The sequence below is a fragment of the Caballeronia sp. ATUFL_F1_KS39 genome, assembly GCF_023630985.1.
Classification (GTDB): domain Bacteria; phylum Pseudomonadota; class Gammaproteobacteria; order Burkholderiales; family Burkholderiaceae; genus Caballeronia; species Caballeronia zhejiangensis.
Map to the genome: position 1 here is coordinate 57,672 of NZ_JALQDZ010000016.1, position 54,715 is coordinate 112,386.

The following is a 54,715-nucleotide window of genomic DNA, read 5'->3' on the forward strand; positions in this document are numbered from 1 at the left end:
GTTGTCCATGCAGCCCTCCGAGGGGAAAAAAGTTCAAAAATACAAGTGCGCGCATTTTATCAGGTTTGGACCCGCAAAATACGACGCGTCAGTTCCATGCTCCACCGTGTCCTGCCCTTCATCAAGAGGGCGGCGGCCGGCATTGCATCGATTCTTCACTGCCGCGCGAAAGCGGTACGCACGTTGCTCCTTCGAGCATTTTGCGCGCCCGTTCCGGCGCGGATATTAAGCGAAATTCTGCGAAATGCCTATTAAGGCCTTACATGTACATGCCGCCGTTCACATGCAGCGTCGTGCCGGTGATGTAACCGGCGAACGGCGAGGCCAGGAATGCCACAGCATGCGCGATATCTTCGGGCGCGCCCAGTCGGCCAAGTGGGATAGACGCGGTGAGCGCGGTGCGCTGCTCTTCCGGCAGGACCTTGGTCATGTCGGTGTCGATGAAACCGGGCGCGATGCAGTTCACGGTGATGCCACGGCTGCCGATCTCACGCGCGAGCGCGCGCGTCATGCCGGCGACGCCAGCCTTTGCCGCCGCGTAGTTGGCCTGGCCAGGATTGCCGGACGAACCCACCACCGACGTGATGTTGATGATGCGGCCGCCGCGCGCCTTCATCATCGGGCGCAGCACCGCGCGCGAAAGACGGAACACCGCGCGCAGGTTCGTATCGATGACGGCGTCGAACTCGTCGTCCTTCATCCGCATCGCGAGCTGATCCTTCGTGATGCCCGCATTGTTGACGAGCACGTTCAGCCCGCCGAATTCCTTGACGATGCCGTCGATGAACGCATCCGCCGCGGCGGCGTCGTTCACGTTCAGCACCGCGCCACGGCCCTTTCCGCCCGCTTGCTGCAACGCTTCGCTGATGCCCGCAGCACCGCTTTCGCTCGTCGCCGTGCCGATGACCGTCGCGCCCTGCTTCGCGAGTTCAAGCGCGATCGCGCGTCCGATGCCACGCGACGCGCCCGTGACGATTGCTACCTGGTTTTGCAGATTCATGTTGTTCGTCCTTAGCCAGCGATCAGTTTGCGCGTTTCTTCGAGCGATGCCGGATCGAAGATCGAGCCGCCGACGAGATTACCGTCGATACGCTTCGTCAGGCCCGCGAGCACCTTGCCCGGACCGCATTCGATGACGTGCGTGATGCCGTCTTTCGCCATCGCCTGCACGCACTCGACCCAGCGCACCGGACCGGCGGCCTGACGCACCAGCGCGTCCTTGATCGCGGCGGGATCGGAGACGATCGCGACATCGACGTTATTGATCAGCGGAATCTGCGGCGCCTTCACTTCGACGTTGGCGAGATAGTCGCGCAACTGATCCGATGCGGGCCTGAGCAGCGAAGAGTGGAACGGCGCGGACACAGGCAGCGGCAGCGCACGCTTCGCGCCCTTCGCCTTCGCCAGCTCGCACGCTTTCTCGACGGCCGCCTTCGAACCGGCGATGACCACCTGCGCCGGCGCATTGAAGTTCACCGCTTCGACGACGCCCGCCGACGAGGCTTCAGCGCACACGGCGCGCACGGTGTCGTCGTCGAGGCCGAGGATCGCGGCCATGCCGCCTTCGCCGACCGGCACCGCGTTCTGCATCGCCTGCGCGCGAAAACGCACGAGCGGCACGGCGTCCGCGAACGCGAGCGCGCCCGCCGCGACGAGCGCGGTGTATTCACCGAGGCTGTGACCAGCGACGAGCGCAGGCTTCAGGCCCGTTTCCTTTTCCCACACGCGATAAATCGCATACGCGGCCGTCAGCATGACGGGCTGCGTGTTCGTCGTCAGGTTCAGCTCTTCTGCCGGGCCTTCGGCGATCAGCTTGCCGAGATCCTGGCCGAGCGCGTCGGAAGCCTGCTGTACGGTCTCGCGCACGATCGCGTGATCGGCGAATGCGTTGAGCATGCCGATGGACTGCGAGCCTTGTCCGGGGAAAACGAACGCAAATTTCATATCGTCCTCGTTGATTGGAATGATCCGCGATGTCCTCATGGACCGCGCGCTGGAGGAGCGCGCGGGGTCAGCGATGAAGAGGGATCAGTTACGAATTGGGTAGAGGGATCTGATCGGCGAATCAGTAGCGGATGACCGACGCGCCCCACGTGAAGCCGCCGCCCACGCCTTCGATGAGAATGTTGTCGCCGCGCTTGATGCGGCCGTCGCGCACCGCGACGTCGAGCGCGAGCGGAATCGATGCCGCCGACGTGTTGCCATGCTCGCCGACCGTCACGACCATGCGCTCCGGCGGCAGATGCAGCTTGCGCGCCGTGCTTTGCATGATGCGGATGTTGGCCTGATGCGGAATCAGCCAGTCGATGTCTTCAGGCGTGAGCTTCGCCTTGTCGAGCGCTTCGAGCGCGACCTTTTCGAGCACGTTGACCGCGAGCTTGAACACCGCTTGCCCGTCCATGTGCAGGAACGCGCTGCCCTGAACCACGCCGCCGTTCACGTTGCCCGGCGTGCAGAGAATGTCCGAATAGCTGCCGTCCGCGTGCAGCGCGCTCGACAGCACGCCGGGCTCATCGGACGCCTGGAGGATGACCGCGCCCGCGCCGTCGCCGAACAGCACGCACGTGGTGCGATCGTTGAAATCGAGAATGCGCGAGAACGTCTCCGCGCCGACGACGAGCGCCGTGCGGTTCATGCCGCTGCGAATGAAGCTGTCCGCCGTCGCGACGCCGTAGGCGAAACCGGAGCACACCGCCTGCACGTCGAAGGCCGCGCCGTTGTTCTTGATGCCGAGCTTGTTTTGCAACAGGCACGCCGTGCTCGGGAACACGAAGTCAGGCGTGGAAGTCGCGACGATGATCAGATCGATCGATTGCGGATCGATGCCCGCCGCCTCGATCGCCTTCTGCGAAGCGATCAGCGCGAGATCGCTCGTGGTTTGATCCGGTGCTGCGAAATGTCGCGCGTGAATGCCGGTGCGCGCGACGATCCATTCGTCATTGGTCTCGACGCCCTGCTTCGCGAGACGGTCCGCCAAGTCCTGATTCGTGACACGCTCGGACGGCAGATAGCTGCCGGTGCCCAGCACGCGAGAGTAAAGATTGGATTGAGCCATTATGCCTTCGAATGTAGCGCAGTACCGGACTCGCCCGGCGGGTTCGGCTGCGAGTTTGGCTGTGGGTTCGGCTGTGAAGCGGCCTGCTGGATCGATTGATCCGCGGCCGCCGACGCGGGACCGTTCGCGTCCGCCTCGCGCGCGGCGGGAGCGTTTTCTTCCATCGCGCGCACCAGGCGTTCGAGCACGCCATTTTTGACGGCATCATACCCGCGTTTGATGGCCCACTCAAACCCGAAGGCCTCGGCCGAACCGTGACTTTTGATTACAAGCCCGCGCAGGCCGAGCAAGGCCGCGCCGTTATATTGCGCCGGATCGACACGCCTCTTGAAACGCTTCAGCACGGGCAGCGCGACGAGCGCCATCAACTTCGAGGCGAAGTTGCGGCTGAACTCTTCCTTGATCATGTCGGCGAGCATTTTCGCGAGACCTTCGGAGGTCTTCAGCGCGACATTGCCGACGAAGCCGTCGCACACGACGACATCGGTCGTACCTTTATAGATGTCGTTGCCTTCCACGTTGCCGTAGAAGTTGAGCGTGCTCGCGCGCAGCAGCTCGCCCGCGCGCTTGATCGTTTCGTTGCCCTTGATGACTTCTTCGCCGATGTTGAGCAGACCGATCGTGGGCCGTTCGCGCCCTTCGATCGCCGATACGAGCGCGTGGCCCATCTCCGCGAACTGCAGCAGATGCTCGGGTTCGCAATCGACGTTGGCGCCCAGGTCGAGCACCGTGGTGTAGCCCTTCTGGCTCGGCATCGCGAACGCAATGGCAGGCCGCTCGATACCGGCGAGCGTCTTCAGCACATAGCGCGACACCGCCATGAGCGCGCCGGTGTTGCCGGCGGAAATGCAGGTCTGCGCCTCGCCCTCTTTCACGAGATTGAGCGCGACGCGCATCGACGAATCTTTCTTCTTGCGCAGCGCGACTTCGACCGGGTCGTCCATCGCGACGACTTCGCTGGCGGGAACGACGGTCAGACGCGGCTCGTCGGAAGCCTTGTACTTCTTGAGCTGAGCGCGGATGGGCTGCTCGAGACCGACGAGCATCAGGTGCGCGTCGGGATGCGAGCGCACGAAATTGACGGCAGCGGGAACGGTCACGGCCGGACCGTGGTCGCCTCCCATGCAGTCGATGGTTATCTTTACAGTCATGGAACGCGACGAATTTCGGACACAAAAAAGCGGCAGTGAAATGCCGCCTTCTCGTCGTACCGGGAAAGTGTCAAGAGCGAGTTGCGCCCGCGCGCCCGTGGAATGATTCCGGCGGGCGCATCGAGCGTCGATGAACGCTTAGTCGTTCTTCGTCTTGATGACTTTCTTGCCACGATAGTAGCCGTTCGGGCTCACGTGGTGGCGCATATGCACCTCGCCCGTGCTCGGCTCGACAGCCAGCGGAGCCGTCGGGAGGAAGTCGTGGGAACGGTGCATGCCGCGCTTCGACGGCGACTTCTTGTTTTGCTGAACTGCCATGATTACTCCAGAAAAATTTTGCGAATTCTAACACAGCCCGATCCGCCGACAGCCCTCGGCCGTTCGGCCATCGGGTGCGCACATCGCGCTACCAGTTTGTTGCGTGCTACAAAACCATTTCAGTGCTTCTTGCCGTCGGAGCCGCCCTTGAGCTTCTCCAGCACGGCAAACGGATTCGGCTTTTCGTCCTCATCCGTCACACCGCTTTCATCCGGCTCGTCGTCCTCCGTGCCCGGAAGCAGACTTTCGTGCGTCTCGGGACATACGTTGTGCTTGGGCACGAGCGGCAAGGACAACAACAACTCCTCTTCGATCAAGTCGACGAGATCGAACTGGCGCGAGCCCACGATCACTTCGACTTCATCGTCGTCGAGCGGAAATTCGTCCGCTTCTTCTTCCGTCGCCACGATCCGATATGTCGCATCGACATCGAGATGCTGCGAATACGGCTGAAGGCAGCGCTGGCACGTGAGCCACACCGAACCGTGCACCGCAAGACGCAGATACGGCTGCGGCGCCTCCGTGCCGTCGTCCTGCAATTCCGGCTGGGTCGAGCCCTCGCCTTGCCAGGTGAACACGGTATCGCCGTCTGGCACATCAGCCGGCACTTCGGCTAACATGCGCGGCATCTGCGACACACGCAGCGCGCCGGCCGATTGCCTGCCGCTCTTGGCGAATTCGTAAATGTCGAGCGCGCGCGGATCGGCGGGGCTCACAGGTTTGCCAGGATTCTGAGTCATGTGCGCTCCTGCTTGACCTTACTTGGGTTAGTGCTACCGGTGAGTGCTCAGTATGCACCGCGACTCGGCTTAAATGCAGCTTCGATGCAGGCCCGACTTGCCCGAATTTGCCCCAATGTGCATCTGGCCGGCATCATGCTGTCTGACCTCGTGCTTTCTGACTCTTCGGCTCGACCGGTTTCATCGATGACAGGAGAGCCTTCGCCCGCGCACGTACCGATGAAAAGCCCAAAATCATATCGGCTTTGTTCTTTCGAGTCAAATACTTAAGGGCTGAATCGCAGCCCGTCGTTTTTACACCCTTTTTTGTCCGGTTCGTCTCATGTCTGAAGCTTCGAAATCGCCGCCACGCCTGATTCTGGCGTCCAGTTCACCTTACCGGCGCGAATTGCTCGAACGCCTGCGCATTCCGTTCGACGTCGTGTCGCCCGATATCGACGAAACGCCGCTCGCCAACGAAACGCCCGAAGCGACCGCGGTTCGGCTCTCGATCGCCAAGGCGCGTGCGGCGGCCGGACGGAGCGGCAACGACGCGAACGCCCTCGTGATCGGCTCGGATCAGGTGGCGACCTTCGACGGCAAGCAGATCGGCAAGCCCGGCACGCACGAGAAAGCCTTCGCCCAGCTCCAGGCGATGCGCGGACGCAGCGTCGAATTCCACAGCGCGCTTTGCCTGTTCGACAGCCGCACGGGCGACGCGCAATCCGCCGATATCGTCACGCGCGTGAGGTTTCGTCGCTATTCGGACGCCCAGATCGAGACGTACCTGCGCGCCGAAACGCCGTACGACTGCGCCGGCAGCGCCAAGGCGGAAGGCCTGGGCATCGCGTTGCTCGAAGCGATCGAATCCGACGATCCCACCGCGCTGATCGGCCTGCCGCTGATCGCGCTGACCGGAATGCTCGCGAACGCCGGCCATCCGGTGCTGGAGGCGGCATGAGCGGCGTTCTCTATCTGATTCCGAACACGCTCGGCGAAGGCGACGCCGACGCGCTCGCCCAAGTTCTGCCCGAACCGGTGCGCGCGCAGGCGGCCGCGCTCGCGTACTACATCGGCGAAAACGCCAAAACGACGCGCGCCTTTCTGAAGAAAGTGGGCACCGAACGTCCGATTCAGGAAATCGAGGTGCGCGAGCTGAACGTGAACACGCCGCCAGCGGAAATCGACAAGCTGCTCGCGCCGATCCTCGCCGGCACCGACGCCGGCCTCGTCTCCGAAGCGGGCTGTCCCGCCGTCGCCGATCCCGGTGCGTTGCTCGTGCGGCGCGCGCATCAGCGTGGCGTGAAGGTCGTGCCGTTCGTCGGACCGAGCTCGATCTTGCTCGCGCTGATGGCTTCCGGCATGAACGGCCAGAGCTTCGCGTTCAACGGCTATCTGCCGGTCGATGCCGGCGAACGCGCGAAACGGCTGCGCGAGCTGGAGCAACTGTCGCGCAAGGCCAATCAGACGCAGATTTTCATTGAGACGCCCTATCGCAATAAGGCGATGCTCGACGCGCTCATCGCTGGCTGCGCGCCGTCGACGCTCATTTGCGTCGCCGTCGATCTGACGCTGCCGGGCGAAAACATCGTCACGCGCACGGCGGCCGACTGGAAGAAGCAGGCCGCGCCGGACCTGCATAAGCGCCCGGCGATCTTCCTCTTGCTGGCTTCATAAACTCAGCGCAACTGAGGCTTGCCGCCGAGCGTGAGCGCGCGCATGGCGGCATCGCCCACGGATGCGCCGAAGCGCCGCACCACACGCTCGCTGATGCTTTCCTTTTGCGTGTAATCGACGATATCCGGCTGCTTGATGACCTCGCGCGCGACATAGCTGGCGTCGCCGAAACCATCGGCGAGACCGAGTTCGACGCTCTTTTCGCCGGTCCAGAACATGCCCGAGAACAGCTCCGGATCATCCTTCAGACGCTTGCCGCGCCCGAGCTTCACGGCATCGATGAACTGCGTGTGAATTTGATCGAGCATTTCCTGCGCGTGCGCGTTCATCGCGGGCGTTTCCGGCGAGAACGGGTCAAACGCGCCCTTGTTCGCGCCCGACGTGTGCATGCGGCGCTGGATGCCGAGCTTGTCCATCAGGCCCGTGAAGCCGAAGCCGTCCATCAGCACGCCGATCGAGCCGACGATGCTCGCGCGGTCGACGTAAATCTTGTCCGCCGCCGCCGCGACGTAATAGCCGCCCGACGCGCACATGTCGTCGACGACCACGTACAGCGGCGTCTTCGGATACTTCGCGCGCAGCCGCCGGATTTCGCCGTTGATGATTCCCGCCTGCACCGGACTGCCGCCCGGACTGTTGATGCGCAGAATCACGCCCGCCGTGTTCTCGTCCTCGAACGCGCTCTGTAGCGCACCGTCGATGTTGTCGGCGCTGGCATCGCTGTTCGCGGAGATCTCGCCCTGCAGATCGATGAGCGCCGTGTGCTTGCCAGCCTTCGCGGCACGATCGCCGGTGAAATCGAACACGCCCCAGGCGATCAGCGCGATCACGCCGAGAAACAGGAAGCGAAAGAAGATGCGCCAGCGACGCGCGGCGCGCTGCTCGCGAATCGCGGCGAGCGCGATGCGTTCGAGCGCTTCGCGCTCCCAGTTGTCGTTATTGCGCGGCGGAATGTTGTCGGACATGCGTCGTGGATGTGTAGAGATTGAATCAGGCGGGACGCACGGCGTCGTCGGGCAGCCAGAAGACCGCGCGCCCTTCCGGCGTGTCGCGCTCTTCGACCGTCACGGCCCGCAGGCGCGCGCCGCGGCAAGGACCGCCGACGCATTTGCCGGTATCGGGCTCGTAGATCGCCCCGTGCGTCGCGCACATCAAGTATAGGCCCGAGCTTTCGAAGAACTGGCCCTCGTTCCAGTCGAGCTCCATCGGCACGTGCGCGCACCGGTTCAGATAACCGAACGCTTCGCCGCCGTATCGGACGAAGAACACGACCGCGTCGCCGCTCGCTTCGGTCGCGTTGACGCGCACGCCCGCGCCGCCATCGACGAGTTCGTCGGACGCGCATACCCGCACCGGTTCGCTCATGCGTGCTCCCGCAGCCAGCCGGCGAGCGACGCGACGCTGTCGGCGCAGTACTGCGGCTTGAGCGCCGCGAGAGAATCGGCCGGATGCGCGCCATAACCGACGCCGACGCCCGCCGCGCCCGCGTTGATCGCCATCTGCAGATCGTGCGTCGTGTCGCCGATCATCACCGTGCGCCCGAGATCCTGCCCGAGCTCGCGCGTGAGTTCCTGCAACATTGCGGGATGCGGCTTCGAGAACGTTTCGTCCGCGCAGCGCGTGCTGTCGAAGAGGCTCGTGAGCCGCGATTCGTCGAGCGCGCGATTCAGTCCGACGCGGCTCTTGCCCGTCGCGACCGCGAGAAAATAGCCGAGATCGCGCAATTCCTGCAGCAGTTCGCGCACGCCGCCGAAGAGTTCGGTTTTCTGGCCCATCGTCAGGAAATGGAAGCGGTAACGTTCGGCCAGGCGCGGATAGTCGGACGGATCGAGCGTCGGCGCGCATATCTGCAGCGCGTCCTTCAGGCCGAGGCCGATCACATAGCTCGCGGATTCATCGGCGGGAACCGGCAGCCCGAGGTCGCGGCACGCGGCCTGAATGCTGCGCGTGATGTGGACGGTCGAATCCATCAGCGTGCCGTCCCAGTCGAAAACGATCAGATCGAATTGCTGCCGCGCCATTTACTCGGTCTCCCGGTTTTTCAGTTGTTCGATGAACCGTTTGCACTCGACGGGCAGCGGCGCTTCGAATTGCAGCGGCTCGCCCGTCGCCGGGTGCGTGATTTTCAGTCGATACGCGTGCAAAAACATGCGTTTCAGCGACGGTTTCGCGCTCGGGCGGGCCAATTCCTTGTTCAGCGCGAAATCGCCGTATTTGGCGTCGCCCGCGATCGGCAGGCCGATGCTCGCCATGTGCACGCGAATCTGGTGCGTGCGGCCGGTTTTCAGCTCTGCCTCGACCCACGCGTAGTCGCGCCAGCGCTCGATCAGATTGAAGACCGTATGCGACGGCAGCCCGTTCTCCTGGATTCGCACGCGCCGCTCGCCATCCGCTGCGACATATTTATGCAACGGCGCCTTGACGATGCGCCGGCGGCCCCAGTCGCTCTGCCAGTCGCCGTGACCGCACGCGTAATAGCGCTTGTCGACCCGATTTTCGCGAATCTGCTCGTGCAGCCCGACGAGCGCCTGGCGCTTCTTGGCGAGCATGAGCACGCCCGACGTCTCGCGATCCAGCCGATGCACCAGTTCGAGAAATTTTGCGTGCGGCCGCGCATTGCGCAACTGCTCGATGACGCCGAACGCGACGCCGCTGCCGCCATGCACCGCGACGCCGGACGGTTTATCGATGACGATCAGATGGTCGTCCTCGAAGAGAATCGGGAATTCGGCGGCGGGCGCGTTCGACGACACCGGCGCCGCGTCCTGCTGCGCGATGCGGATCGGCGGCACGCGCACGAGATCGCCCAACTCGAGCCGGTAAGCCGCGTCGATGCGTCCCTTGTTCACGCGCACTTCGCCACTTCGGAGAATGCGGTAAATATGGCTCTTCGGGACGCCCTTGCAGACGCGCAGCAAAAAATTGTCGATCCGCTGACCGGCGGCCGTTTCGTCGACTTCGATCATCGACACTTGTTCGCTTGCGACCTGTTTATGGGATGTTTTGCCTAACTCATTCATTCTGAATATAATTTGCGAGCAGCCTGAAAAGGTCGACGCTTAGGATCAAGCAGCGGCCGAATTATTCAGACTGTATCGGTGCAAGCGATAAACCATCATTTTACTTGCGCCCAAGGTCGGTTGCTCACCCGGAAAATCGAGAGCGACGAGTTGCACGCACGGCGATATCACCGGCAAGGACGGAGCCCACAGGCGCGTTCGGTCGAGTCGATCGCCGACGGTAACGGATTTTTGGTCAAAAAGAATTTTATCGGCGAGAAGCGACGGCGCCCGGCAAAACCGGATGCCAGCCCGGATCGACCCTGCCGTCGAGCGGGAGAAAAAGGCAAATCGACGCTCGCCGATTTTGCGAACAACTGACGGCGAAATCGCTGCTGCGCTGATTTCTGCGAAGCGCGACAACGCCGCAAACGAGGCGAGACATGCGGCCGCGAGCCGACGGGAGCCGACAGAAACAAGTCGGGCCCGCGGCCGTGCCGGCGCGGCAAGGCAGCAAAGAGGATCGGTTACGAAGCATCGCGCCGGTTTGCGCGAGACCGCTCTTCCTCGCGGCCGCCGTTGGGAGGAATCAGGCTCTTTGCAAGAGCGCAGGCCGGTTCGGCGCGTCCATTTTGAGACGCGGAGCCGCAGCGCCGCCGTTCATCCTCGCCACGAGCCGAGCGATCTGTCGTACGTCTCGCAGTTGCTTCGCAATGCGCCCCACGGCGCGGCTGTCCGATGCGGAAGCCGCGGCCTGCTTTCGGCAATTCTCCCGCCAGAAGTCCCGCTCCAGCGTGCTTTGTGACAACACACAAAAAAGCGTGGCACGCCCACCTTCCCGCTTCGCGCGCGTGATGCATCAGTCACCGACGCCGATTCGCACGACGAGGGAGGACGGAGCCATTCTGGAGCCGTTTCATGAAACGAATGCTGTTTAACGCGACGCAGCAAGAGGAATTGCGCGTCGCCATCGTCGATGGGCAGAAGCTCATCGATATCGACATCGAAACCGCCGGGCGCGAACAGCGCAAAGGCAACATCTACAAGGGAGTCGTCACCCGCATCGAGCCGTCGCTCGAAGCCTGCTTCGTCAACTACGGTGAAGACCGCCACGGCTTCCTGCCGTTCAAGGAAGTCGCCCGCCAGTATTTCCGCGATGGCGTCGAGATGCGCTCCGCGCGCATTCAGGACGCGCTGCGCGAAGGCCAGGAACTCATCGTCCAGGTCGAGAAGGAAGAGCGCGGCAACAAGGGCGCGGCGCTGACCACGTTCATCTCGCTGGCCGGACGTTACCTCGTCCTGATGCCGAACAACCCGCGCGGCGGCGGCGTGTCGCGCCGCATCGAAGGCGACGAACGGCAGGAACTGCGCGAAACCATGGCGCAGCTCGAACTGCCGGAAGGCATGAGCATCATCGCGCGCACGGCGGGTATCGGCCGTTCGGCGGAAGAGCTCCAGTGGGACCTGAACTACCTGATGCAACTGTGGCGCGCGATCGAAGCCGCGTCGCAGAGCGGCGTCGCCGGCCAGCCGATGCTCATTTATCTCGAATCGAGCCTCGTCATCCGCGCGATTCGCGACTACTTCCAGCCGGATATCGGCGAAATTCTCATCGACACGACCGAAATCCATGACCAGGCGCGCGCCTTCATGGATATCGTGATGCCCGACAACCTCTCGAAGGTGAAGCGCTATCACGACGACGTGCCGCTCTTCTCGCGCTTCCAGATCGAGCATCAGATCGAAACCGCGTACTCGCGCACGGTGCCGCTGCCGTCGGGCGGCGCGATCGTGATCGATCACACCGAGGCGCTCGTCGCCATCGACGTGAACTCGGCGCGCGCGACCAAGGGCGCGGACATCGAGGAAACCGCGACGCGCACCAATCTCGAAGCCGCCGACGAAGTCGCGCGTCAGCTTCGTCTGCGCGATCTGGGCGGGCTGATCGTGATCGATTTCATCGACATGGAATCGGCCAAGAGCCAGCGCGAAGTCGAGCAGCGCCTGAAAGATGCGTTGAAGCACGACCGCGCCCGCGTACAAATGGGCAAGATTTCGCGCTTCGGCCTGATGGAACTGTCGCGTCAGCGCCTGCGTCCGGCGCTGTCGGAAGGCAGCCACGTGACGTGCCCGCGCTGCAACGGCACGGGTCACATCCGCGATACCGAATCGTCCGCGCTGCAAGTGCTGCGGATCATTCAGGAAGAAGCGATGAAGGAAAACACCGCGGCGATCCATTGCCAGGTGCCGGTCGAGGTGACCGCCTTCCTGCTCAACGAAAAGCGCTCGGAAATCAACAAGATCGAGTCGCGCTTCAAGGTCAATGTCGTCCTGATTCCGAACAAGCATCTCGAAACGCCGCACTACAAGCTTGAGCGTCTGCGTCACGACGATGCGCGTCTCGACGATCCGCGCGCGTCGTGGAAGATGGCCGTCGAAGCGGCGAGCGAGCTCGAATCGGAGACCGGCTACAGCAAGCGCACCGAAGAGGTGAAGCCGAAGCAGGAAGCCGCCGTGAAGGGCATCACGCCCGAGAAGCCCGCGCCGAGCGCGCCGGTGAAGCCCGCGCCCGTCGAGGCCGCGCCCGCGCCGACGCCCGTTCCGGCGAGCGGCGGATTCATCGCGTGGATCAAGAATCTGTTCGGCATTCAGCCTGCGCCGCAACCCGCGCCGGCTCCGGTCGAAGCGCAACCGGCCACGCGCGCGCCGCGCGAACGCGGTGAACGCACCGGCGGCGGCGATCGCAACCGCAATCGACGTAGCGGTGGCGCCGCGCGCGAAGGCGCTGCGGCAGGCACGGCGGCGGGCGCCAACGGCGCCGCGCGCCAGGGCGGCCGTCGCGAGGATCGCGAGGCGCGTGGCGGACGCGAAGGTCGTGAACTGCGCGAAGTCCGCGAGCCGCGTGAGGCTCGTGAACCGCGCGAGGCACGCGAAGCACGCGAGCCGCGCGAGGCACGCGAACCGCGTGAAGCGCGCGACCGCAACGCGGAACGCGCAGCGCGTCCGGAAGCAACCGAACGTCCGGAACGCCGCGAGCGTCCGGATCGTGGCGAACGCGCCGAGCGTGGCGACCGCGCTGAACGAACCGAGCGCGCGGAACGCGGCGAGCGTCGCAAGCCGCAACCGGAAGCCGCCGTCGAGGCGCTGACGCAAGGCGAAACGGTGCCGTCGGAAATCGTCGAAGCGGCGCAAGCCAATGCGGACGCGCAAGTGGCCGGCATCGATGCGGCATCCGACGCGGCGGCCGCACGTGACGGCGAAGAGCGTCGTCGCCGTCGCCGTGGGCGTCGTGGCGGTCGTCGCGAGCGCGAAGAAGACGGCATGACGGTGAATCACGCGGCGGACGTCGCCGAAGCAGAAGGCGCAGCAGAGAGCACTTCGGCGCAAGCCGGCGTGTTTGATGCGGAAGCCGCGCAGGAAGCGGCTGCACGTCGCGAACCCCGCCCGGCCGCGCCGCAACCGGTGGAAGCGTCGGTGCAGCAACCGGCCGCTCAGCCGCTCGAAGCGAAGCCGCAAGAGCAAGCGCCCGCCGCTGCGGAGGAAGCGCCGGTCGCCAAGACTGTTGAGGCCGAGCCTTTCGAACTGAAGGCGCAAACGCCCGAACCGACGAACTTCGATCTCTTCGCCAAGCCCGCTCCGGCACCGGAGGTCGAGAATCCGTTCGGTCCGGAGCCGAAGGTCGCCGAGACGAAATTGGCCGATCCGTTCGCACCCGCGTCCGCGCCGGTCGCATCCGAAGAGCCGAAGCCCGTGGAAACGGCGCCGACGCCCGTCGAGCCGGTCGCGGCCGAGCCTGCCGAAGTCGCCGAGCCGGTGAAGACCGCCGCTGTCGCATCGACGCCCGAAGCGACGGCCGTCGAGCCAGTGAAGCCGGTCGAGATCGCGCAAGCGCAGACGCAAGCGCCGGTCTTCGCGCCGGAGCCTGTCGCAGTCGTCGACGAGCCGGTGAAAGTCGCTGCGCCCGCCGCGCCTGCAACGTCGACGCCGATCGCCGTCGACACCCTTCAGCCGATGCTGGAGCGTGCGGGCCTCGTCTGGGTGAACACCGACGAAGGCAAGCTGCGCGAAGCCAATGCCGCCGCCGCACGCGAGCCGGCTGCGGTGCGCGTGCCGCGCGAACGCAAGGCACTTCCGCCGGCCGACACCGCGCCCATGCAGCAAGTGGAAACCAGCAAGCAGGCCCACTAAGCGCGCGCGTCCCGTTCACTCCGGTGAACGGGCAAAAGCCAGAAACGCCATCGATCCCCGATCGATGGCGTTTTTTTGCGTCGTAAAACGGCTGAACCGAGGGAAAACCGCGACTCCGTGGCAGTGCGTCCCGATGTCCCGCTTCCGTTAGAATGGAACGATCCAACCATTATTCGAACAAGGCCGAAGCGGCCGAGCCGAGCCCCGAGTCATCATGCCCCGACGCATCATTCCTCTCGCCGATGTCAGCGCGATCCCGGATTTCTCCGGCGCCGCGACATCGCCGTCCGGGCTGCTCACGGACACGCTCGCGCGCCCATTGCGGGATTTGCGCATTTCCGTGACAGATCGCTGCAACTTTCGCTGCGTGTACTGCATGCCACGCGAAGTGTTCGATAAGGATTACCAGTTTCTCCCGCACGCCGCCCTGCTCTCGTTCGAGGAAATCGAGCGCCTCGCGCGCGTATTCGTCGCGCATGGCGTGGAAAAGATTCGCCTTACGGGCGGCGAGCCGCTTCTGCGCAAGAACATCGAATTCCTGATCGAGCGGCTCGCGCTGTTGCGCACGCCGGAAGGCCGCCCGCTCGATCTGACGCTCACGACGAACGGCTCGCTCCTCGCGCGCAAGGCGAAGTCGCTGAAGGACGCGGGTTTGTCGCGCGTCACAGTGAGCCTCGATGCGCTCGACGACGCCCTCTTTCGCCGCATGAACGATGCCGATTTCGCGGTCGCCGACGTGCTGAACGGCATCGAGACGGCGCAAGCCGCCGGGCTCGCTCCGATCAAGGTGAACATGGTCGTGAAGCGCGGCACGAACGATCAGGAAATCGTCCCGATGGCGCGCCATTTCAAAGGCAGCGGCGCGGTTCTGCGTTTCATCGAATATATGGATGTCGGCGCGTCGAACGGCTGGAACATGAGCGAAGTGCTGCCTTCGGTGCAAGTGGTCGAACGCATCGACGCGCACTTTCCGCTGGAACCGCTCGAAGCCCACACGGCCGCGGAAACGGCGCAGCGCTGGGGCTATCGCGACGGCAGCGGTGAAATCGGCGTGATTTCGAGCGTCACACGCGCGTTTTGCGACTCGTGCACGCGTGCCCGGCTCTCGACGGAAGGCAAGCTGTATCTGTGTCTCTTCGCGGTTTCCGGCCACGACCTGCGCGGACTGATCCGCAGCGGCGCGGGCGACGACGAAGTCGCCACAGCCATCGCGCGAATCTGGGAGGCGCGCGGCGACCGGTATTCGCAATTGCGCGGCAGCGCATCGGCGCCATCTCGCGACGATGCACGTCGCGTCGAGATGTCGTACATCGGCGGCTGAGCGCGGCGGATCGTTCGTGCTGAGCGCTCATTCATCGTCCAGCGTCACGGCGCTCGTGCTCGCGGGCGGACGCGGCTCGCGCATGGGCGGCATCGACAAGGGCATGCAGCCGTTTCGCGGTGAGCCGCTCGCGTTGCACGTGATGCGGCGCATCGCGCCTCAGGCGGGCGCGCTTCTGATCAGCGCAAATCGTTCCATCGAAGACTACGCGCGCCTCGGCGCGGCATTCGGCGCGCGCGTTGTCGCGGACGCGCGCGCGGATTTCCCCGGGCCGCTCGCCGGCATCGCCGCTGCGTTGCGCGTTGCGAGCACCGAATTCGTTCTGACCGCGCCTTGCGACGCCCCTTTCGTCGACGAACACATCGGCGCCGCGTTGATGCAAGCACTCGACGCGCACGGCGGCGACGTTGCATACGCAGCAACAATCGACGCGTCGGGCGAAGTCATGGCCCACCCCGTTTTCGCGTTGCTGCGTACATCGCTCGCCGACGACCTGGACGCCTGGCTGGACGCGGGCGAGCGCAAGGTGCGCGCGTGGTACGCGCGCCACAAGGCGGTGGAAGTCCAATTTCACGACGAACGCGCGTTTTACAATATCAACGATTTACAGCAGCTCGCCGATCTGGAACGCCGCTGACTCGTTCAACCGGCTGCCCGCTCACATCGCCATTGCGGGCGCTCAACCACCGCGCGGCCACGTGCTGCTTCGCCGGATTCCGGCCGCGATCCACGCCGATTCATGACCACGTCCAAGGATTTTTCCGCCTGCGTCGCCCACTACGATCCGAATGCGCTGCCCGTTGAAGCCGCGCAGGAAATCGTGCGTCAGTGGGCCATGCCGCGCATGCGGGACGCGCAGATCGAGCGCGTGAGCCTGTTCGACGCGCTCGGCCGCGTGCTCGCCGAGGATGTGATCTCGCCCATCGACGTCCCCGCTTACGACAATTCCGCGATGGACGGCTACGCGTTCGCCGGCGATGTGCTCTCGCGCGGTGGCGATACGGTCGGCTTGTCCGTCGCGGGCACGGCGCTCGCCGGGCGGCCGTTCGAAGGCGCGCCGGGCGCGGATCAATGCGTGCGGATCATGACGGGCGCGCTCATCCCGGCCGGCTGCGACACGGTCGTGCCGCAGGAGTTCGTCACGCGCGAAGGCGACGCGATCCGCTTTTCGCCGGCGACGATCCGTGCCGGCCAGAATCGCCGCCTCTCCGGCGAGGATCTCGCGAAAGGCAAGCCGGCGCTGCTCGCGGGTCGCGTCGTGCGGGCATCGGATCTCGGTTTGCTCGCGTCGCTCGGTATCGGCGAAGTGTCGGTTCGCAGGCGGCTCACCGTCGCCTTCTTTTCGACGGGCGACGAATTGCGTTCGGTCGGCGAAACGCTGAACCCTGGCAGCCTTTACGACAGTAATCGCTACACGCTCTTCGCAATGCTCAAGCGGCTCGGCGTCGAAACCGTCGATCTGGGTATCGTGCGCGACGATCGCGCCTCGCTCGAAAAGGCGCTGCGTCATGCGACCGAAAGCGCCGATGTCGTCATCAGTTCGGGCGGCGTGTCGGTTGGCGATGCGGACTTCACGCGCGCGCTGATGAATTCGCTCGGCGACGTCGCCTTCTGGAAGATCGCGATGCGCCCCGGCCGCCCGCTGGCATTCGGCCGGCTGTGGTCGGGCGAGCGCCCGGGCACGGGCGAGTCGGCGCTCTTCTTCGGGTTGCCGGGGAACCCGGTCGCCGTAATGGCGACGTTCTACTTCATCGTGCGCGAGGCGCTTCTGGCGATGTCGGGCGCGATGCGCCAGCCGCTCACCGTCATCCGCGCGCGCGCCGCCGAGCCGATGAAAAAGCGCGCGGGCCGCACCGAGTTCCAGCGCGGAATCGCGACGCGCGACGACGACGGGCGCTTTCGCGTCGTCACCACCGGTCCGCAGGGTTCCGGCGTGCTGAGTTCGATGAGCGAAGCGAACTGCTTCATCGTGCTCGAACACGCGCGCGGCGACGTCGAAGCGGGCGACGAAGTCGAAATCGTGCCGTTCGACGGCCTGATCTGATCCGGCGCCGCCGCCAGCCGGTACAAACATTCCTACATCGATAGACGGGGCTTTCCTTCCATGAAAAAGCAGATTTCATTCATCGCACCGGGACAGACCGCCAAGGCGCTGATCCTCGTGTACCTGACTTTCAGCGTGCCCATTGTGCTGCTCGGCGTCGTGGTCGCGTTCGTGCGATACGGCTCGGTGGAAGTGAGCACCGTCACGAGCGCGCTGCTCCTGAACGCGATTCTCGGTTTCATCCTGCTGTGGATCGCGTGCCACGCGTACAACTGGGTGGCCTCGCGTTTCGGCGGCATCGAGATCGTGCTCTCCGACGCGCCGGAGGAAGCGTGAGCGCCCCGATCATCCGCGCGGCCTCGCCCGCCGACGTCGCCGCGATCTTCGGCCTGATGTACGAGCTGGCCGAGTTCGAGAAGCTCACGCATCTGTTCATCGCGACGGAGCAAGGCGTGCATGACGCGCTCTTCGGCGCACGACCGGCCGCTGAAGCGCTCGTCGCGGAAGTCGAAGGCGAAATCGTCAGCTATGCGCTCTTCTTCCAGAACTTCTCGACCTTCCTCGGCAAGCGCGGCCTGTATCTCGAAGACCTCTACGTGCGTCCTTCGATGCGCGGCAGCGGCCTCGGGACGCTGATGCTGAAAAAGCTCGCCGCGCTCGCGGTCGAGCGCCAGTGCGGCCGCTTCGAATGGTCGGTGCTGGACTGGAATCAGAACGCCATCGATTTCTACGAAAAGATGGGCGCGACCGTGCTGCCCGACTGGCGCATCGTGCGCGTGACGGGCGAGCCGCTCGAACGCCTCGCGTCCTGAATCGCGTCCTGCATCACGGCTCGTCGTCGCCTTCGGGCGATGACGGATCGCCGAACGCCTCGCCCAACAACCCCGCCGCCTGTTCGCCGGGCAACGCCTCGACATCCCGAAGGCGCTTGCCCATCTGCCGCGTGCGCGTCTGCGCCGCTTCGATCGAGCGCGTCACCGTTTCGAGCTGCGACTTTGTTCGCGCCAGCACTTCGCCGAACTTGCCGAACTCAGTCTTCACCGCGCCGAGCACCTGCCACACTTCGCTGGAACGCTTCTCGATGGCCAGCGTGCGGAAGCCCATCTGCAGGCTGTTGAGGAGCGCGGTCAGCGTCGTGGGTCCCGCGACGGTCACGCGAAAATCGCGCTGCAACGAATCGCTCAGGCCAGGACGGCGCAAGACTTCCGCGTAGAGACCTTCGGTCGGCAGGAAGAGCAATGCGAAGTCCGTCGTGTGCGGCGGCGCAACGTACTTCTGCGCGATCGATTTCGCCTCCGCGCGCAAGCGCCCTTCCAGCGCGCGCGACGCGTCCTCGACACCGGCCGGGTCCGCGCGTTCCTGCGCATCGATCAGACGCTCGTAGTCCTCGCGCGGAAATTTCGCGTCGATGGGCAGCCACACGGGCGTAGCCACGTCGCCCGGCGCACCCGGCGCGTCGTGCCGGCCAGGCAGCCTGATCGCGAACTCGACGCGTTCGTTGCTCTTCGGAACCGTCGCGACGTTCTTCGCGTACTGATCGGGCGTGAGCAACTGTTCCAGCAGCGCTTCGAGCTGCACTTCGCCCCAGATGCCGCGCGTCTTGACGTTGGTCAGTACCTTCTTCAGATCGCCGACACCCGCCGCGAGCGTCTGCATCTCGCCGAGTCCCCGATGCACCTGCTCCAGCCTGTCGGAGACGAGCTTGAACGACTCGCCGAGCCGTTGCTCCAGCGTCGCGTGCAACTTTTCGTCGACGGTGCGGCGCATCTCGTCGAGCTTCGTCGCGTTGTTCGCCTCGATGTCCTTCAGGCGCGCTTCGAGCGTCGCGCGCACTTCGCCGAGCCGCCGCTCGTTCGCTTCGGAAAGCTGCGCGAGATGCAGCGACATGGAATCGGCGAAGCGCTTCAACGCGTTGCCCTGATCCTCGCGCGCCTGCTGGCTTTGCTGTGCGAGCTGCTGCGCAAGCGCGTCGAATTGCGCGTTCTGCACGTTCGACGTGCTCGCCAGTTGCGTCGAAAGCGTCTGATGGAATTGCGCGAAGCCGCTTTGCGATTCCATGCGCGAGACGCGCGCGCTCTCCGCGATATCGCCACGCAAGCCGCGTTCGAGCCGTTCCTGCGCGCGCGCGTGTGCCTCGCCCATGTCGTTGACGCGATCGGTGAGCGCTTCGAACTCGTCGAAGATGACCGCGTTCGAATTGCGCCGCATCGTCATGACGAGCGCGACGAGCGAGACCACCAGCGCGATCGCCAGCACGGCGATCGCGCCAACCAGCAGTTCCATCATTTCTTCAGTACGTCCGGATTGATCGGGTTCGGCGGATTGCCTGCGCGCGGCCCTTCGCCCAGCGCGGCGATGAGATTGTCGGCCGCGAGATTGGCCATCGCGCGGCGCGTGCCTTCGGTCGCGCTCGCGATATGCGGCGTCAGCACGACGTTGTCGAGCAGCAGGAAATCCGGGTTGAAATTCGGCTCGCCCTCGAACACGTCGATGCCCGCCGCCGCGATGCGCTTGTCGCGCAACGCCGCGATCAACGCCGCATCGTCGACGATGCCGCCGCGCGCGATATTCGTCAGCGTCGCCGTCGGCTTCATCAGCGCGAGTTCGGCCGCGCCGATCGTATGATGGCTTTCCTTCGAGTAAGGCACGACGAGCACGACATGATCCGCGCGCTTGAGCAGATCTTCCTTCGACGCGTACTCGGCATTCAGCTCGCGCTCGATTTCCGGCGCGACGCGCGAACGGTTGTGATACATCACGCGCATGTTGAAGCCGGCCGCGCGCCGCGCCAGCGCCTGCCCGATGCGCCCCATGCCGATCACGCCGAGCGTCGAGCCGTAGACATCGGTGCCGAGGAACGAGTCGAACGACCACTTCTGCCACTTGCCCGCGCGCAGAAAGTGCTCGGATTCGGTGACGCGACGCGCCGCCGCCATCATCAGCGCCCAGCCGAAATCGGCCGTGGTTTCGTTCAGCACGTTGGGCGTGTTGGCGCCGAGCACCTTGTGCGCGTCGAACGCCTGCATGTCGAAGTTGTTGTAGCCGACCGCCATGTTCGCAACGACCTTCAGATTCGGCGCGCCCGAAAGCTCTTTCTCGCCGACCATCTCGCCCGCCGTGAACGCGCCGTCCTTGTCGGCGAGACGCCGCGCGAACTCTTCCTGCGGGAGCACGTCGCCGAGATTCACATCGACATCGAAATGCTGCTTCAGTCGCTCGATCACGTCGGGAAAAGTGGGACGCGCTACCAGCACTTTCTTCTTCATCGGTTGCTCCTAGAAAAATAGCCAGCCCACAACGGCGAAAAGCGGCAAGAGAATCGCGCCCGACCACGCCATGAAACCGAAGAAACTCGGCATGCGTACGCCGCGCGATTCGGCGATCGCCTTCACCATGAAATTCGGCGCATTGCCGATATACGTGTTCGCGCCCATGAAGACCGCGCCCGCGGAGATGGCGGCGAGCGTCGTGGCGTCGCTGGTCATGAGCGTGCGTGCGTCGCCGCCCGCGAGATTGAAGAAGACGAGGTAGGTCGGTGCGTTGTCGAGAAACGACGACAGAAGACCGGTCGCCCAGAAATAGGCGATGTCGACGGGCTTGCCCTGCGCATCCGACACCGCGTGCACGATGCCCGCGAACGCGCCCGATTCACCCGCGCGCAGGATCGTGATGACCGGCGCGATGGTGATGAAGATCGCCGCGAAGAGCTTCGCGACTTCCTCGATGGGCGCCCAGTCGAACGCGTTCCCCGCGCGCGCGCTTTTCGGCGTGAGCGCGAGCGATGCGAGCAGCACGGCGACGAGCAGCACGTCGCGCACGAGATTCTGCAACTGGACATGCGTGCCGAAGATGTCGAACGTGATGCCGGGTTTCCAGATGCCGCTCATCAGCACGAGCACGACGATCGCCGCGAGCAGCGCGAAATTGATCTTGCCGTCGATGCCGAGCGGAGGCGTATCCGGCGTCGGGTCGAGAAACGCGGGCCGCGCGTCGTGCCTGCGCCAGTAGAAACTGTCCAGCACGAAGAACACCGCGAGGAGCACGGCGCAGACGAAGAGCATCGGCAGCGCGAGATGCACGGTAGTCCAGAAGAAGCCGACGCCGTTGAGAAAGCCGAGAAAAAGCGGCGGATCGCCGAGCGGCGTGAGCGAGCCGCCTGCGTTCGCGACGAGAAAGATGAAGAACACGACGACATGCACGACGTGCTTGCGATTGTCGTTCGCGCGCAAAAGCGGACGGATCAGCAGCATGGCCGCGCCCGTCGTGCCCATGACGCTCGCGAGCGCGGTGCCGAGCGCGAGCAGTCCGGTATTGAGATGAGCCGAGCCGTGCAGGTTGCCGCGCACGCAAATGCCGCCCGCGACCGTATACAGCGCTGCGAGCAGAATGATGAACGGCACGTACTCTTCGAGCATCGCGTGGACGAGCACGCTGCCCGCCGTGCCGACACCGAACGCAAGCCCGAACGGCGCGAGGAACGCGATCGCCCACCCCGCCGCGATCTTGCCGAAATGGTGATGCCAAACCTTCGGCGCGACGAGCGGAAACACCGCGATGGAAAGCAGGATGCCGACGAACGGTATGCCCCATGTGGCCGGGAGCGTCGCGCCGTCGGGCGTCGCAGCAGCGGCCGGCGCCGCGATCAGCGCCAGCATCGCGCAAGGCACGTACAAAACCAGACGCCGCATTGACTCACGCTCCGCGCACGACGATCACATGCACGCGATACGGCCCATGCGCGCCGAGCACGATGGTCTGTTCGATATCGCCGGTGCGCGACGGACCCGACACGAAGTTCACCGCGCGCGGCAACTCGCCGCGCTCGGCGCGCATCAACGCGAATGCATCTTCATGCGCGGCGACGATGCGCGACGCCGGCACGATCGCGATATGCGTCTGCGGCAAGAGCGCGCCGGATGCGGGCGTCTGCGCGCCCGAGAGCAGCACGAGCGAACCGGTTTCAGCCGTCGCGCAGAAGCAGCCGGTGATGCCGACGAGATCTTCATCGGCAGGCTTGCGAAACGCCGCCCGAATGCCCGCTTCGGACCAGCGCAGATGAGCAAGCGCGGGCCACGCGACGACATCGACGGGAAGGTTCAGCGATTGGAGATAGCGCACGGCTTCGGCGGGCGCATCGTCGATCGATTCGACTTCGGCGACGGTCGTGGAAAGACGCTCCGCTTCGAGCGTGAAGCGCGCGATGAGCTCGTCACGCGTCTGAGGCAACGGAGGACGCGGACCCGCCGGATGTCGCTCGACATACTCGTCTGCGCCAGCGCGCTCGGCATCCGTAGCCGTGCCGCGACGGCCCTGCGCGCTGCGAATGCGCGCGAGAATATTGCGGCGCGCGTCCGATGTATCCATGGTGCCGTCCTCATGTTGGCGTGCTTGAGATTCGTGCGCGCCGCGATGATTTACGACGCGTCCGAATTATAGCGAGCGGCATACACGCACGAACCTCGGCCGAACGGCATAGGCCGAATGGACGAATGCGCGTCGCTCAGTCGTCGCCGACCGGCTGCTCGATGCCGAAGACCTGACGCAGATAGGCGAGATACGCCTTGTCGTCGCACATGTTTTTGCCGGGCGAATCGGAGAGTTTCGCGACCGGCTGACCGTTGCATCGAACCATCTTGATGACGATCTGCAGCGGCTGATAGCCGAGATCGTTGGTGAGATTCGTGCCGACGCCGAACGCGAGCTGGCAACGTCCGCGAAAACGCTCGTACAACTGCAGCACCTTCGGGATATCGAGCGCGTCGGAGAACACCAGCACTTTGGTGCGCGGGTCGCAGCGGTTTTCTTCGTAATGCCGGATGAGGCGCTCGCCCCAATCGAAGGGATCGCCCGAATCGTGGCGCGCGCCGTCGAACAGCTTGCAAAAGTACATGTCGAAGTCGCGCAGAAACGCCTTCATGCCGTAGACGTCCGACAGCGCGATGCCGAGGTCGCCGCGATATTCCTTCGCCCACATCTCGAAGCCGAAGATCTGCGAGTCGCGCAGACGCGGGCCGAGCGCCTGACACGCCTGCAAGTACTCATGCGCCATCGTGCCGAGCGGCCGCAAGCCGTGCTTCATCGCATAGAAGCAGTTGCTCGTGCCGGCGAACTGCGCGCCGAGCTTGTCCTTCAGCGTGAGCACGACTTCCTCGTGCCACTGCCCCGAAAAACGGCGGCGCGTGCCGTAATCGGCGATCTTGCAGTCCGAATATTCGGGTGGCGTGGCAAGCAGCTTGATCTTGTCGCGCAGGCGCTCGCGGCCGGTTTCATACTCGGGCTTGCGCTGCGTGTTGCGGAAATAGACTTCGTTGACGATCGCGAGCACCGGAATCTCGAAGAGAATCGTGTGCAGCCACGGCCCTTCGATCTCGATGTCGATCTCGCCGTTCTTCTTGGGCGACGGCGAAATGCGGATCGACTTTTCATTCAGATGGAAGAGCGCGAGGAAATCGATGAAGTCGCTCTTGATGAAGCGCATGCGCCGCAGATAATCCAGTTCCTCTTCCTTGAAGCGCAGATTGCAAAGCTGGCGCACTTCGTCGCGAATTTCATCGATATACGGCACGAGATCGACATTCGGCGTGCGGCAGCGGAAGCGATATTCGACATGCGCCGCGGGGAAGTGATGCAGCACGACCTGCATCATCGTGAACTTGTAGAGGTCGGTATCGAGCAGCGAATTGATGATCATGGTTCTGACGGGAACATCCACGCGAATGGACCGCGCGCTTTGCCTGCTTGCCAGCGCGCAGCCCGAGGCCTTTAGGGTCATGTTACCCGAATGTCCGCGCGGACATGATCCGCGCCCTGCCCTTTTGCGACGCCGCGCATACATACATCACGAATCGATATAAAGAGCGCTTCGCGCGCCGCGCGCCCACTTTTACCGTTACGCTACAATATGCGTTTCGGCAAGCGCACCTTCCGGCCCATGCAGCCGCCAGGGCGCCGCCCCCACGAATTCCGCATGCAGGAGCCTGAATGACTCACGTTGTGACCGAAAGCTGCATCAAGTGCAAGTACACCGATTGCGTGGACGTGTGCCCGGTGGATTGCTTCCGCGAAGGTCCCAACTTTCTCGCGATCGATCCCGACGAGTGCATCGACTGCGCCGTGTGCGTCGCCGAGTGCCCGGTGAACGCTATCTACGCCGAAGAAGATGTGCCTGGCGACCAGCAGCACTTCACCGAACTGAACGCTGAACTCGCGCGTAACTGGCCGAGCATCACGAAGACGAAAGGCTCGCTTCCGGAAGCGGACGAGTTCAAGGACGTCAAGGAAAAGCTGAGTCTGCTCGAGCGTTGATTGTTGCGCTCGCCGACGCACGCGCTTCATTTGATTGCAAAAAATGCGTATCAAATGAAGATTGAGCGTTGACACGCCAAAAGCAGCCCCCTATAATTCCGCTTCTCTGCTGTAGATGTTCCCCGATAGCTCAGTCGGTAGAGCGCCGGACTGTTAATCCGTAGGTCCCTGGTTCGAGCCCAGGTCGGGGAGCCAAAAACTCCAGCAAGTCGGTTTCAAAAGAGCTCGGTCAGTTGGCTGAGTTTTTATTTCAGTTGTAGATGTTTCAGTTGTTCCCCGATAGCTCAGTCGGTAGAGCGCCGGACTGTTAATCCGTAGGTCCCTGGTTCGAGCCCAGGTCGGGGAGCCAAAAGCTTCTGTCAAAAAGCCCAGTCGCATGACTGGGCTTTTTGCTTTGTGCGCTGACTTCATCGCTTCACGCAAGCCACACGACGGTCAGCGAACGCACGCCCTGCGCGCCGCGAATCAGCACGCCTTCGATATCCGCCGTCGCCGACGGCCCCGTCACGAGTACCGCATAGCGCGCCGATTTGAAATCGTCGCGTCGATACACCTGCTGCAAGCCCTCGACGAGTTGCGCCGGGTCGAGCAGCACGACGAGATGCTGCGACAGATAGCCGATCGCGTTCACGACGTACTCTTCTTCGCTGAACCACACCGAGCCCGTTTCAGCCACGCCGAAGCGCCCTCGCACGATGCCCACATCGACATCCTGAAGCGATGCCGGCACGGTATCGGATGAAAGCGGCCGCGTGCCGTCGACGCCCGGAACCGCCGATGCAATCACCTTCGCATCGGCAAAGCGTGCCGCGATCAGCGCGTTCACGTCTTCGAGAGTGGCCGCTTCGACGCATGTGCCGCCCATCGCGGTGAGCGCGGTCGTAAAGCGCGCCTTCAGTTCGCCTTCCGGCGACGGGAACACGGGCACGTCCGGGCGCGGACGCGATGCGGGCTGCGCCGCGCGGATCTTCGAGAGAAAAGCTTCGCGAGTCGTCATTTATCGAGCTTCCGGTTTTTCCTGTACCACTCGTGAAAAGTCTCGGCGGGCGCTTCGGGCAGATCGCGGCCGCGTCCCCAGATATTGAGCGGGTTGTAGAGCACGAAGTTGGGCAGGCGCTTCAACGCGCCGCCGAGCGATGCGACCGTCGCACGATAGAGCGTCGGGCTCGCGAGCAGGCGCCCCGCCATCTTCAGCACTTCCTGCTTCACGAACGGCACTTCGTGCTTCTCGGCGATGACCTCGCGCCACTTGTAGATCTGCTCGTGAATGTTCACCTTCACGGGACACACGTTCGTGCAACTGCCGTTCATCGTCGACGCGAACGGCAGCGCGCTATAGCGCTTCAAATCGTGCGTCGGATTGATGATCGCGCCGATCGGACCGGAGTACGTCCCGCCATACGAAAGCCCGCCGCTTCTGCGATACACCGGACACGTATTCATGCACGCGCCGCAGCGGATGCACTTGAGCGAGTACCAGAAATCGTCCATCGCGAGGCGTTCTGAGCGGCCGTTATCGACGAGGATGAAGTGCATCTCCGTGCCCGGACGCGGCGCGCGAAAATGCGACGTGTACTGCGTGATCGGCGAGCCGAGCGCGCTTCTCGACAACATTCGAACGAACACGCCGAGATCGCTGATCGTCGGAATGATCTTTTCGATGCCGATCGACGCGATATGCAGCGGCGGCACGTTCGCCGAAAGATCCGCGTTGCCCTCGTTCGTGCACACGACGACCGTGCCCGTCTCCGCGACCGCGAAGTTGCAGCCCGTCATGCCCGCCGTCTTCTCGCGCACGAAATACGGCCGCGTGTTCATGCGCTGGCTTTCCGCGAGATAGTGGATGTCGCTGTTCCGCGGATCGGTGCCGATCGTCTTGCCGAACAGTTCGGCCACGTCCGCGCGCAGCTTGTGCACGGCCGGCACGACCATATGGCTCGGATCCTGATGATCGAGTTGCTGGATGCGCTCGCCGAGATCGGTTTCCATCACCGTGATGCCGCGCGGTTCGAGATAGTCGCGCATGTAGCACTCGTCGGTGAGCATCGACTTGCTCTTCACGAGCGACGTCATGCCGCGCTCGCTCATCAGCTTGAAGACGAGCGCGTTGTGCTCCTCGGCGTTCGCCGCGAAATGCACGACGACGCCGTTTTTCTCGGCCTCATCGACGAACTGCGCGATGTAATCGGCGAGATTGGACAGCGTGTGTTCCTTGATCGCCGATGCGAGATTGCGCATCGTCTCCCATTCGGGGATGCCGTGCGCCTGCGCGTCGCGCTTGCTGCGCAAGTCCCACAGACGCTTGTCGTGGAACGCAACGTGATCCGGCTTCTGCAGGAACGCGCCCGCCGCCTTCGCGTGATCGATCCGAACGCTTTTGCTCATGCGCGCGCCCCGTTTAGAACCTGCGCGATGTGGATGAACTTCGCATCGGCTTTCATGCGCTCGGCGCAGCCTTGCTGATGCATGAGACACGACATGTCGCCCGACACGATGTACTCCGCGCCCGCGCCGACGTGATCGCGCACCTTGTCCTGACCCATCCGCACGGAGACGGCCTCTTCCGTCACCGAGAACGTGCCGCCGAATCCGCAGCATTCGTCGGGACGCGCGGGCGCGACGAACTCGATACCCCTCACGCGTTCGAGCAGCGTGCGCGGCTTCGAATACGGCGTTCCGGCCACTTCCGAATTCGACGTTTCGCGCAGATGCCGCACCGCGCTGCAACTGTTGTGCAGCCCGACCTTGTGCGGAAATTCGGCCCACGGAAACTCGCGCACCTTCAGCACGTCGTGCAGGAATTCGACGAGCTCGAACGTATTGCGCCGCACCTTCTGCACGGCGCTCGTCTGCTCGATCGCGGTGAAATGCTCGCGTACGTGATGCGTGCAACTCGCCGATGGCCCGACGACATAGTCGTAGTCGGCGAAATTGCGCGCGAACACGCGCTCGGCGCCGGCAGCCTCCTTGTGTGCGCCGCTATTGGCCGTCGGCTGGCCGCAACAGGTCTGATCCTGCGGATAGTCGACGTCCACGCCCAGCCGTTCGAGCAGTTCGAGCGTGGCGATGCCGACTTGCGGATAAAAAGCGTCGATGAAACAGGGGACGAACAAGGCGACTTTCATGACGGGTTCGGCGATTTGGTAAGCTTGGTCTGACCAAGACTTTAATGAGATGCCTCTTTCGTGTCAAACTCGGGCATTCCCCGGCTTTCACCTCGCATTCACGCCGAACGATGACTTTCCAGCCCGTCCATGCGCATTCCTACGCCCGCGTGCGTCTCTCCGATGTCGTGTCGGGACAGATCCGGGAATTGATTTCGAACGGCACGCTGCTGCCGGGCCAGCGCCTGCCCGCCGAGCGCGATCTGGCGGAGCAGTTGAACGTGTCGCGTCCGTCGCTGCGGGAGGCGTTGATCCGTCTGGAGTCGGACGGATTCATCCGCGCGGCCGGGCGCGGCGGTTTTGTCGTATCGGATGTGACCGCGCCGCTCGTGTCGCATCCGCTCGCCGCCCTGCTCGAGCAACAGCCGAACGCGAGCGCCGACGTTCTCGAACTTCGCCACGGCCTCGAAACGCTCTCGACCGCCTACGCCGCCGAGCGCGCCACCGACGACGATCTGGCGCGCATCGCCGCTGCCTTCGACGCGCTGCAAAACGCCGTCGCCGAAAAAAGCACGCGCATCGCGGAGAGAGACGCGGCGTTCCATCTCGCCATCGCGGACGCGACGCACAACGTCGCGCTCACGCACGTCATGCACGGACTCAATGAACTGGTGCGCGAATCGATGCTCACGTCGCACCGTCTCGTCGATTACGACGACGAAGTCGAAGCGAACCTGATGACGCAGCATCGCGCGATCTTCGATGCGATCGTAGCGCGCGATCCGGCGCGGGCGCGGGAGTGCGCGGGCGCGCATCTCGATTACGTGCGCACGCTGTATCGCGATGTTCCCGCGAAGAAAAACCGCGCGGCCTGATCCAATCACATTACGAATCTGTAAGCCGCAAGAAAGTGATGATAGGACGTCGCCTACACGCATTTCGGACACGCACGGCTAACGCGGGCGGCGCATCCTCGCGATACTGAAACCGTCGAAAACAACATGCGAAGGAGGACAACATGCCTTATCTACTCGGATGGCTGCTCGGCGTGCCGGTCATCGTGCTGGTGATTCTGTATCTGATCTTTCATTGACCGCATGCGGGCACGAGATGCATCGAAGAGCCAAGGGCGTCGATACAATACGACGCCCTTTCTCTTTTCCGAAGGATGACGATGAACCGCTCCGTCCTCGCGCTCGCCGCATCGCTCGCACTTTTCTCCGGCGCCGGACTCGCGCACGCGGAGGAAATCGCGAGCGTCAACACCAACTTCCGCTTCACCGGATCGGACCGCGTGACCGTCGATGCGTACGACGATCCGCTCGTCCAGGGCGTCACCTGCTATGTGTCCCGCGCGCGCACGGGCGGCGTGAAAGGCACGCTGGGCATCGCCGAAGATCCGACCGAAGCGTCGATCGCGTGCCGCCAGGTCGGGCCGATCAAGATCGCCGAACCGCTCAAGCAGAAAACCGACGTGTTCTCGGCCGGCATGTCCTTCATCTTCAAGACGCTGCATGTGGTGCGCGTCGTCGATACGAAACGCAATACGCTCGTCTATCTGACTTACAGCGACCGCATCGCGACCGGCAGCCCGAAAAACAGCGTGACGGCGGTTCCGATGCCCGAGGGCACGACCATACCGGTGAAGTGACACGCAACTGTCCGGCCGGGCGCGAAGCAAAGTTGTAAACTGGGCGATTCCGCTTATCTCAGAATTGCTCGATCATGCACGCCGACCGTTTCCGCAATGCCGCACGCTACTGGCGCTCGCCGCTCGTGCCGGACGCGGACATGGTCACGGCCGAATACTACGATCACGAATTCTCGCCGCACTGGCATGACGCCTATACGGTGCCCGTGATCGAGGCCGGCGCGGAGTGCTTCGACTATCGCGGCGCGCATCACGTCGCCGAAGCCGGTTCGGTGCCGGTGATCAATCCCGGCGAAGTGCATACCGGCGCGCGGGCCGTCGATGCGGGCTGGCGCTATCGCGTGTTCTATCTGCCGGTGCCGTTCGTCGAAACTCTCGCGCGCGACCTGTCGGGGCGGCCGGAATCGTCGCCGTGGTTTCCGGATGAAATCATCCGCGATCCCGATCTCGCGCGGCGTTTGCAGATCGCGCATCGCCTGCTGGAAAACGGCGCCGACCCGCTCGCCGCGGAACTGGCGCTCGTCGATGCAGTGACGACGCTGCTCGGACGCCACGCGCTCGAACGTCCGCGCATCGCGCCGCTCGCCGCCGACGCGCACCGCGTCACGACGATGAAATCCCGCCTCGCCGAGGATCTCCTCGAACCCGTCACGCTCGCCGAACTCGCGCAGACGGTCGGTCTCTCGACCTTCCACGCGGCGCGCCTCTTCACGCGCGAAACCGGTCTTGCGCCGCATGCGTGGCGCAATCAGCTGCGGATCGTGCGCGCGCTGCCGGCGTTGCGCGCGGGCGCATCCGTGACGGATGTCGCGGCGGCGAGCGGTTTCACGGATCAGAGTCACTTCACGCGCCATTTCAAGCGCACGTTCGGCGTGCCGCCCGGCCGCTGGCGTTAGGCGGTCCGGCCTCGGGAAAGCGCAAGAACGTACAAGCATTCTCATCGACGTTTTGCGTATCCTCGCTTCCATAGGAGGAAATCTTGAAAGCAACACCTTTGCGCGAATTCGCCGCCGGCGCACGCGACACCATCCCGATGATGATCGGCGCCGCGCCCTTCGGCGTGATCTTCGGCACGCTCGTCACCGCAAGTCCGCTCACGCTCTGGCACGGCCAGTTGATGTCGCTCGTCGTGTTCGCGGGCTCGGCGCAGTTCATCGCGGTCGGCCTGATCGCGTCGCACGCGAGCTTCGCCGTCATTCTGGCGACGACGCTCGTCGTCAATCTGCGTCATGTGCTCTATTCCGCGACGCTCGCGCCGTATGTCGCGCATCTGCCGCGCCGCTGGCGCTGGGCGCTCGCGGGCATGCTCACCGACGAAGTTTTCGCCGTCGCCTACGCGCACTATCAGAAGCGCGCGCCGGACGAGATCGGGCCGCACTACTTCTTCGGCTCCGGCGTCGCGATGTATCTGAACTGGCAGTTGTGGACGCTCCTCGGCCTCCTGTTCGGCGCCGCGTTTCCCGGACTGAAATCGCTCGGGCTCGACTTCGCGATGGTCGCGACGTTCATCGCGATCATCGTGCCGCAGCTCGTCGCCGTGCGTTTCGTCGCGGCGGCGCTCGCATCGGGCGTGCTGTCGTTCGCGTGGCAAGGCTGGCCGTACAAGCTCGGCCTGCTCGCGGCGGTGTTCGTCGGCGTGGCCGTCGGCATGGTGCTCACGCTGATGGCAAACCGTCCGCAAGCGAAGGGCCACGCGAAACATCGTCTGAAGAACGCGAAGGAGCGCACGCAATGAACTACGTCACGCTGATCTTCGGCATGGCGGCCGTTACGTTTGCGATCCGCGCCGCCGTGTTCGTGCTGGGCGAACGCCTGCCCTTTCCGCCGATCGTCCGCACCGCGCTTTCGTTCGTGCCGGTGACGGTGCTCACCGCGATCATCGTGCCGATGACCGTCTCGCCGCACGGTAACGGCGCGGAAATCACCTGGCGCAATCCGCAGCTCGTGGCTGCGATCGTCGCGATCATCGTTTGCGCGTTCACGAAACGGCCGCTTTTGACGATTGCCGTGTCGCTCGCGGTGTTTTTCGCGTGGCAGTTCGCCGTGCTGCGCTAAACGTTTTCTCTCCATCAGCCGTTAAACGGCTTTCAAAGAGCATCGAAGAATCCTCAAGTTCCCGAAGCGCGCGCCGATAACAGAAACGAATGGACTCCGCCTGAGACGCGGCGCCGACAGCTTTTCCCGCCTTCGGAGATCGAAGGCGGAACCGGGAACCAACATGCGTCAAATCACCTTATCGTTACGCGACGAGACCATCGCTTCGCTGCAGCGCGATTTCGAAGCGTTCACGCGTCTGTCGCTGAAGCTGGATCCGCAATTCGTCACGCCTTCGTTCGAGGACTTCCTGCGCGCGAAGCTCCTGGACAACAACACGCCGCTCACCGAGCAGGCGGTGCAGCGCATGCTCACGCACGGCCAGTACGCGTGGGCGAAGCGCGCGCTCGACAAGGAGTTTCCGGATGTCGTCGAGATCCTGATCCGGCAGGCAGCCGAGCACGGCTTCGCGTTCGCGATCCGCGCGGACTGGACCGCCGAGGATCTCGTCAAGGCGTCGCGCGCGTGGGCGACGGCGATCGTCACCGAAGCGGACGGCGACGTATCGCAAGTCGACATGCTCGCCTCGCAGATCAAATCGGCGGCGGCGGATATTCGCGAAGTCGAGGAAAAGATGCAGACGCCCGCATGGCGTCTCGCCGATTCGCTACGTCAGCGCGTGTATGAAACCAAAATTTCGGTGGAGACGAGCATCGGTTCGACCGCGCGCGAGAAGCTCGGCGAACTGCGCTGCCTGCTGCGGCTCGGCATCTTCTATGGCTCGATCCAGAAGCAGGAAGCGCAGCAAGTGCTGGAATATCTGCGCTCGCTGCGGCCCGAGCTTTTCGTCGAAGAGCCTTACGACGGCTACACACGCTTCGCAGCATGGCTGCGCAGCATCTTCTCGCCGTCGCCGCGCGCGCCGCGTGCATCGCGCGCGCAGCGCTGAGATTCAGGTCAGTCCCACATTCCCTTTAGGCGCGCCGCGATATCGATCTTCGCTTTCGCGGCCGCAGCCAGCCCCGCCGCCGTCGGCGCAGCGGGCGCGATGACGGGCGGCCACGCGGCCGCTTCGAAGTTCTGCATCAGATGCGGCGGAATGAAACGCGTGCGCTGCGCCCATACGTGACGGTCGCCGAGATGCGTCTGGTTGTACACGTAGAAGCGCTGCGGCGTGATGATGTGCAGGTCTTCCTTCGCGCGCGTCATCGCGACGTATAACAGCCGCCGTTCCTCGTCGAGTTCTTCGTCGCTGCCCGTGCCGAGATCGGACGGAATGCAGCCGTCGACGCCGTTCAGCACGAACACGTTGCGCCATTCCTGGCCCTTCGCCGAATGGATCGTCGAGAGAATCAGATAGTCTTCGTCGAGCAGCGGCACGCCGGATTCGTCGCTGGTCGCGTCGGGCGGATCGAGCGTCAGTTCGGTGAGAAAGCGCTCGCGCGTGGGATACGTCGCCGCGATGCTTTCCATCTGCAACACGTCGCCGATGCGGATCGCCGCGTCCTCGTGATTGCGTTCCAGATGCGGCTCGTACCAACGCCGGATCATTTCGAACTCGGCGGGCCAGCCGGAGTCGCGGCCGCAGAGCTTCGCCATCAGGCCGACGAAACGCGGCCAGTCCTCCGACGCGCGCGCGGGCGCCTGAAACGCGGCGATCGCATTCGACGCCACCGCGTCCGGCGCGCTCACGCTGTCGAGCAGGCGCCCGGCGATCGCCGGTCCGACGCCCGGCAACAACTGCGCGACGCGAAAGCCCGCGACGCGATCGCGCGGATTCTCGGCCCAGCGCAACACCGCGAGCACGTCCTTGACATGAACGGAATCGAGAAACTTCAGTCCGCCGAACTTCACGAACGGAATGTTCCGGCGCGTCAATTCGATTTCGAGCGCCGCGCTGTGATGCGCGGCACGAAACAGCACCGCCTGCGCCTTGAGCTTCATGCCGCCTTCGCGCGCTTCGAGCACTTTTTCGACGACATAGCGCGCCTGATCGGCTTCATCGGCGACGGCAACGACGCGCGGCTTTTGCGCCGATGCCTTGTCGGTCCACAGATTCTTCGTGTAGCGCTCGGTCGCGAGGCCGATCACCGCGTTCGACGCTTCGAGAATCGGCAAGGTCGAACGATAGTTGCGGTCGAGCGTGACGGTCGCGGCGGGCGGATCGAAGTGGCCGGGAAAATCGAGGATGTTGCGCACCGTCGCGCCGCGAAACGAGTAGATGGATTGGGCATCGTCGCCGACGACGGTAAGGCCGCGCCCGTCCGGTTTCATCGCGAGAAGAATGGATGCCTGCAGACGGTTCGTGTCCTGGTATTCGTCGACGAGAAGGTGATCGAAGCGGCTCGCGAGATCGGCGGCAATCGACGGCTCCGCCGCGAGATGCGACCAGTAGAGCAGCAGATCGTCGTAATCGAGCACGCTTTGCGCCTGTTTCGCGCTGACGTACGCGGCGAAGAGGCGCTTCAGGTCCGCTTCCCACTCGCGGCACCACGGATACGACTGATCGAGCACGGTCGCCAGGGACGCGCCGGTGTTGACGACGCGCGAGTAGATCGCGAAGCACGTCGATTTGGCGGGAAAGCGCTTTTCCTTCGACGACAAACCGAGCTCGTGCCGCACGAGGTTCATGAGATCGGCCGAATCCTCGCGATCGTTGATGGTGAACGACGGCGCGAGCCCGACGAGATCGGCGTAATCGCGCAACAGCCGCGCGCCGACGCTATGGAACGTGCCCGACCACGACAAACCCTGCGCGATTGCGCTTCTCGTGCCGAGCGCGTTCATTGCGATGCGCGACACCCGCCGCGTCATTTCGAGCGCCGCGCGGCGCGAAAACGTGAGCAGCAGGATGCGATGCGGATCCGCGCCTTTCACCAGCAGATGCGCGACGCGATGCGCGAGCGTGTTGGTCTTGCCCGATCCCGCGCCCGCGATGACGAGCAGCGGCCCGCCCGCGCGCCCCGGTTCGTCGACGCCGAATTCGACGGCCTGACGCTGCGCCTCGTTGAGCTTCGCGAGATAGTCGGCGACCTGTTTCGTGGTGGATTCGTCGGCGGTGTCGGGGAGCGTGAGCACGGGAGAAAGGCGGCGGGAAATGAGTGACGCACACTGTATATCCATACAACCCGCACGCGCAAGCCTTTGGCTCGACAAGGGTTTTGGCCCCAAATGCAACGAGCCCGGCTCGCACGGAACCGGGCTCGCATCGCTGCAAAAGATTTGCGTCAGTCGGCCTTCTTCGCGTTCTTGAGCTTCGCTTCGGCGGCGGCTTCATTGGCGTCCGATTGCGCCTCGGTCTTTTTCTTGTCGGCCTTGGCTTGCGCGACGGCCGCCTTCTTGTCGGCCTTGCTCTGTTCCTTCGCGGCCTTTTGATCGGCGGCAGTCGGCGTATCCGACGTCGTCTGTGCGAACGATGCCGCGCTCGCGCTCGCGAACGTCCCCGCGATCAGCGCGGCCAGCAGTGCATGAGTTTTTCGATTCATGGTCTTCTCCCTTGTTCGATGCCGCGAGCCGCGCCAAACGCGAGCTCGCGGCGATTCCCGGTTCGCCCGCTTAATGCTGCAAGCCGGTGTCCTTCGGTGCGTTCGGCTCGGTCGCGTTCAATTCGGCCTTGGCGGCGTCCTTGTCCGCCTTGCGATTGATCTTCGCGTTCTTCACCTCTTCCTTGTACTGCGCCTTGGCCTGCTCGGTTTGCGCCTTCAATTCGGCCTTCGACGCCTTCTTCGACGCGCTGTATTCGGCGTTCGCCTTCGCATTGGCATTGCGGCGCTCGACGAGCGGATCGGTCGGCGCGGGCGCGACGAGGTTCTGCGGCGGCGGCGTCATCGGCTGTTGGGCTTGCATCGGCTGCACTTGCGCTTGCGTTTGCGTCTGCACCGGTGCGGACTGGGTCGCGGTTTGCGCATAAGCGCCCGAAGCGGCGAAAGTGGCGATGGCGGAGCCGATCAAAAGGATTCGTGCGCGAGTCATGAGCTAGTCCTCTTTTTAGTTGGCGTCGGCGGCGCTCTTACGACGGTGAAACGAGCGATCCGCGCGACTTTTGTCGATTGGAAAGATGACCGAAGCTGCATCGATCAAATGGTCGGACCGGCGGTCAATCGGGCAAGTTCGCGAAAATCAGTCACTGTTACCGACGGTTTCATCTGGCTACATTTGCCAACGAGCGCGCTTGCGTGGGGATTTCCGGTCCTCGCGATCCCTGAGCACGGCGCATGCCCGGCGTGGTTTATCATTGAGCCCTTCCCGCATTCCCGCCTTGCCCGCCTCATGCCGCCACTCCAATTCACCCTGACGGGCGACTTCATCGAACTCCACAATCTGCTCAAGCTGATGGGCCTCGCGGACAGCGGCGGCTCGGCGAAGGCACGCGTCGCAATGGGCGATGTCACCGTCGACGGCCAGGTGGAACTGCGCAAGACCTGCAAGATCCGCGCGGGTCAGCGAGTGAAGCTCGACGGCCAGACGATTTACGTGCGCGCGCCCGATTAAGCGCGCGGCGATTTGCGCGCACACGCCGCGCAATTGCGAAAATCCGGGCATAAGCAAACGCGTCATCGACATGCCGCACGCGACGCAATAAGCTGACGGTCTGTTCTTTCGTTCTGGTTTCAGCGTCGGTTCCCGTCAGCGCGTTTGCGCTTCGATCCTTGCCCCCTCGCGTTCCAGTCCGGCCGCACTCATTGCGGCCTTTTCGTTTCGATCCGATCAACATGCAACCGCCAGTCACGCGCGCCGCGCGCGCGCATCAAGGACCGCCGAGCCTCTCGCGTCACGCCGTCGACACGGCGCGTCTCGCCGCGCCGCTTGCCATCGCGCAGCTCTCGCAGATGGCGATGGGCGTCACCGACACCATCCTGCTCGGCTCGCTCGGCCCCGATGCCCTCGCCGCGGGCGGCCTCGGCGCGAATCTCTTTTTCGTCGTCGTGACGCTCCTGCAGGGCGTGCTGACGTCCGTTTCCGTGTCGGTGGCGCATGCGCGCGGCGCGAATGCCGATCATCGCGTGCCAGGCATCTACTGGACCGGGTTCGTGCTCTCCTTGCTGCTCGCCGTGCCCGCGTTCGTGCTGCTGAGCTACGCCGAACCGATCCTGCTCGCGTTCCACGAACCCGCGACGCTCGCGAAGAACGTCGGCGAATACTGCGCGGTGCTGCGCTGGGGGACGCCCGGCAGTCTGATCGGCGTCGGGATGATGCGCGCGTTTCTGCCCGCCATTGGCGCGGCGCGCAGGCTCTTGTGGATCTCCATCGGCGGCGTGTTCGTCAACGGCTTTCTCAACTACGGCCTGATCCACGGCGCGTACGGCCTGCCGCGCGAAGGCTTCCTCGGCTCGGCGGCGGCGACGACGATCACCGTATGGGGCATCGCGATCGCGCTCGTCGCGGTGCTGCATCTGCGGCCGCGCTACCGGCATTTCGTCGCGCGCGCGCGCCCGCGCCTGCCGCTGATGGGCGAACTGTTCAGCATCGGCTGGCCCGTCGCGATCACCTACGGGGTCGAATCGACGCTCTTTCTCGCCACCGGCATGATGGTCGGCCTGCTCGGCGAAGCGCCGCTCGCCGCGCATCAGATCGCACTCAACGTCGCGTCGGTCGCGTTCATGGTGCCGCTGGCGATCGGCCAGGCGGCGAACGTGCGCGTCGGCTACTGGGTCGGCGCGGGCGTGCCTGTCGCCGCGCGTCACGCGGGCTTCGTCGCGCTCGCGCTCGGCGTCGGCTTCATGATGTGCTCCGGGCTCGTGCTGATCGCCGTGCCGCGCGCGATCGTCGGGCTGTATCTGCATCTCGACGATCCCGCCAACGCGCATACCGTCGCGCTCGCGGCGTCGCTGCTCGGCGTCGCGGCGGTGTTCCAGATCGTCGACGGCATGCAGACGGTCGGCTCCGGCTGCCTGCGCGGCCTGAAGGACACGCGCATTCCGATGCTCGCCGCCGCGTTCGGCTACTGGGGCGTCGGCTTTCCGACCGGCTATGTGCTCGCGTTCCACTTCGAACTCGGCGCGAAGGGCCTGTGGTGGGGCCTCGCGGCCGGGCTCGCGAGCGTCGCCGTGCTGATGACGCTGCGCTTCCATCGCATCAGCCGGCGCTTCATCGAAACCGGCATCACGCCACGGCCGGACGACGCCGGCGCCGCGAGCGCCGCGCCGCACGGTCACGTCTGATAAGCACACGATCCGCGCGCCGATTTGCATAGCACGAATGCTTGGTTGGGCCGCGCGGCGCGCATTGCTACGATGAACCCGTCTCCTCCTTGAGACATCTGTGACAGGGGTTGTAGGCCCGCTCTAGCCAGCGGGCTTTTTTTCGTCCGTACGCCACCGCCCAGTGCAACGTTCGGCACTTTCCCGATTTCCCATAGAATAATTTCGAGATCCGGCGCGAGTACGCTCCTTGCTACTTTCGTGCTGAAGACCGAAAACGCGAAAACGTCGCCGAGCGCTTCACGAGCGGCGACCAGAACGGGGAATCGAAGTGTCGGAAAACCGGGGATTGCGGGAAATCGCGCGCCGCGACGCGCGCGCACGAACATTCGGCGCCGCCGTGCGCAACATCGCCGTCATCGTGACGATGACGACGCTCGTCGCCGCTTGCGAGACGCGCCCGCCCGCGACGGCGTTCGACCGGCCGGAGAGCCACGCGCTGGCATCGACGGAAACGACGCCCCTCGCGACCGCCCTCGCGCCGCTGCAAAAACGGCATCCGGACGAGTCGGCGGTGCGCCTGCTGCCGACCGGCACCGACGCGCTGCAGGCGCGCATCGCACTCGCGCGCGCGGCGACGAAGACGCTCGACATGCAGTACTACATCGCCAACGAGGACAACACCGGCAAGCTGCTGCTCGGCGCGGCGTTGTATGCGGCGGATCGCGGCGTGCGCGTGCGCATGCTCGTCGACGATCTGAACTTCAAGGACATCGACCAGATCATGGCGGCGCTCAATTCGCACGACAAGATCGAGATTCGCGTGTTCAACCCGTACGGCAGCGCGCAACGCAGCTTCTCCGAGCGCACGCAGAATTTCTTCACGAATCTCAGTCACTTCACGCGCCGCATGCACAACAAGGCGATGATCGCGGACAACCAGATCGCGATCGTCGGCGGCCGCAATCTCGGCGACGAGTACTTCAGCGCGAGCCCGACCTTGCAGTTTCGCGATCTCGACGTCTTCGCCGCTGGTCCGGTCACGCAAGAAATATCCGCGAGCTTCGACGATTACTGGAACAGTTCGCTCGCGTACCCGCTGCGCGCGCTCAACAAGCAGAAGTTCGACGCCCGCGAACTCGACAAGACCCGCGACGACTTGCGCAAGCACTGGCGCGAGCAGGCCGATCCGCTGAACGCGAAGCCGCTCAATGCGACGCCGCTCGCGCAGCAGATCGCGCGCGAGGAAATGGGCCTCGTGTGGGCGCCGACGGAGTTCCGGGTCGATTCGCCATCGAAGATCGAGCATCCGAGCGACGACTACAAAAGCCCGCCGATGGAGCGCCTCGTCGCTCTGCTGAAGGACGCGCAGAGCGAATTCCTGATCCTGTCGCCCTACTTCGTGCCGCACGACGCGGGCGTGAAGGCGCTCGCCGGTCTGACGAAGCGCCGCGTGCGCGTCGCGGTGCTGACGAATTCGCTCGCCGCGACCGATGCCGTCGCCGTGCAGGCGGGCTACGCGCCGTATCGCATTCCGATGCTGCAAAACGGCGTCGAACTGTACGAGTTCAAGCCGATTCAGGTCGAAGGCGAAAGCAGTCCGCGCGCGGGTCTCTTCGGCTCGCAGTCGCGCGCGAGCCTGCACGCGAAGGCCTATGTGATCGATCGGAGTATCCTCGTGATCGGCTCGATGAATCTCGATCCGCGTTCGGCGAAGCTCAATACCGAGCTCGCGCTCGTGATCCACAGCAAGCCGATCGCCGAGGAAGCCGCGAAACTCTTCGAGAACGGCATTTCGCCGAAGGTGAGCTGGCAGGTGCAACTGGCGAGCGCGGCGGTGACGGAGGAGCTTCGGCGCACGGGCGCGCCGCAGTCGGGCCTCGTCTGGATCACCGAGGAAAACGGCAGTCTCGTCACCTACAATTTCGATCCCGAGGCAGGTCTTTATCGCAATGCGATGACGGGCCTCTTCATGATGCTGCCCGTCGACAAGCAGCTTTGATCCAACTTCGTAAGGAAACTCACGCCATGTCACACGATGCGAAGGGCGACGTACGGATGGAGAAGGACACGTTCGGCGAGATCGCCGTGCCGAACGACAAGCTCTGGGGCGCGCAGACGCAGCGCTCGCTGCAAAACTTCAAGATTTCGACGGAAAAGCAGTCGCCCGAGCTGATCACCGCGCTCGCGATCATCAAGCACGCCGCCGCGGAAGTGAACGAAGGCCTGAAGGTGCTCGACTCGAAGAAGGCGAAGGCGATCGTTCAGGCGGCCGAGGAAATCATCGACGGCAAGCATCCCGACGAATTTCCGCTCGCCGTCTGGCAAACCGGCTCGGGCACGCAGACCAACATGAATCTGAACGAGGTGATCGCCAATCGCGCGAGCGAAATCATGGGCGGTCCGCGCGGCGAGGAGCGCCTCGTGCATCCGAACGACGATGTGAATCGCGGCCAGTCGTCGAACGACGTGTTTCCGACCGCGATGCACGTCGCCGCGGCCGTGGCGATCAAGAAGCATCTGCTGCCGTCGCTGAAAACGTTGCGCGATACGCTCGACAAGAAGGCGAAGGCGTTCGACAAGATCGTGAAGATCGGCCGTACGCACTTGCAGGACGCGACGCCGCTCACGCTCGGGCAGGAGTTTTCGGGATACGTCGCGCAGCTCGATCAGAGCATGAAGCACGTCGAGGCGACTTTGCCGCATCTGTATCAGCTCGCGCAGGGCGGCACGGCGGTCGGCACGGGGCTGAACGCGCATCCGGAATTCGCGGTGAAGGTCGCGCAGGCGATCGGCAAGCTCACCGGCCTGCCGTTCGAGACTGCGCCGAACAAGTTCGAGGTGATGGCCGCCGCCGATGCGCTCGTCGCCGCGCACGGCGCGCTGAAGACGGTCGCGGCGAGCCTGATGAAGATCGCCAACGACATCCGCTGGCTGGCGAGCGGACCGCGCTGCGGGTTGGGCGAGCTGTCGATCCCGGAGAACGAGCCGGGCAGCTCGATCATGCCGGGCAAGGTGAACCCGACGCAATCCGAAGCCGTCACGATGCTCTGCTGCCAGGTCTTCGGCAACGATGTCGCGGTGAACTTCGGCGGCGCGAGCGGCAACTTCGAGCTGAACGTGTTCCGGCCGATGATCGCGCACAACGTGCTGCAATCGGTCCGCCTGCTCGCGGACGGCGCGCAGAGCTTCAACGATAACTGCGCGGTGGGCATCGAGCCGAACGAGAAGCGCATCGACAGTCTGCTGAACGAATCGCTGATGCTCGTGACGGCGTTGAATCCGCATATCGGCTATGACAAGGCCGCGCAGATCGCGAAAAAGGCGCACAAGGAAGGCACGACGCTGAAGGCCGCCGCGCTCGCGCTCGGTCACGTGACCGAGCAGCAGTTCGATGAATGGGTCAAGCCGGAGGAAATGGTGGGAAAAAGGTAAGCGCGTTCTTGCCCGAAGAGCGGCGGGTTACACCTTCCCCGCCGCCACCTCTTCCGGCTTCAGCTCGACGATTGCATCGAGCGCGTCCTTCACGTCCATCGCGTATTTCGCGAGGCGCTTTTCCTCTTCCGTTTCCGGCACGAACGCAGGCACGGGCGTCGGCTGGCCTTTTTCATCGACGGCGACGAAAACCATCAGGCAATCGGTCGTCTGCTGAAGCTCGCCGACTTTCGGATCGCCCGCATGCACGGAAATGTGGATGTGCATGCTGGTGCGCCCCGTCGTCACGACGCGCGCGCGCAATTCGACCAGATTGCCGACGAGAATCGGCCGCCGAAAACGAATGTTGCCGACGCTCACCGTGACCGCATAGCGCCCGGACCACATCGCGGCGCAGGCGTAGGCGGTTTCGTCGATCCATTTCATCAGCGCGCCGCCGTGCACCTTGCCGCCGAAATTCACCGAAGTCGGCTCGGCGAGAAAGCGGAAAGTGGTTTCCGCACGGCTTTTCGGGACGGCTGGAATGGGGGATGAGGTCGGCGTATTCATGGGAAGCCCGTCTGATGCGGAAAATGAATGCCGATTATAGGGTCGGCAATATTCAATCGTGGACGGTGATGCCCTGATCGATCGTGCCGTACATCGTGATGCTGCCGCCGCTGCCCACCGCCGACGACGGCGCGCCCGCGCAGCCCGCGCAGAGCACGAGAACGCCTATAGCGCTCGCGAGAATGAATCTGGCCATGGAACTCTCCCTGCTGCCTCGAAATGCCAGCGGTCATTCTAGCGCCGCGCCTCGCGCATCGACATTTCGGCGCACGGTGAAACGTCGGTTGCGCGATCGCGCTACAGTGGGCGCATCGACTACTTCGCCCGATACGGAAATCGCCATGAACCCCGCTTTCGACGACGCCGATTCCCGCGCGCGCCATTTTCCCGGCCTGTCGCGCATCGGCGCGCTGATCGCGGATCCGGGCCGCGCCGCCATGCTCTGGTCGCTGATGGACGGCACCGCGCGCCCCGCCGGCGAACTGACGATGATCGCGGGGCTGTCGCCATCGGCGGCAAGCGGGCATCTCGCGCGGCTGACCGAAGGCGGACTGCTCGCGCTCGAAGTGAGCGGACGGCATCGGTACTACCGGATCGCGACGGCGGATATCGCCGCGGCCATCGAAGCGCTCGCCAATCTCGCGCGGGCGAGCGCGCCGCAGCGCGCGCCGGAACGGCCGCCTTCCGCCGTGCCTGTCGAAATGCGTTTCGCGCGCACCTGCTACGACCATCTGGCGGGCGAACTCGCCGTGCAGCTCTTCGAGCGGATGATCGCGCGCAACTGGCTCGCCGCCGCCGATCGTCACGACGCCGCGCACGGCCCCGCCGCGCTCGACGCCACGCCCGAAGGCGCGCAGGCGTTCGCCGAACTCGGCATCGATCTGAAGGCGCAGCGCGCGCGGCGGCGACGGTTCGCGTGCACCTGCATCGACTGGAGCGAGCGCCGGCCGCATCTGGGCGGCGCGCTCGGCGCGGCGTTTCTCGACGCGTGCGAGTCGCACGGCTGGATCGAGCGCACGGCGAAACGCCGCGTCCTGCGCGTGACGCCCGCGGGGCATCGGCATTTCGAAGGCTTCCTGTCCGCGCGATAAAGCTTTGTTACGCGCGCCTGCGAGCCGTTACAAACGGCATCGTACGGATACAGGCGCCGGCGATACATTGATCCGACAGGTCTCGCGAACTCAGTGCGCCGAACGGAACGCACGCGCGGCCGCCGGAGAACGTAATGAAGATCAAGATCGCCGCTTTGTGCGTGCTTTTGTCGGCATCGGGGCTTAACGCGTTTGCGGAAACCAGACAAGGCGATCCGCCCGGACGCATCGCGCGGCTCAGCTACATGGCGGGCACGGTGACGACCGAGGCAGCGGGCGCATCCGACTGGTCCTACGCGCAGATCAATCGTCCGCTGACGACGGGCGATCAACTCTGGAACGACGAGAACGCGCGCTCCGAACTGCATATCGGTTCGACGGCGGTGCGGCTCGGGTCATCGACGGCGCTGTCCGTCCTCGCGCTCGACGACAACACCGCGCAACTCAAGATCGCCCAGGGCACGCTGTCGACGCGCGTGCGCGAACTCCCGCCCGGCACGACCTACGAGATCGACACGCCGAACACCGCGCTCGCGATCACGACGCCCGGCGAGATGCGCGTCGACGTCGCGCCCGATGGCCGCGCGACGACCGTGACGGTGCGAAGCGGCGGCGTCACCGCGTACGGCGACGGTGGCTCCGTGCAACTCGCGGGCGGGCAGCAGATGACGTTCGAGGGCACGAATCTGCAGCAGGCATCGGCGAATGCGGCGCCCGCGCCCGACGCGTTCGATGAATGGGCCGCCGGGCGCGACGCATCCGAAGATCGCTCGATTTCGGCGCGATATGTATCGCGCGACGTGCCCGGTTATCAGGATCTCGACGCCAACGGAACGTGGCGCAACGATCCGTCGTACGGGCCGGTCTGGACGCCGACCGCCGTGTCCGCCGACTGGGCGCCGTATCGTCAGGGACATTGGGCCTGGCAGGATCCGTGGGGATGGACATGGATCGACGACGCGCCGTGGGGCTTCGCGCCGTATCACTATGGCCGCTGGGCGTATATCGGATCGCGATGGGCGTGGGTGCCCGGCCCGATGGACGTCAGCGCGCCGCCCGCGTACTCGCCTGCGCTCGTCGGTTTCGTCGGCGATGGCGATGGCGATGGCGGCCCCGACTGGAACGTCGCGCTGACGGTCGGCGGCATCGCGGCGGCGGGCGTCGCGTGGTTTCCGCTCGGACCGGGCGAAGCGTGGCGTCCGCATCGGGATGGCTGGAGTCCGCGTTATTTCGAACGCGTGAACCGCAATGTCTATGTGCGCAATACGTACGTCAACTATCACGCGCCGCGCGGGCTGACGGCCGTGCCGACGAACCTGTTCGTGCTTGGCCAGCCGGTCGGACGTCAGCCGTACGCGGTCGATCCGTCGCGCTGGCGCCATCCGCGCTTCTTCGCGGGCGCACCGGGCATTGCGCCGACGCGCGACAGCTTCGCGCCCGGTGGGCGACGCGCGAGTTATCAGCCGCCGCAGGCCGGATTCGGACGACCGGTGGTCGCGACACGCGCGCCCGTCGCGCCGCCGGCTTTTCATGACCGGTACGTGCAGCAGAATCGCGATCCGCGCGGCGGGTACGGCGCGCGCAACGAACAGGTGCATCTCGTCGCGACGCATGGACCGGCGCGGTCGGTCATCGCGGGCGGCGCGTTGCCGGCGCCGGTTCCCGCTCAGCCTGCGCAGCCGCATGGCTACGGCGTTGCGCATCCGCCGCAGGCTGCGCAATTCGGCGCGAACGATCCGCGCTTCGCGCATGGGGATTCATCGCGCGGACATGCCGTTTCGCGCGAGCCGCGCGCGCCGCAGCAGGCGTATCAACCGATGTGGCAGCGTCAACGCGCAAACGATGCGCCGCACGTCGATCAACGCATGCCGATGCATTCGATGCAGCCGCAGCCCAGTCACGCGTCGCCGGAGGCGTATCGCCAGGCGCGGGTCGAACAGCCGCGCCATGAGATGCCGCCGCCTCATCCGCAGCCGGAAGCGCAGCGGCCGCAGCCTCACCAGGAGCCAACGCGTCAGCCGATGCATCAGGAAGTTCGTCAGGCTCCGCCGCCGCAGATGCAGAATCGGGAGCCTCATCAACCGCAACAGCCGCAACAGCAACGTGGCGGCGGCAACGAGCACCATCGCGGTTAAGACCTCAAAAACAAAACGCGCGGCCTCGACCGCGCGTTTTCTTGTGCAAACCGACGAAACCCGGCTTATACGGCCATCGGCGCCGTGAGTGCGTCGTGATGCTTGTAGCCTTCGAGCGCGAAATCCTTCGGCTCGATCTTCTCCAGCCATTCCGGTTCATAGCGCTTCGTCACCGCGTAATCCGGCACGCGATCGGAGATGATCAGTTGCGGCGAAGGCAGCGGCTCGCGCTTCAGTTGCTCGTGCAGCATGTCGAGCTGGTTTTCGTAGATGTGCGCGTCGCCGATGAAGTACGTGAACCAGCGCGGCTTGTAGCCCGTCAGCCGTCCGACGAGATGCAGCAGCGCCGCGCCTTCGGTCAGATTGAACGGCGTGCCGAGGCCGACGTCGTTGCTGCGGATGTACAGACACAGCGAAATCTCGCGCGTCACCGCGTTCGGGATGAACTGATACAGCAGATGGCACGCGGGCAGCGCGATCTCGTCGAGCTTCGCCGGATTCCACGCGTGAAACAGAATGCGCCGGTCGGTCGGGCGCTCGATGATCGTGTCGAGACATTGACGCAACTGATCGATCGCCTTGTACAGCAGCACCTGCTCGCGCCCGTTTTCGACGAAACTCGTCACGAGCTGATAGCCGCGATTCGTGGCGTCGGCGATCTGGTCGCCCGCGCAGGCGTCGACGAGCTTGTACGCGGGCCACTTGCGCCACTGCACGCCGTAGACGTCGCCGAGATCGTCCGGACCCTGGCGATACGGATTCTCGAGCCACTCCGGATTCTCGTTGGCGTTGGCGTCCCACACCTTGCAGCCGAGCGCGCGAAAGTCCGCCGCGCTCTTCGACGCGCGCAGAAAGCCCACGAGTTCGCCGATCGCCGACTTGAACGCGAGCTTTTTCGTGGTCACGGCCGGGAAGCCTTGCTGCAGGTCGAAACGCAGCATCGCGCCGGGCATGCTGATCGTGCGGATGCCCGTGCGGTTTTCCTGCCAAGTGCCGGTATCGAGAATCGTCTGGACGAGCTCGAGATACTGTTTCATTCGATGTTCCCTGGGTACGCTGCGCGCCCTCGCGAGCGGAAGGCGTAAACGATCGATTTTACCAAGCGATGGATGCGGGCGCTTAGTGCAGCGGCACGAAAAAACGGGCGCCTTGTGGCGCCCGTCCGGTGTTCGTCCGCGACCTGACTGTCAGCCGCGCGTGGCGTGTTCCGAGGGCGCATCGACCTCGATGTGACGCATGCCATGCGCGCTCAACAGCCGATACAGCGTCACGCGCGAGATGCCCAATTCGTGCGCGGCGTCGCCAAGACGCCCGCGATGGCGCAGCAGCGCGAGTTCGATCGCCTGTCGTTCGGCGGCCTCGCGCGCCTGTGCGAGCGAGACCGGCGCGACTTCGACGTATTCGCCGAGTTCGAGATCGCGCGCTGTGATCTGACGCCCTTCCGACATCACGATGGCGCGCCGCACGCGGTTGATGAGCTCGCGCACGTTGCCCGGCCAGCCGTAGTTGTGGATCGCGGCGATCGCATCCGGCGAGAATCCGCGCAGCCGACGGCTCGCGTCCTTCTTGAAGCGGTCGAGCATGTGCTTCGCGAGCAGCTCGATGTCCTTGCCGCGCGCGCGCAGCGGCGGCTCGTCGATCTGCAGCACGCACAGCCGGTGATACAGGTCCGCGCGAAAGCGCCCTTCGATCATCGCGGTCTGCATGTCGACGTGCGTCGCGGAAATAATGCGCACGTCGACGGGCGTCGAGCCGTGTCCGCCGAGGCGCTCCACCTTGCGCTCCTGCAGGAAGCGCAACAGGCTCGCCTGGCTTTCGAGCGGCAGGTCGCCGATTTCATCGAGGAACAGCGTGCCGCCATTGGCCGCTTCGACACGGCCGATCTTGCGTTGATTCGCGCCCGTGAAAGCGCCGCGTTCGTAACCGAAGAGCTCCGATTGCAGCAGATGCGCGGGAATCGCGCCACAGTTGATCGCCACGAACGGCTGATCGCGGCGCGCCGAGCGCTCGTGAATGGCAACAGCCGTGAGTTCCTTGCCGGTGCCGGATTCGCCGGAGATGAACACGGGCGCATCGGTCATCGCGACTTTGCGGATCGAGCGGAAGAGCGCGAGCATCGCGTCGCACGAACCGACCATTTCGCCCTCGGCGCGGCCCTCGCTGCGCGCATCGTTCGACGCGGCGTCATGCAGCGAAACCATGCCGTACGCATGACCGACGGAGTCGACGATGCGGTCGTTGGACGTCGGCAGCGTCACGTAATCGAAGCAATAGTCGCGAATGAGACGCCGCACGGCAGCGTCTTCCAGTTGCCCGGCAACCGTGGCCGCGACCCAGCCCACGTTGGTCATCGTCAGCGACGATTCGAACGCCGCCAGTTCATGAGATTCGAAATGACTCGACAGATCGAGCAGCCCGCCGGTCGCCAGATCGCTGCGCAAAGCCTTGCGCGTGTCGCGCGCGTTCGCGACGATTTCGATATGCCAACCGCGCTCCTCGAATCGCGCGCACAGCGTCTCGCTTGGATCGCGAGTCACATAGATGAGTTGCCGCCGAGCGACGTCCATTATTCAGATCCTTTGTTCAACATTCGTTGAAAAGGTCACGTAGTTCAAGGCTCGCGCTACATCGCAAACTTCGTTGCCCTCGCACGTTGCTCGCAAACGTCTGGAGAGGATTTGCCATTCGAACCGTCGCCCCCGGGACACGGCGCGAAACACCACGCACCCTTCCACGAAACCCTTTATGTCTGATTCTGCGCCGTTTTTGAGAGACTACTATAACCCAGAAACCCCGGAAACAAATATCGCGAGAGTCGCCGGATTAGCCACAAAACCTTGACAGGACGGCCTTGGCAAGAATTTCTCACACGATTATCAAGGAGATTGCGCACAATTTAATAAGACAAAATCTTATACCGATTTCGCCGGAAGTTCACGTTTTTCTGCCTTCATGTTTCAGCAGTGAAACGTTTACAGCCGAATTTTTGCTGCGGACTTTCGTCGGATTTTCGCGATTCATTGCGCAGCAACGCTCTGCCGGACATGGCACGCAATTCGCTCCAATAGAACCGCGCCCGAAGGTAAGAAATACTCGCTGCCGAACGAGCGTTCATCTTTATCCCTGCATTCGACTCCCGCTTAATCGTTTTACCGAGAAAGCGATTACTTTATTTCCGGATATTTCCGTGGCGGGAATTTATTACTTGGTTATGTCGTCACGATGGCACGCGATAGTTCTTTAAGGCGCGGAGAAACAACCGACGCGCATCAAAATGGCGAGAACGCGGACGAATCCGCCGCGTCGGGCCTGCCCGACGATCGTCCGACTGGCTCGGGCGTCAGCGTGACGCTATGGGACGAGATCGCGCCGCCCCCATGGCACACGACGCTGCCGCTCGGCGACGAAGCGCCGGAGGCGTAGGCCCGCGCGGCGCGCCGAGCGCTGGCCGCGCCGCAAGCGTCGGTTAGAATCGTCACCCGGCCGCGCTGCCCGCGCGCGCCAGCTTGCCGGACTTCTATTCCATGACGACGCTGACTCTGATCGTCGCCCGCGCGCGCAATGGCGTGATCGGACGCGAAAACCAACTGCCCTGGCGCCTGCCCGAGGATCTCGCCTTCTTCAAGCGCACGACGATGGGCGCGCCCATCATCATGGGCCGCAAGACGCATGAATCCATCGGCAGGGCGCTGCCGGGGCGGCGCAATATCGTCGTGTCGCGCGACGGCACCCGGCGCTACGAAGGCTGCGATGTCGTGACGAGCCTCGAAGCGGCGCTCGCGCTCGAACCGGCGAAGGAAGCGTTTCTGATCGGCGGCGCGCAGTTGTATCAGGATGCCATTGCGCGTGCGGACAAGATGATCGTCACCGAGATCGACGCCGATTTCGATGGCGACACGCGCTTTCCGGCGCCCGATCCCGAGTTGTGGCGCGAAGTGTCGCGCGAGCCGCATCGCGCAGCGGCGCCGAACGATTTCGCGTTCGCCTTCGTGACCTACGAGCGCATCGCCTCGTCGGAATGAAGCCGGAATGAAAAAAGGCTCCGGATGCGCTCCGGAGCCTTTCTCTTCTCGACCGGCGCGGCTTACTGGCCCGCGACCGTCATCCGCTCGATCAGCACCGAGCCGATTTCCTTCGTGCCGCGCACGACGGTATCCGCGCCGATTGCCTCGATATGGCGGAACATCTCCTGCAGCGTGCTCGCCACGGTGATTTCCTCGACGGCATGCACGATCTTGCCGTTCTCGACCCAGAAACCCGACGCGCCGCGCGAGTAGTCGCCCGTCACGTAGTTCACGCCCTGCCCCATCAGTTCGGTAAGCAGGAGGCCGGTATCGAGCTTCTTCAGCATCGCTTCGAAGTCGTCCTCGGGCTTCGTGTGCGCGCTCGTCATCGTCAGATTGTGCGAGCCGCCCGCGTTGCCGGTCGTCTGCATGCCGAGCTTGCGCGCGGAGTACGTCGACAGGAAATAGCCCTGCACGACGCCATCCTCGACGACGTTACGGCGTTGCGTACGCACGCCTTCTTCGTCGAACGGGGCGCTGCCCATGCCGCCCTTTACATGCGGATCCTCGACGATCTGGATATGCGGCGCGAACACCGGCTTGCCGAGGCTATCGACGAGGAACGTAGTCTTGCGATACAACGCGCCGCCGCTCACCGACTGCACGAACGCGCCGAGAATGCCCGCCGCGAGCGGCGCTTCGAACAGGACGCGGCACTTGCGCGTGTCGAGGCTCTTCGCGTTGAGCCGCGCGAGCGCCCGCTCGGCGGCGTAGCGGCCGACGGCTTCGGGCGCCGCAAGCGCGGATGCATCGCGTTTGGACGTGTACCAGTCGTCGCGCTGCATGTCGCGGCCGGCCGCGGCGATCGGCGCACACGCAATGTAGTGACGCGAGTACGGATAGCCCGCCATGAAGCCGCGCGACGTCGCGAGCACGAACTGCGAATGCTGCGCGGAAACGCTCGCGCCTTCCGAATTGGTCACGCGCTTGTCGACGGCGAACGCTGCGGCCTCCGCGCGGCGCGCGATCTCGGCGGCCTCTTCGGCGTCGATGTCCCACGGGTGATAAAGATCGAGGTCCTGCGGCGACTTTTCCAGCAACTCGGCTTCCGCGAGGCCGGCCGCGCTGTCCTCAGCCGTGAAGCGCGCGATGTTGTACGCGGCCGCGACCGTGTCGCGCAATGCGTCGCGCGTGAAGTCCGCAGTGCTCGCGTTGCCGCGCTTCTTGCCGATGAACACGGTCACGCCGACCATCTTGTCGCGATTGTGCTCGATGGTCTCCACTTCGCCGCGCCGCACGCTCACCGACAGGCCGTCGCCCTCGGAGATCTCGGTGGCCGCATCGCTCGCGCCGAGTTCCTTCGCGTAGCGCAGGATGTCGGAGGCGATCTCCTTCAGCTCATCCTGCGTATGCGGGAAGTAGCGTTGCTTGACGTCCATGTCTGCTGCCATTTTTGGTTGCCTTTGGAAGTCGGGCGTGTCGCGCCCGCGCATGTCGTGATTGCTTCGGGATTCCCTGCCAGATGCGCTCGTCGTCGAGCATCGCAAAGCGGGACCGGCGTATCACGCGATCATAGCAAGGACGGCGTGCATTCACCCGCCAAGGTTTGTCGCAGCGCCGGCCGCGACCCGGCAAAAGCGATGCGGGCGCAAGCTACAATGTCGGGATGAACCGTAAAACCCGCATTCAACCGATCGATTCCGGCCGCGACGACGATCGCGAGGCCGACGAAAACGGCTACGACCGTCCGAGCAAATCCCAGCTCAAGCGCGAAATGCACGCGCTGCAGGAGCTGGGGGAAGCGCTCATCGCGCTGCCCAAGGATGCGCTCAAACGCATGCCGATGCCCGAGGATCTCGGCGACGCCGTGCGCGAGGCACGCCGCATCACCGATCACGAAGGCAAGCGCCGTCAGTTGCAGTACGTCGGCAAGGTCATGCGCTCGCTGACCGAAGACGAAGTCGCCGCGCTGCGCACCGCGCTCGACACCCATCGCGGCGTGAACAAGGCCGAAACCGCGCGCATGCACTGGATCGAGCGCACGCGCGAACAATTGCTCGCCGATGACGCCGCGCTCACCGAATTCATCCGCACGCATCCGGGCGTCGATCCGCAGGAAGGCCGCACGCTGATCCGCAACGCGCGCAAGGAGCGCGAGCAGCAAAAGCCGCCGCGCTATTACCGCGAACTCTTCCAGTGGATCAAGAACGCGTCGGGCGCGCAAGACGACGATGTCGAAGACGACGAGGACGATCGCGATGACGACGCGTGACGAACTGATAGTCGGACTGGTGTCGATCAGCGATCGCGCGTCTTCCGGCGTCTACGAGGACAAGGGCTTGCCGTCGCTCGTCGAGTGGCTCGGCGCGGCGCTCTCGACGCCGTTTCGAGCCGAGACGCGGCTGATTCACGACGACGCCGCGACCATTTCCGCGACGCTCGTCGAGCTCGTCGATACGGACCGCTGCGATCTGGTGCTGACGACAGGCGGCACCGGCCCGTCCCGCCGCGACGTGACGCCCGAGGCGACGCTCGCCGTCGCCACCAAGCCGATGCCCGGCTTCGGCGAGCAGATGCGCCAGATCAGCCTGAATTTCGTGCCGACGGCCATTCTCTCGCGGCAAGTCGCGGTGATTCGCGAAACGGAAGACCACGCTGCGCTCATCATCAATCTGCCGGGCCAGCCGAAGTCGATCCGCGAAACGCTCGAAGGTCTGAAAGACGCAGACGGCAGAACGAAAGTGCCGGGCATTTTCGCGGCCGTGCCGTATTGCATCGATCTGATCGGCGGGCCGTATATCGAAACGCGGCCGGAAGTGGTCGCCGCGTTTCGTCCGAAGAGCGCGATCCGCCCGCCGAAGAATTAGGACGCGGCTGCGCTCGCCGACGGAATCAGGAAATGCTGGCGGTAGTACTTGAGCTCGTCGATCGACTCGTGGATATCGGCGAGCGCCGTGTGCATCGCACGCTTCTGAAAGCCCTTGTAAATCGCCGGCTGCCAGCGGCGGCACAGTTCCTTCAACGTGCTGACGTCGAGATTGCGATAGTGGAAGAACGTCTCCAGTTCGGGCATCCAGCGCGCCATGAAGCGGCGGTCCTGGCAGATCGAGTTGCCGCACATCGGCGATTTGCCGGGCGGCACGTAAGCCCCGAGAAAATCGCGGATCTGGCGCGTGGCTTCGGCTTCATCGACCGTCGACGCCTTCACGCGCTCCGTCAGCCCCGAGCGGCCGTGCGTGTTGCGATTCCACTCGTCCATGCGGCCGAGCGCTTCTTCCGTCTGATGAATCGCGAGGACCGGGCCTTCGACCATCTTGTCGAGCGTCGAATTCGTGACGACCACCGCGATCTCGATGATGCGATCGTTGTCCGGATCGAGGCCGGTCATCTCCATGTCGAGCCACACGAGGTTCATGTCGCTGCGCGCGAGCGCGTTTTCTTCTGATTCGGGCGTGGTGGAGATGTCGGTCATGAAAAGCGGCCTGAAAGATGGGAAAGCCATGCCGCACAGTTTCTGAGCGCGCCGGCACGGCCTAGAACCTATAATTCTCGCATAGTTCAATCGGAATTCCCGGATGACCAACCTCACTCTCGCCTTCTCGACGATCTTCGTCGTCGCCCTCGTCGCGATGGTTTCGACCAAGCTGTGGCTCGCATCGCGCCAGATCCGCTACGTCGCCGCGCATCGCAACGGCGTGCCCGCGCAATTCAGCGGCACGATCCCGCTCACGGCGCATCAGCGCGCCGCGGATTACACCGTCGAGCGCACGCGCCTCACCATGATCGAAGTCGTCACGAGCGCGGTCGTGCTCGTCGCGCTGACGCTGCTCGGCGGCGTCCAGGCGCTCGATCTCGCCATTTCGGACTGGCTCGGCCGCGGCTATCTCGGACAGATCGCGCTGGTGGCGTCGGTGGTGGCGATCACGAGCGTCATCGATCTGCCGTTCGACTACATCCGCCATTTCGTGATCGAGGAAAAGTTCGGCTTCAATCGCATGTCGAAGAAGCTCTTCTTCGTCGATCTCGTCAAGGGCACGGTGCTCGCCATCGTGATCGGCGCGCCGCTCTTGCTGCTCACGCTCTGGCTCATGGATCGCGCTGGGACCTTCTGGTGGCTGTGGACGTGGATGGTCTGGGTGGCTTTCCAGCTGCTCGCGATGATCATCTATCCGACCTTCATCGCGCCGCTCTTCAACAAGTTCGAACCGCTGAAGGATGAAGCACTCGTCGCACGCATCACGAATCTGATGTCGCGCACGGGCTTCGCCGCGAAAGGCCTGTTCGTGATGGACGGCAGCCGCCGCTCGGCGCACGGCAACGCGTATTTCACCGGCTTCGGCGCGGCAAAGCGCATCGTGTTCTTCGACACGCTGCTCGCGCGGCTTTCCGGCAACGAAATCGAAGCGGTGCTCGCGCACGAACTCGGCCATTTCAAGCGCCGTCACGTTCTGAAGCTGATGGTCGTCATGTTCGGCATCAGCCTCGCGATGCTCGCGCTGCTCGGCTGGCTCATTCAGACGACGTGGTTCTACGAAGGTCTCGGCGTGCGGCCGTCGCTCGTCGGCAGCAATAACGGGCTCGCGCTCGTGCTCTTCATGCTCGTGCTGCCCGTGTTCATGTTCTTCATCACGCCGCTCGGCAGCCTGACGTCGCGCAAGAACGAGTTCGAAGCCGATGCTTTCGCCGCCAGCCAGACCGATCCGAAGGATCTCGTGAACGCGCTCGTGAAGCTGTATGAAGACAACGCGTCGACGCTCACGCCCGATCCGATCTACACCGCGTTCTACTACTCGCATCCGCCCGCCTCGCAGCGCATCGACCGCCTGATGCAGCACGCCGCATGACGCGCGGGTTCAAGCGGTCAGGTGCGGCGGCACGGCTCGAAGGCACGGTGATCGCCGCGCACGGGCGGCACTATCTCGTCACGCCCGAAGACGGCGGCGCGATGCTCCAGTGCTTTCCGCGCGGCAAGAAAAGCGAGGTGGCCGTAGGCGATCGCGTGTTCTACGAGCAGTCGTCGGCGGATCAGGGCGTGATCGTCGAGATCGGCGAACGGCGCAATCTGCTCTATCGCTCGGATCAGTTCAAGTCGAAGCTCTTCGCGGCGAATCTCGATCAACTTCTGATCGTGCTCGCCACCGAGCCGCATTTCAGCGAAGACCTGCTCGGACGCGCGCTGATCGCGGCCGAGGCGCACGGTCTGGAATCGCTGATCGTATTGAACAAGATCGATGTCGAAAGCGCGTTGCCGCTCGCGCGCGAACGTCTCGCGCCGTATCGCGAACTCGGCTACACGGTGATCGAGCTCTCGGCGAAGATGGCGCCCGGCGACGTTCATCCGCAACTCGACGCACGCCTCAAAGACCGCTCGACGATCCTGCTCGGTCAATCCGGCATGGGCAAATCGACGCTCGTGAACCTGCTCGTCCCCGATGCCGACGCCGCCACACGCGAGATTTCGTCCGCGCTCAACAGCGGCCGTCATACGACCACATTCACGCGTCTCTACGATCTGCCAGGCGGCGGCTCGCTGATCGATTCGCCGGGCTTTCAGGAATTCGGCCTGCATCATCTGTCGGAAGGCCAGCTCGAGCGCGCCTTCGCCGATTTCCGGCCTTATCTCGGACATTGCCGCTTCTACAACTGCCATCATCTGCACGAGCCGGGATGCGCGGTGCTCGAAGCCGTCGAAGCGGGAAAAATTCGCCCCGAACGTCACGCGCTCTACGCGCAACTCGTGCACGAAGCCAGCCAGATCGTTCGATGAAGCGGCTCACGCGCGCTCCCGATCTCAT

General features: G+C 64.2%; 57 protein-coding genes and 2 tRNA genes (2 of these 59 only partly in view). 30 read left to right on the forward strand and 29 right to left on the reverse strand.

Annotation, left to right across the window (positions count from 1 at the left end; all coding sequences use genetic code 11):
• The 7 genes from acpP to NCR93_RS09785 form a co-directional block, all read right to left on the reverse strand.
• On the reverse strand, positions 1-9 hold the 5' portion of the coding sequence (acpP, locus tag NCR93_RS09755; RefSeq protein WP_004197638.1) for an acyl carrier protein. 231 nt of this gene lie to the left of the window's left edge; 9 of the gene's 240 nt are visible here — the first part of the coding sequence; the start codon lies at positions 7-9; the stop codon falls past the left edge of the window.
• 250 nt (positions 10-259) lie between these two features.
• Positions 260-1,000 (reverse strand): 3-oxoacyl-ACP reductase FabG, encoded by a 741-nt coding sequence (fabG, locus tag NCR93_RS09760; RefSeq protein ID WP_034473531.1) that lies wholly within the window; start codon positions 998-1,000, stop codon positions 260-262.
• 11 nt (positions 1,001-1,011) lie between these two features.
• Positions 1,012-1,944 carry an ACP S-malonyltransferase gene (gene fabD, locus NCR93_RS09765; RefSeq protein WP_034473532.1) on the reverse strand — a complete coding sequence of 311 codons (933 nt, stop codon included), beginning with the start codon at positions 1,942-1,944 and terminating at the stop codon, positions 1,012-1,014.
• A 121-nt stretch (positions 1,945-2,065) separates the two neighbouring features.
• Positions 2,066-3,055: a beta-ketoacyl-ACP synthase III gene (locus NCR93_RS09770; RefSeq protein ID WP_034473534.1), complete on the reverse strand. Its 990-nt coding sequence runs from the start codon at positions 3,053-3,055 to the stop codon at positions 2,066-2,068.
• Positions 3,055-4,206, reverse strand: coding sequence for a phosphate acyltransferase PlsX (plsX, locus tag NCR93_RS09775; RefSeq protein WP_034473536.1), 1,152 nt, complete (start codon positions 4,204-4,206; stop codon positions 3,055-3,057). The genes NCR93_RS09770 and plsX overlap by 1 nt, the downstream gene beginning before the upstream one ends.
• A gap of 138 nt (positions 4,207-4,344) precedes the next feature.
• Positions 4,345-4,524 (reverse strand): 50S ribosomal protein L32, encoded by a 180-nt coding sequence (gene rpmF, locus NCR93_RS09780; RefSeq protein WP_008342254.1) that lies wholly within the window; start codon positions 4,522-4,524, stop codon positions 4,345-4,347.
• Between the two features lie 119 nt (positions 4,525-4,643).
• The gene (locus NCR93_RS09785; RefSeq protein ID WP_034473538.1) at positions 4,644-5,264 is read right to left on the reverse strand and encodes a DUF177 domain-containing protein; all 621 of its coding nucleotides are present in this window, start codon (positions 5,262-5,264) and stop codon (positions 4,644-4,646) included.
• A gap of 322 nt (positions 5,265-5,586) precedes the next feature.
• On the opposite strand from NCR93_RS09785, the gene NCR93_RS09790 reads away from it, so the two are divergent.
• Positions 5,587-6,204, forward strand: coding sequence for a Maf-like protein (locus NCR93_RS09790; protein WP_034473541.1), 618 nt, complete (start codon positions 5,587-5,589; stop codon positions 6,202-6,204).
• On the forward strand, positions 6,201-6,920 hold the full coding sequence (locus NCR93_RS09795) for an SAM-dependent methyltransferase (protein WP_034473543.1): 720 nt from the start codon (positions 6,201-6,203) through the stop codon (positions 6,918-6,920). Before NCR93_RS09790 ends, NCR93_RS09795 begins: the two co-directional genes overlap by 4 nt.
• Before the next feature lie 2 nt (positions 6,921-6,922).
• Here NCR93_RS09795 and NCR93_RS09800 read toward each other — a convergent pair whose 3' ends face one another.
• From NCR93_RS09800 to NCR93_RS09820, 5 genes are read right to left on the reverse strand one after another with little or no spacing between them, the layout of a single operon-like run.
• Positions 6,923-7,885: a S49 family peptidase gene (locus NCR93_RS09800; protein WP_008342262.1), complete on the reverse strand. Its 963-nt coding sequence runs from the start codon at positions 7,883-7,885 to the stop codon at positions 6,923-6,925.
• A gap of 25 nt (positions 7,886-7,910) precedes the next feature.
• Positions 7,911-8,285: a Rieske (2Fe-2S) protein gene (locus tag NCR93_RS09805; protein WP_008342264.1), complete on the reverse strand. Its 375-nt coding sequence runs from the start codon at positions 8,283-8,285 to the stop codon at positions 7,911-7,913.
• Positions 8,282-8,941, reverse strand: coding sequence for an HAD-IA family hydrolase (locus tag NCR93_RS09810; RefSeq protein ID WP_008342265.1), 660 nt, complete (start codon positions 8,939-8,941; stop codon positions 8,282-8,284). Before NCR93_RS09810 ends, NCR93_RS09805 begins: the two co-directional genes overlap by 4 nt.
• Positions 8,942-9,940 (reverse strand): RluA family pseudouridine synthase, encoded by a 999-nt coding sequence (locus NCR93_RS09815; RefSeq protein ID WP_034473545.1) that lies wholly within the window; start codon positions 9,938-9,940, stop codon positions 8,942-8,944.
• A 45-nt stretch (positions 9,941-9,985) separates the two neighbouring features.
• Positions 9,986-10,342: a hypothetical protein gene (locus tag NCR93_RS09820; protein ID WP_144403826.1), complete on the reverse strand. Its 357-nt coding sequence runs from the start codon at positions 10,340-10,342 to the stop codon at positions 9,986-9,988.
• Positions 10,343-10,837: 495 nt separating this feature from the next.
• Between NCR93_RS09820 and NCR93_RS09825 the strand changes: the two genes are divergently transcribed.
• The 6 genes from NCR93_RS09825 to NCR93_RS09850 all read left to right on the forward strand — a co-directional run bounded on the left by NCR93_RS09825 (position 10,838) and on the right by NCR93_RS09850 (position 18,284).
• Positions 10,838-14,107: an Rne/Rng family ribonuclease gene (locus tag NCR93_RS09825; protein ID WP_175980376.1), complete on the forward strand. Its 3,270-nt coding sequence runs from the start codon at positions 10,838-10,840 to the stop codon at positions 14,105-14,107.
• 214 nt (positions 14,108-14,321) lie between these two features.
• Positions 14,322-15,428: a GTP 3',8-cyclase MoaA gene (gene moaA, locus NCR93_RS09830; protein ID WP_008342271.1), complete on the forward strand. Its 1,107-nt coding sequence runs from the start codon at positions 14,322-14,324 to the stop codon at positions 15,426-15,428.
• Between the two features lie 82 nt (positions 15,429-15,510).
• Complete coding sequence (gene mobA, locus NCR93_RS09835; protein ID WP_235366333.1) at positions 15,511-16,065, forward strand: molybdenum cofactor guanylyltransferase MobA; 555 nt, start codon at positions 15,511-15,513, stop codon at positions 16,063-16,065.
• Positions 16,066-16,167: 102 nt separating this feature from the next.
• The gene (moeA, locus tag NCR93_RS09840) at positions 16,168-17,472 is read left to right on the forward strand and encodes a molybdopterin molybdotransferase MoeA (RefSeq protein WP_034472640.1); all 1,305 of its coding nucleotides are present in this window, start codon (positions 16,168-16,170) and stop codon (positions 17,470-17,472) included.
• Between the two features lie 60 nt (positions 17,473-17,532).
• Positions 17,533-17,808 carry a hypothetical protein gene (locus NCR93_RS09845; RefSeq protein ID WP_008342276.1) on the forward strand — a complete coding sequence of 92 codons (276 nt, stop codon included), beginning with the start codon at positions 17,533-17,535 and terminating at the stop codon, positions 17,806-17,808.
• A gap of 56 nt (positions 17,809-17,864) precedes the next feature.
• Positions 17,865-18,284, forward strand: coding sequence for a GNAT family N-acetyltransferase (locus NCR93_RS09850; protein WP_051078884.1), 420 nt, complete (start codon positions 17,865-17,867; stop codon positions 18,282-18,284).
• 13 nt (positions 18,285-18,297) lie between these two features.
• Here NCR93_RS09850 and NCR93_RS09855 read toward each other — a convergent pair whose 3' ends face one another.
• From NCR93_RS09855 to pncB, 5 genes are all read right to left on the reverse strand, one after another.
• A complete protein-coding gene (locus NCR93_RS09855) occupies positions 18,298-19,758 on the reverse strand; it encodes a DNA recombination protein RmuC (RefSeq protein WP_034472643.1) in 1,461 nt (486 codons plus the stop codon).
• The gene (locus NCR93_RS09860; RefSeq protein WP_034472645.1) at positions 19,755-20,738 is read right to left on the reverse strand and encodes a 2-hydroxyacid dehydrogenase; all 984 of its coding nucleotides are present in this window, start codon (positions 20,736-20,738) and stop codon (positions 19,755-19,757) included. The genes NCR93_RS09855 and NCR93_RS09860 overlap by 4 nt, the downstream gene beginning before the upstream one ends.
• 9 nt (positions 20,739-20,747) lie before the next feature.
• A complete protein-coding gene (locus NCR93_RS09865; RefSeq protein ID WP_239295202.1) occupies positions 20,748-22,160 on the reverse strand; it encodes a sodium:proton antiporter in 1,413 nt (470 codons plus the stop codon).
• Positions 22,161-22,164: 4 nt separating this feature from the next.
• Positions 22,165-22,836 carry a LutC/YkgG family protein gene (locus tag NCR93_RS09870; protein WP_034472649.1) on the reverse strand — a complete coding sequence of 224 codons (672 nt, stop codon included), beginning with the start codon at positions 22,834-22,836 and terminating at the stop codon, positions 22,165-22,167.
• A gap of 136 nt (positions 22,837-22,972) precedes the next feature.
• The gene (gene pncB, locus NCR93_RS09875) at positions 22,973-24,163 is read right to left on the reverse strand and encodes a nicotinate phosphoribosyltransferase (protein WP_008342288.1); all 1,191 of its coding nucleotides are present in this window, start codon (positions 24,161-24,163) and stop codon (positions 22,973-22,975) included.
• A 290-nt stretch (positions 24,164-24,453) separates the two neighbouring features.
• Here pncB and fdxA point away from each other — a divergent pair, with 290 nt between their 5' ends.
• The 3 genes from fdxA to NCR93_RS09890 all read left to right on the forward strand — a co-directional run bounded on the left by fdxA (position 24,454) and on the right by NCR93_RS09890 (position 25,126).
• Complete coding sequence (fdxA, locus tag NCR93_RS09880) at positions 24,454-24,777, forward strand: ferredoxin FdxA (RefSeq protein ID WP_008342289.1); 324 nt, start codon at positions 24,454-24,456, stop codon at positions 24,775-24,777.
• 119 nt (positions 24,778-24,896) lie between these two features.
• Positions 24,897-24,972, forward strand: a tRNA-Asn gene (locus NCR93_RS09885).
• 78 nt (positions 24,973-25,050) lie between these two features.
• A tRNA-Asn gene (locus NCR93_RS09890) sits at positions 25,051-25,126 on the forward strand.
• A 66-nt stretch (positions 25,127-25,192) separates the two neighbouring features.
• Here NCR93_RS09890 and NCR93_RS09895 read toward each other — a convergent pair.
• The 3 genes from NCR93_RS09895 to NCR93_RS09905 are packed head-to-tail and all read right to left on the reverse strand — an operon-like array spanning position 25,193 to position 27,902.
• Complete coding sequence (locus NCR93_RS09895) at positions 25,193-25,774, reverse strand: LutC/YkgG family protein (protein ID WP_034472651.1); 582 nt, start codon at positions 25,772-25,774, stop codon at positions 25,193-25,195.
• Positions 25,771-27,162 (reverse strand): lactate utilization protein B, encoded by a 1,392-nt coding sequence (locus tag NCR93_RS09900; protein WP_034472654.1) that lies wholly within the window; start codon positions 27,160-27,162, stop codon positions 25,771-25,773. The genes NCR93_RS09895 and NCR93_RS09900 overlap by 4 nt, the downstream gene beginning before the upstream one ends.
• Positions 27,159-27,902, reverse strand: coding sequence for a (Fe-S)-binding protein (locus NCR93_RS09905; RefSeq protein WP_175980378.1), 744 nt, complete (start codon positions 27,900-27,902; stop codon positions 27,159-27,161). Before NCR93_RS09905 ends, NCR93_RS09900 begins: the two co-directional genes overlap by 4 nt.
• 110 nt (positions 27,903-28,012) lie before the next feature.
• Here NCR93_RS09905 and NCR93_RS09910 point away from each other — a divergent pair, with 110 nt between their 5' ends.
• The 6 genes from NCR93_RS09910 to NCR93_RS09935 all read left to right on the forward strand — a co-directional run bounded on the left by NCR93_RS09910 (position 28,013) and on the right by NCR93_RS09935 (position 32,515).
• On the forward strand, positions 28,013-28,756 hold the full coding sequence (locus NCR93_RS09910) for a FadR/GntR family transcriptional regulator (RefSeq protein ID WP_034472660.1): 744 nt from the start codon (positions 28,013-28,015) through the stop codon (positions 28,754-28,756).
• A gap of 299 nt (positions 28,757-29,055) precedes the next feature.
• Complete coding sequence (locus NCR93_RS09915; RefSeq protein WP_008342297.1) at positions 29,056-29,532, forward strand: CreA family protein; 477 nt, start codon at positions 29,056-29,058, stop codon at positions 29,530-29,532.
• 74 nt (positions 29,533-29,606) lie between these two features.
• Complete coding sequence (locus tag NCR93_RS09920; RefSeq protein WP_175980379.1) at positions 29,607-30,428, forward strand: helix-turn-helix transcriptional regulator; 822 nt, start codon at positions 29,607-29,609, stop codon at positions 30,426-30,428.
• 137 nt (positions 30,429-30,565) lie between these two features.
• Positions 30,566-31,267 carry an AzlC family ABC transporter permease gene (locus NCR93_RS09925; protein ID WP_239295228.1) on the forward strand — a complete coding sequence of 234 codons (702 nt, stop codon included), beginning with the start codon at positions 30,566-30,568 and terminating at the stop codon, positions 31,265-31,267.
• Positions 31,264-31,587 carry an AzlD domain-containing protein gene (locus NCR93_RS09930; protein ID WP_008342300.1) on the forward strand — a complete coding sequence of 108 codons (324 nt, stop codon included), beginning with the start codon at positions 31,264-31,266 and terminating at the stop codon, positions 31,585-31,587. The genes NCR93_RS09925 and NCR93_RS09930 overlap by 4 nt, the downstream gene beginning before the upstream one ends.
• 163 nt (positions 31,588-31,750) lie before the next feature.
• Positions 31,751-32,515 carry a DUF4088 family protein gene (locus tag NCR93_RS09935; protein ID WP_008342301.1) on the forward strand — a complete coding sequence of 255 codons (765 nt, stop codon included), beginning with the start codon at positions 31,751-31,753 and terminating at the stop codon, positions 32,513-32,515.
• 8 nt (positions 32,516-32,523) lie between these two features.
• On the opposite strand, the gene NCR93_RS09940 is transcribed toward NCR93_RS09935, so the two are convergent.
• From NCR93_RS09940 to NCR93_RS09950, 3 genes are all read right to left on the reverse strand, one after another.
• Complete coding sequence (locus NCR93_RS09940; protein WP_175980380.1) at positions 32,524-34,644, reverse strand: ATP-dependent helicase; 2,121 nt, start codon at positions 34,642-34,644, stop codon at positions 32,524-32,526.
• Between the two features lie 149 nt (positions 34,645-34,793).
• On the reverse strand, positions 34,794-35,051 hold the full coding sequence (locus NCR93_RS09945) for a hypothetical protein (protein ID WP_034472671.1): 258 nt from the start codon (positions 35,049-35,051) through the stop codon (positions 34,794-34,796).
• 70 nt (positions 35,052-35,121) lie between these two features.
• A complete protein-coding gene (locus NCR93_RS09950; protein WP_033537095.1) occupies positions 35,122-35,538 on the reverse strand; it encodes a hypothetical protein in 417 nt (138 codons plus the stop codon).
• Between the two features lie 297 nt (positions 35,539-35,835).
• Here NCR93_RS09950 and NCR93_RS09955 point away from each other — a divergent pair, with 297 nt between their 5' ends.
• The 4 genes from NCR93_RS09955 (at position 35,836) to fumC (ending at position 41,141) form a co-directional block, all read left to right on the forward strand.
• Positions 35,836-36,057 (forward strand): RNA-binding S4 domain-containing protein, encoded by a 222-nt coding sequence (locus tag NCR93_RS09955; RefSeq protein WP_008342305.1) that lies wholly within the window; start codon positions 35,836-35,838, stop codon positions 36,055-36,057.
• 221 nt (positions 36,058-36,278) lie between these two features.
• On the forward strand, positions 36,279-37,727 hold the full coding sequence (locus NCR93_RS09960; protein ID WP_034472804.1) for an MATE family efflux transporter: 1,449 nt from the start codon (positions 36,279-36,281) through the stop codon (positions 37,725-37,727).
• Positions 37,728-38,133: 406 nt separating this feature from the next.
• Entirely contained in the window at positions 38,134-39,708 is a 1,575-nt protein-coding gene (locus tag NCR93_RS09965; protein ID WP_034472807.1) for a phospholipase D family protein, read from the forward strand.
• Positions 39,709-39,734: 26 nt separating this feature from the next.
• Positions 39,735-41,141, forward strand: coding sequence for a class II fumarate hydratase (gene fumC / locus NCR93_RS09970; protein ID WP_175980381.1), 1,407 nt, complete (start codon positions 39,735-39,737; stop codon positions 41,139-41,141).
• A gap of 27 nt (positions 41,142-41,168) precedes the next feature.
• On the opposite strand, the gene NCR93_RS09975 is transcribed toward fumC, so the two are convergent.
• Positions 41,169-41,690, reverse strand: coding sequence for an acyl-CoA thioesterase (locus NCR93_RS09975; protein ID WP_033537097.1), 522 nt, complete (start codon positions 41,688-41,690; stop codon positions 41,169-41,171).
• 52 nt (positions 41,691-41,742) lie between these two features.
• Positions 41,743-41,886: a hypothetical protein gene (locus NCR93_RS09980; protein WP_167561857.1), complete on the reverse strand. Its 144-nt coding sequence runs from the start codon at positions 41,884-41,886 to the stop codon at positions 41,743-41,745.
• A 145-nt stretch (positions 41,887-42,031) separates the two neighbouring features.
• On the opposite strand from NCR93_RS09980, the gene NCR93_RS09985 reads away from it, so the two are divergent.
• Positions 42,032-42,781, forward strand: a complete 750-nt coding sequence (locus NCR93_RS09985; protein WP_008342310.1) for an ArsR/SmtB family transcription factor — start codon at positions 42,032-42,034, stop codon at positions 42,779-42,781.
• A gap of 134 nt (positions 42,782-42,915) precedes the next feature.
• A complete protein-coding gene (locus tag NCR93_RS09990) occupies positions 42,916-44,916 on the forward strand; it encodes a DUF6600 domain-containing protein (protein WP_034472673.1) in 2,001 nt (666 codons plus the stop codon).
• Positions 44,917-44,981: 65 nt separating this feature from the next.
• Here NCR93_RS09990 and NCR93_RS09995 read toward each other — a convergent pair whose 3' ends face one another.
• Positions 44,982-45,953: a thymidylate synthase gene (locus tag NCR93_RS09995; RefSeq protein WP_008342312.1), complete on the reverse strand. Its 972-nt coding sequence runs from the start codon at positions 45,951-45,953 to the stop codon at positions 44,982-44,984.
• A gap of 150 nt (positions 45,954-46,103) precedes the next feature.
• The gene (locus NCR93_RS10000) at positions 46,104-47,483 is read right to left on the reverse strand and encodes a sigma-54 dependent transcriptional regulator (RefSeq protein WP_008342313.1); all 1,380 of its coding nucleotides are present in this window, start codon (positions 47,481-47,483) and stop codon (positions 46,104-46,106) included.
• Positions 47,484-48,138: 655 nt separating this feature from the next.
• Here NCR93_RS10000 and NCR93_RS10005 point away from each other — a divergent pair.
• Both NCR93_RS10005 and NCR93_RS10010 read left to right on the forward strand, forming a co-directional pair.
• Positions 48,139-48,339 carry a hypothetical protein gene (locus tag NCR93_RS10005; protein WP_008342315.1) on the forward strand — a complete coding sequence of 67 codons (201 nt, stop codon included), beginning with the start codon at positions 48,139-48,141 and terminating at the stop codon, positions 48,337-48,339.
• A gap of 101 nt (positions 48,340-48,440) precedes the next feature.
• Positions 48,441-48,938 (forward strand): dihydrofolate reductase, encoded by a 498-nt coding sequence (locus NCR93_RS10010; RefSeq protein WP_008342320.1) that lies wholly within the window; start codon positions 48,441-48,443, stop codon positions 48,936-48,938.
• A gap of 62 nt (positions 48,939-49,000) precedes the next feature.
• Here the strand turns inward: NCR93_RS10010 and pmbA are convergent, their stop codons facing one another.
• Entirely contained in the window at positions 49,001-50,371 is a 1,371-nt protein-coding gene (pmbA, locus tag NCR93_RS10015; protein ID WP_008342321.1) for a metalloprotease PmbA, read from the reverse strand.
• Positions 50,372-50,586: 215 nt separating this feature from the next.
• On the opposite strand from pmbA, the gene yjgA reads away from it, so the two are divergent.
• On the forward strand, positions 50,587-51,192 hold the full coding sequence (yjgA, locus tag NCR93_RS10020; RefSeq protein WP_034472813.1) for a ribosome biogenesis factor YjgA: 606 nt from the start codon (positions 50,587-50,589) through the stop codon (positions 51,190-51,192).
• Complete coding sequence (mog, locus tag NCR93_RS10025) at positions 51,179-51,787, forward strand: molybdopterin adenylyltransferase (RefSeq protein WP_250532207.1); 609 nt, start codon at positions 51,179-51,181, stop codon at positions 51,785-51,787. Before yjgA ends, mog begins: the two co-directional genes overlap by 14 nt.
• Here the strand turns inward: mog and orn are convergent.
• The gene (gene orn, locus NCR93_RS10030; RefSeq protein WP_033537098.1) at positions 51,784-52,392 is read right to left on the reverse strand and encodes an oligoribonuclease; all 609 of its coding nucleotides are present in this window, start codon (positions 52,390-52,392) and stop codon (positions 51,784-51,786) included. The genes mog and orn overlap by 4 nt on opposite strands.
• A 103-nt stretch (positions 52,393-52,495) precedes the next feature.
• Between orn and NCR93_RS10035 the strand changes: the two genes are divergently transcribed.
• The 3 genes in view from NCR93_RS10035 to NCR93_RS10045 are tightly spaced (each overlapping or abutting the next) and all read left to right on the forward strand, a layout consistent with a single transcriptional unit that may run on beyond the window.
• On the forward strand, positions 52,496-53,764 hold the full coding sequence (locus tag NCR93_RS10035) for a M48 family metallopeptidase (protein ID WP_008342330.1): 1,269 nt from the start codon (positions 52,496-52,498) through the stop codon (positions 53,762-53,764).
• Entirely contained in the window at positions 53,761-54,687 is a 927-nt protein-coding gene (gene rsgA / locus NCR93_RS10040) for a ribosome small subunit-dependent GTPase A (protein ID WP_034472675.1), read from the forward strand. Before NCR93_RS10035 ends, rsgA begins: the two co-directional genes overlap by 4 nt.
• Positions 54,684-54,715, forward strand: partial view of a putative signal transducing protein gene (locus tag NCR93_RS10045; protein ID WP_034472677.1) — the beginning only. Its footprint extends 292 nt past the window's final position; the window shows 32 of its 324 coding nt (coding positions 1-32); its start codon is at positions 54,684-54,686; its stop codon lies off the right edge, out of view. The genes rsgA and NCR93_RS10045 overlap by 4 nt, the downstream gene beginning before the upstream one ends.

What these genes read in the sequence shown, in the direction of transcription:
- NCR93_RS09860 (WP_034472645.1), bottom strand. Translation starts at nt 20,738, where the DNA reads ATGAAGAAGAAAGTGCTGGTAGCGCGTCCCACTTTTCCCGACGTGATC.
- NCR93_RS09800 (WP_008342262.1), bottom strand. Translation starts at nt 7,885, where the DNA reads ATGTCCGACAACATTCCGCCGCGCAATAACGACAACTGGGAGCGCGAA.
- orn (WP_033537098.1), bottom strand. Translation starts at nt 52,392, where the DNA reads ATGACCGACATCTCCACCACGCCCGAATCAGAAGAAAACGCGCTCGCG.
- mog (WP_250532207.1), top strand. Translation starts at nt 51,179, where the DNA reads ATGACGACGCGTGACGAACTGATAGTCGGACTGGTGTCGATCAGCGAT.
- NCR93_RS09965 (WP_034472807.1), top strand. Translation starts at nt 38,134, where the DNA reads ATGACGACGCTCGTCGCCGCTTGCGAGACGCGCCCGCCCGCGACGGCG.
- rsgA (WP_034472675.1), top strand. Translation starts at nt 53,761, where the DNA reads ATGACGCGCGGGTTCAAGCGGTCAGGTGCGGCGGCACGGCTCGAAGGC.
- NCR93_RS09870 (WP_034472649.1), bottom strand. Translation starts at nt 22,836, where the DNA reads ATGGATACATCGGACGCGCGCCGCAATATTCTCGCGCGCATTCGCAGC.
- moaA (WP_008342271.1), top strand. Translation starts at nt 14,322, where the DNA reads ATGCCCCGACGCATCATTCCTCTCGCCGATGTCAGCGCGATCCCGGAT.
- NCR93_RS09955 (WP_008342305.1), top strand. Translation starts at nt 35,836, where the DNA reads ATGCCGCCACTCCAATTCACCCTGACGGGCGACTTCATCGAACTCCAC.
- NCR93_RS09855 (WP_034472643.1), bottom strand. Translation starts at nt 19,758, where the DNA reads ATGATGGAACTGCTGGTTGGCGCGATCGCCGTGCTGGCGATCGCGCTG.
- NCR93_RS10035 (WP_008342330.1), top strand. Translation starts at nt 52,496, where the DNA reads ATGACCAACCTCACTCTCGCCTTCTCGACGATCTTCGTCGTCGCCCTC.
- NCR93_RS09810 (WP_008342265.1), bottom strand. Translation starts at nt 8,941, where the DNA reads ATGGCGCGGCAGCAATTCGATCTGATCGTTTTCGACTGGGACGGCACG.
- fabG (WP_034473531.1), bottom strand. Translation starts at nt 1,000, where the DNA reads ATGAATCTGCAAAACCAGGTAGCAATCGTCACGGGCGCGTCGCGTGGC.
- yjgA (WP_034472813.1), top strand. Translation starts at nt 50,587, where the DNA reads ATGAACCGTAAAACCCGCATTCAACCGATCGATTCCGGCCGCGACGAC.
- NCR93_RS09805 (WP_008342264.1), bottom strand. Translation starts at nt 8,285, where the DNA reads ATGAGCGAACCGGTGCGGGTATGCGCGTCCGACGAACTCGTCGATGGC.
- NCR93_RS09815 (WP_034473545.1), bottom strand. Translation starts at nt 9,940, where the DNA reads ATGAATGAGTTAGGCAAAACATCCCATAAACAGGTCGCAAGCGAACAA.
- NCR93_RS09975 (WP_033537097.1), bottom strand. Translation starts at nt 41,690, where the DNA reads ATGAATACGCCGACCTCATCCCCCATTCCAGCCGTCCCGAAAAGCCGT.
- NCR93_RS09995 (WP_008342312.1), bottom strand. Translation starts at nt 45,953, where the DNA reads ATGAAACAGTATCTCGAGCTCGTCCAGACGATTCTCGATACCGGCACT.
- NCR93_RS09930 (WP_008342300.1), top strand. Translation starts at nt 31,264, where the DNA reads ATGAACTACGTCACGCTGATCTTCGGCATGGCGGCCGTTACGTTTGCG.
- plsX (WP_034473536.1), bottom strand. Translation starts at nt 4,206, where the DNA reads ATGACTGTAAAGATAACCATCGACTGCATGGGAGGCGACCACGGTCCG.
- pmbA (WP_008342321.1), bottom strand. Translation starts at nt 50,371, where the DNA reads ATGGCAGCAGACATGGACGTCAAGCAACGCTACTTCCCGCATACGCAG.
- moeA (WP_034472640.1), top strand. Translation starts at nt 16,168, where the DNA reads ATGACCACGTCCAAGGATTTTTCCGCCTGCGTCGCCCACTACGATCCG.
- NCR93_RS09850 (WP_051078884.1), top strand. Translation starts at nt 17,865, where the DNA reads ATGTACGAGCTGGCCGAGTTCGAGAAGCTCACGCATCTGTTCATCGCG.
- NCR93_RS09910 (WP_034472660.1), top strand. Translation starts at nt 28,013, where the DNA reads ATGACTTTCCAGCCCGTCCATGCGCATTCCTACGCCCGCGTGCGTCTC.
- NCR93_RS10010 (WP_008342320.1), top strand. Translation starts at nt 48,441, where the DNA reads ATGACGACGCTGACTCTGATCGTCGCCCGCGCGCGCAATGGCGTGATC.
- NCR93_RS09925 (WP_239295228.1), top strand. Translation starts at nt 30,566, where the DNA reads ATGATGATCGGCGCCGCGCCCTTCGGCGTGATCTTCGGCACGCTCGTC.
- NCR93_RS09980 (WP_167561857.1), bottom strand. Translation starts at nt 41,886, where the DNA reads ATGGCCAGATTCATTCTCGCGAGCGCTATAGGCGTTCTCGTGCTCTGC.
- NCR93_RS09985 (WP_008342310.1), top strand. Translation starts at nt 42,032, where the DNA reads ATGAACCCCGCTTTCGACGACGCCGATTCCCGCGCGCGCCATTTTCCC.
- mobA (WP_235366333.1), top strand. Translation starts at nt 15,511, where the DNA reads ATGGGCGGCATCGACAAGGGCATGCAGCCGTTTCGCGGTGAGCCGCTC.
- NCR93_RS09915 (WP_008342297.1), top strand. Translation starts at nt 29,056, where the DNA reads ATGAACCGCTCCGTCCTCGCGCTCGCCGCATCGCTCGCACTTTTCTCC.
- NCR93_RS09945 (WP_034472671.1), bottom strand. Translation starts at nt 35,051, where the DNA reads ATGAATCGAAAAACTCATGCACTGCTGGCCGCGCTGATCGCGGGGACG.
- NCR93_RS09905 (WP_175980378.1), bottom strand. Translation starts at nt 27,902, where the DNA reads ATGAAAGTCGCCTTGTTCGTCCCCTGTTTCATCGACGCTTTTTATCCG.
- rpmF (WP_008342254.1), bottom strand. Translation starts at nt 4,524, where the DNA reads ATGGCAGTTCAGCAAAACAAGAAGTCGCCGTCGAAGCGCGGCATGCAC.
- NCR93_RS09865 (WP_239295202.1), bottom strand. Translation starts at nt 22,160, where the DNA reads ATGCGGCGTCTGGTTTTGTACGTGCCTTGCGCGATGCTGGCGCTGATC.
- NCR93_RS09825 (WP_175980376.1), top strand. Translation starts at nt 10,838, where the DNA reads ATGAAACGAATGCTGTTTAACGCGACGCAGCAAGAGGAATTGCGCGTC.
- fdxA (WP_008342289.1), top strand. Translation starts at nt 24,454, where the DNA reads ATGACTCACGTTGTGACCGAAAGCTGCATCAAGTGCAAGTACACCGAT.
- NCR93_RS09785 (WP_034473538.1), bottom strand. Translation starts at nt 5,264, where the DNA reads ATGACTCAGAATCCTGGCAAACCTGTGAGCCCCGCCGATCCGCGCGCG.
- NCR93_RS09845 (WP_008342276.1), top strand. Translation starts at nt 17,533, where the DNA reads ATGAAAAAGCAGATTTCATTCATCGCACCGGGACAGACCGCCAAGGCG.
- NCR93_RS09770 (WP_034473534.1), bottom strand. Translation starts at nt 3,055, where the DNA reads ATGGCTCAATCCAATCTTTACTCTCGCGTGCTGGGCACCGGCAGCTAT.
- NCR93_RS10005 (WP_008342315.1), top strand. Translation starts at nt 48,139, where the DNA reads ATGGCACGCGATAGTTCTTTAAGGCGCGGAGAAACAACCGACGCGCAT.
- fumC (WP_175980381.1), top strand. Translation starts at nt 39,735, where the DNA reads ATGTCACACGATGCGAAGGGCGACGTACGGATGGAGAAGGACACGTTC.
- NCR93_RS09790 (WP_034473541.1), top strand. Translation starts at nt 5,587, where the DNA reads ATGTCTGAAGCTTCGAAATCGCCGCCACGCCTGATTCTGGCGTCCAGT.
- NCR93_RS09935 (WP_008342301.1), top strand. Translation starts at nt 31,751, where the DNA reads ATGCGTCAAATCACCTTATCGTTACGCGACGAGACCATCGCTTCGCTG.
- NCR93_RS09920 (WP_175980379.1), top strand. Translation starts at nt 29,607, where the DNA reads ATGCACGCCGACCGTTTCCGCAATGCCGCACGCTACTGGCGCTCGCCG.
- fabD (WP_034473532.1), bottom strand. Translation starts at nt 1,944, where the DNA reads ATGAAATTTGCGTTCGTTTTCCCCGGACAAGGCTCGCAGTCCATCGGC.
- NCR93_RS09900 (WP_034472654.1), bottom strand. Translation starts at nt 27,162, where the DNA reads ATGAGCAAAAGCGTTCGGATCGATCACGCGAAGGCGGCGGGCGCGTTC.
- NCR93_RS09950 (WP_033537095.1), bottom strand. Translation starts at nt 35,538, where the DNA reads ATGACTCGCGCACGAATCCTTTTGATCGGCTCCGCCATCGCCACTTTC.
- NCR93_RS09795 (WP_034473543.1), top strand. Translation starts at nt 6,201, where the DNA reads ATGAGCGGCGTTCTCTATCTGATTCCGAACACGCTCGGCGAAGGCGAC.
- NCR93_RS10000 (WP_008342313.1), bottom strand. Translation starts at nt 47,483, where the DNA reads ATGGACGTCGCTCGGCGGCAACTCATCTATGTGACTCGCGATCCAAGC.
- NCR93_RS09990 (WP_034472673.1), top strand. Translation starts at nt 42,916, where the DNA reads ATGAAGATCAAGATCGCCGCTTTGTGCGTGCTTTTGTCGGCATCGGGG.
- pncB (WP_008342288.1), bottom strand. Translation starts at nt 24,163, where the DNA reads ATGATCATCAATTCGCTGCTCGATACCGACCTCTACAAGTTCACGATG.
- NCR93_RS09895 (WP_034472651.1), bottom strand. Translation starts at nt 25,774, where the DNA reads ATGACGACTCGCGAAGCTTTTCTCTCGAAGATCCGCGCGGCGCAGCCC.
- NCR93_RS09960 (WP_034472804.1), top strand. Translation starts at nt 36,279, where the DNA reads ATGCAACCGCCAGTCACGCGCGCCGCGCGCGCGCATCAAGGACCGCCG.